Source organism: Pseudomonas sp. NFACC45, assembly GCF_900113505.1.
Taxonomy (GTDB): Bacteria; Pseudomonadota; Gammaproteobacteria; order Pseudomonadales; family Pseudomonadaceae; genus Aquipseudomonas; species Aquipseudomonas tehranensis.
This window is the reverse complement of record NZ_FOPO01000011.1, coordinates 230,687-288,357: the sequence shown is the minus strand read 5'-3', so window position 1 is coordinate 288,357 and position 57,671 is coordinate 230,687. Positions and strand designations below refer to the sequence as shown.

The following is a 57,671-nucleotide window of genomic DNA, read 5'->3' as shown; positions in this document are numbered from 1 at the left end:
AAGATAAAGACTGTGGGCATGAGGCGAAGAAGTTTTTCCATTGGGCCAATCATAGTTAAATGGTGTTCCCAGGCCGTATCCAAATACCCAATGATCCTGCATCACAGTGAAATAGTAATTCCAAATTGGGCCTCTACCGGACAGCTGGCGCTTAAATAACTCGTTGAGCAGGTGTTCCCACCAAATAACAGTCGCGGTTACTGCCACCAAAGAGCATAGCCCCAGAATCCACCAGCCTCTTCGAGAATTTTGCAACGCAACAGCAACAAAACAACCTGCACCTACACCGACCCACGCTCCACGGGCATACGTCAAAAGCACATACAGTACCAGTACGGCAAAGACCAAAAACCAAAACAGCGCCTTCCGCAGACTAACGCGCTGATCAATGGCAACTCCGAAGACCCACGTAGCTATGGCACCATGAAAAATACCGGCGGCTACTGGATATCGATAGTTTGCAATTTCTCCAATACCTAGACGATCAATGCGAAAAGTCCGGTAGATCAATGGACGATCTAGCCACCAGAATTGATAAATCAGTGTTGCCAAAGCCCCTAATGCAACGAGCAATATCCCACCTAACAGAGCCCTACGAAGTAAGACCTCTCCTCTATCCATTAGCAGGAATACGGCAAGCAGGAACAAAGTAATGAAAAGCCCACGTTTAGCAAAGGATAGTGAGCTTGTTTCGGAATTGAATGCCCAGGTACTACTTAGCGCTACCCATACCAGAAAAGCAATCCAAGGCATGTAATGAGCACCTATACGCCGCTCGGTTCCTTTTAAAACTGTACAAATAAAAAAAATCAACGCCGGAAGCAATAACCAAAGATAAACTTGCGCGTTCCGCGCACTCCCTGAAACTATCCATACCCTACCACTTATTTGGATAAATAGGCCTATCGCCAGCGCCCAAAGCATTATGACCTGCCACTTAGCGCTTACAGGCTTGTCGCCAAGAAGCCGAACACCACTTACCATATCAACACCTTAATTCAAAATACTCAAAACGCATTTTTATTGACAAAGCCTTTGAATACCGTAAGAAATATTATCTTTATATCTATCCACAACGACCAATTATCTATATACCAAAGGTCGTACTCAACGCGCTTCTGCATCTTATCCAAGGTATCCGTTTCACCTCGATAACCGCTAACTTGCGCCCAGCCAGTAATACCTGGCTTGACCTTGTGTCGCTGCATATACGACTCAACTAAATCTTTGTAATACTCATTATGAGCCAGCGCGTGAGGACGTGGCCCAACGATAGACATACGCCCTTGCAGTACGTTAAAAAACTGCGGTAACTCGTCCAGACTAGTACGCCGCAGAAACGCTCCGACGCGCGTCACTCGACTATCATTGCGAGAGGCCTGCGTAACGTCACCGCCACTTTCATTATGAACAACCATTGAACGAAACTTATAAACCTTAAAGTGCTTACCATTAATACCCATACGGTATTGCTTGAACAACACGGGCCCAGGCGAACTTAATTTAATAGCGATACCAATCATGAAACATAATGGCAGTATCAACAAGCTGATCAATCCACCAATCACCAAATCCTCAAGCCGCTTCAATACCTGTGCCGGCCCGTCGATGGGGCTGCAGCTCAAGTCCAAGGAATAAAGGCCGGCAATATGGCTTACCCGATGATTAAGTAATCTAATATCTCCCCATTCGGGAATAAAACGTACGGCAACCGTATGGTGGCGTAAAGCATAAAGAATTGAACGTATGGCCCCTCCCTCGCTAAGAGGCAAACACAGCCAAACTTCATGCACACTATGCTCATCTACCCTCTCAGCCAAGCACTGCAACCAGTCTTCATCAGCCCTATACTTAAGATTCGTCGCAACTCTAAACCCATAGCCATCCAATGTTCGGCCGCTGCGCAACTGCCCAGCAGACTCGCCTCCCGAGTCCACCAGCAATACTGTTTTCAAGTTCATTCCAGACGAACGCAAACGGCGTAATAACAAATACACTCCCAAGCGCAGCAACAGGCAAAAGACTCCCCCAGTCGCTAGCATCAACGAAAACCAGATTCTGGAATAATTGTCTGACACTTTGAGGAAGAATGACGATGACAGAAGTATGCCGGCGGCCGAGAACCAACAAACCAACAACACACTCAATTGTCGCCAGAATGTATATCCCCGCTGCGAACCGTAAACGCCACCAGAGGCCATGCAGACAACGACAACAATAGCGGTAATCATAGTTGCCGTATTATACCGCCCCATCATGTCAAAGGTGCCGAAACGGTACTCATGGGCCACCAACCCTGCGGCAATTACAATGAGCATATCCAGCAGCGCCACAAAAAAGGGCACAGGGTAGCGCTCCGCAAAGGTAGGCTGATAGCGATGAATAACTTGCATGTCCTTTACACAATCTCCGATATTATAGGGGTCGAATAACGCATACTAAACCCCGGCAATCTGAATACTCAAATATAAACAAAAAACAACCGGGCCAAGCGTTCTACCTACCAAGACAGGAGCCAGATTGCAAATCCAACACAGCGCCCATTATTCCATTAGAGGTCATTTTGGCTTAACCCGTCCGTATTTGTCTTCCAAACGTACAATATCATCCTCACCAAGATAGGATCCAGATTGCACCTCAATGAGTTCGAGCGGGATGACGCCTGGATTTTCAAGCGCATGGACCTGACCAATAGGTATATAGGTGGATTGATTTTCAGTGACCAAATAGGTCCTTTCACCATTGGTGACCTGCGCGGTACCGCTCACGACAATCCAATGCTCGGCGCGGTGGTGATGCATCTGAACAGACAGCTTCGCGCCTGGGTTAACAGTGATGCGCTTGACCTGATAGCGGGGGCCGTTATCAATGCAATCGTATCCCCCCCAAGGGCGATAAACCTCACGGTGGTTGGCATGCTCGTGACGCTTTATGCTTTTGAGCTGCTCAACGATTTTCTTCACATCCTGTACCTGGCTTTTATGGGTCACCAACACTGCGTCCTTGGTTTCCACTATCACCAAATCGGTTACCCCTACAGCAGCAACCAGACGATGCTCAGCATACACGTAACTACTACTAATCCCCTCATGAAGCACATCACCTACAAAGACATTTCCATCGCCATCCTTCGGACTAACGTCCCAAAGTGCAGACCATGAGCCGATGTCACTCCAGCCGGCCTCCAAAGGCACCATGACCGCATCGGCGGTCTGCTCCATCACAGCGTAATCAATCGAGTCCTCAGGGCACTTCATGAAGGACTCTGCATTGATCCGAGTAAAATGCATGTCCTGTTCTGCCCCCGCGAGAGCTTCCCGACAAGCGTTGACAATTTCAGGTCGATGCAGCGTGAGCTCTTCCAGATAGCGGCTAGCACGAAACATGAACATACCGCTATTCCAAAAATAATCCCCGGAGGCAAGATAACTCTGAGCAACTTGTAGATCGGGCTTTTCAACAAAGCGGTTAACCATATAACCATCTTGTCCGACCGATTTACCCTTCTCGATATAGCCATAGCCCGTTTCTGGAGAAGTCGGAACTACACCAAAGGTAACTAACTTACCCGATTCCGCGAAAGCCAACGCAGCCTGAACACTTGAATGAAAAGCTGGTACATCCTGAATAAGATGATCAGCTGCCAGCACGAACAGTATCGGATCCTGCTCTTCACTTATGGCCTGCAACGCAGCCAATGCAATTGCCGGAGCTGTATTGCGCCCCACGGGCTCTAGGATAATATTGGCTTGATCCATCCCCAACTGACGCAACTGCTCTGCTGCGAGAAAGCGATGCTGTTCGTTACAGATCAAGCGGGGTAAGTCTGCCCCCAAACCTTCAAGTCGCCTGATTGTCTCTTGTAGCATCGAATACTCAGAATCAATAAGCGGTAAAAACTGTTTAGGCTTGAGTTGCCGAGATAGCGGCCAAAGGCGTGATCCAGAACCACCAGCCATAATTATCGGACACAACATAAAAATTCACCTTATATAATCACTTCATGCAGATGAGTAGTGAGACTCATATGCGCTAAGCAACTGCCAGAGAGCACGCTCGTGAGTAAAGTTTTTAGAGAAGCTCAATCTAAACTTGGCATATAAAATAAAAACTATTCAACGAGCTTTTTAAACTTAAAAAAGTCGGAACACTTCTCATCCACGAACGCCTTCAATTTACTCCTAAAAACCTCAGTTGCAAATGTTTCAGCATGAGCACGAATAGCAAGCGGATCAAAAACGAAGTCAGTTTCAAATTTATTTACGGCATTCTTTATTGAGCTTTCGGTCTGTTCCTGAAAGAAAACTCCTGTCTTTCCTTCCAGGACAGTTTCAAGCGCCCCGCCTTTACCATAGGCTATTACCGGGGTACCGCAAGCCTGCGCTTCAACGGGAATAATTCCAAAATCTTCCTCAGCTGCGAAGACGAATGCCTTTGCACGTTGCATGTGATCGCGTAAAACATTAAAAGGTTGATACCCCATAATAGTCACGTTTGGACCAGCAGCCTGCTTAACCTTATTAAACTGAGGACCATCACCTATAACAATCAATTTTTTATTCGGCATTTCCGAAAAAGCCTTGACGATCAGATCCATTTTTTTATAAGGAACCATTCGTGATGCGGTAAGGTAAAAATCGCTCTTACCTTCAACCAACTCAAAATCCTCAACCGCGACATTAGGATGAATAGTTACAGACTCACGCTTATAAACTTTACTAATCCGGCGGCCAATATAGTCGCTGTTCGCGACAAAGAACTCTACGTTATTTGCTGTCCTGCTATCCCACCCTCTGATCTTGTATAACATGTACCGAGCCGCCCACCCTTTCAACCCCCGCTCCAGGCCAGACTCTGCCAGATATTGCCCCTGCATATCCCACGCATAGCGAATGGGTGAGTGGCAATAACATACATGCAGTTGATCAGGACCGGTAATGACACCTTTAGCGACTGCGTGACTGCTACTTATAACAAGATCATATCCAGAAAGGTCTAACTGCTCAATCGCAAGAGGCATCAAAGGCAAATATAGCTGATATCGGGTGCGGGCTTTGGGGAGATGTTGAATAAAGGTCGTTTTGGAAAGTTTTCCACCCAATTTTTCTCGATCACTAGCAGACAGAAAATCAACAACAGAGAAAAGATCAGCATCAGGCCAAAGATTAATAATTTCCGCCAATACTTTTTCAGCCCCAGCAAAAGTAACAAGCCAATCGTGAACTATAGCAATCTTCATATTTTTCCCTAAACACACAAATACAAAACAGAAAAGAAACCGATTACACTATCAATACATTATCCGCTGCGATCACACTTCAAAAACAAATTTGAAAAGCATAATTTTATTATTATGCCCAACAAAAGCGCCGCAATCATTGCGTACTGCCCGAGACCTGTTGTGAATAAATTCACCACTGCAAAAAAAGGTATAAACGTGCAAAAAATCAAGTACATTGGCAACCAACAAAAGTTCCGCGTTATTACATTGCGCGCCACCATGCCAATTACAATAGCAAAAAATAAACAAGCAACACCTGCGCCTAACGGGCCAAAATCATAAAGCACAGGCCCAAACAGTGTAGTGTAAACGCCCGGCCTGACTACACCCGCCGTTAAAACATCCTCAATTCTACCGAGCTCTAACAGAGACATAACAATTTTTGATGGAATATAAAAACTCTGTAAACCATACGTCGTCGCGCCGTCAGTCAATCCGCAAAGGTAAAAAAACTCGTATACCCCATGCGTAATATACTGACTAAAATGAGTAAAGGCATATACAAGCCCAGACAAGCCGGCATCACCATCGTTTGTCAGATAGTTGACAACCCCCTCACTTGCAGGGGCAAACCGTGCATAACCCGAAAGCTCCATAGACGCTATGGGATCAACTCCCATCTGCACTGTTCTTACCCAAAAAACCATACCTGCAAACCAAACCAAAGCAATCGCAGCGGTCATTCCTAAAATGATATTCCTCAAAGAAACCTTGATATATCCTGTCATCAGAACGGAAAGCAAACAAACGGCCATGAATATGACCAAACCACTTCGAGATCCTTGAAGCACCACATCGGAAACCGCAAATACAGCCGACAGAATCAGCATTGGAAAATGACTGATCCTTGGAATACCGGCACTTCTCATGAAAAAGATCAGAAATGGAAGAAATAAAAACATTGACGAGAGTACAGCTCCAATCAAGGCGACACTTTCCATACCTCCTGATGCAATCATTTCTCTGTTGGCCATAAAATCAGCGCCGATATTTCCCCCTGCCCGGATAAAAATTCGCTCGAAGATCCGAAGCGCTAATCCAAAAACCCCCATCAAAAAAACGAGCCAAATTAAAATACCTAACAGTCGCACATCAAAATGCACATAAAGCGTTTTCCCTCGCCTTCGCCCGCAAGACAAAAACATACCCATATAAAAAATCGATGTGTAGATTAAAAAAACAACAAAAGAAAAATCCCCGCCTTCATAGCTAAAATTAATCGGCGCCAACAACCAAATAAAAAAATATACAGTACCACCCATCAAAAAAATTTTATGCGGACAGAACACGGCTAGCTTCAAAACAGAAGCATTCATACTTTCACCCTTTATTTTTAGAACCAAAACTATCAACCCAGGAGCTTCGACCTAAATATGAATATAAACTGCACTGCAACCATACTAATAAAGCCTGCAAGCCATGCTATGGTGAGCGAAAACTTGTGATCCGTCCCCCCTGTAAAATAGAAACTCCCAAAGATAATTATAAAGACAATTAACCCCAAGGCCACGGCAATAGATTGTGACATGACTCTACCTGCACTACTTAGAATCCCTTCGAAAGAGGCACTGGCGGACCATAAAATCATTACTCCGGCCATCGACCAGACCAGCCATATATCATTAGAGTCGGGTAAGGGAATATTAAAAGAGCGAACAAATTGAGACGACACAGCGAAGGCAATAAGTACGGAAAATATTGCCACCAACCCTACACAGCCCAACAAAGCAAATTTCCTTTTGGTCAAATCTCCACTATAGATCCGCCTAAAATAGAAAGTGTTAATAAACTGATGAATTATAATTGCAATAGACAGCCAGCGAAAAACTATCGAAAAAGACGCTACAAGAGTCGCATCACTCACCCCTCCCATTAGCAACCTGGGTCCGGCCATAAATGCGCCCATTAATGTACCTCCAATTAAAAATTTATAACTAAGAGAGAACATTTTTTTATAGTCTTCATGATGCCAGTAATTAACACTGGGTAGATCTGATATTTTAATCAAAAGCCATAGCATAAAAAGCTCGACGGTGATCATCACGAGCATAAACCCGAGCACAAAATCCACACCCACAACCGTCAACAACAAGGACAACATTAGAGCGATATATAGAGCACTCTCTGCTAGAGATGCCCAAGCCCCCTTTCCTAGCCCCTTCAGACGAGCAGATAGCGCCAACTGCAAAACCACCATCGCACTTTGCAGTGTCACGACACCGACAAAGGAGACCTTCCAATCAATGCCTGCCACAGGTAATAGCAAAACAAAAAGCAGTGCACAAGAGCACACCAAGCAAACATACATCACGGCGGCTCTTACATAAGGAGTAAATACCCCTCCCAAGGAACCATAAGCGACAACACCATGAGCACCTAACGCCATTATCGGACCGAGGGTCATTGATAGCGAGAGCCACCATTCAAGAGCGCCATATTGGGCCTTGCTTAATAACCATGCGGCCAAAAACGGCGCAAATAATACTGAAGATTTCGAAGCACCAAATAAGACAGCATGCCCTGAAAGCCTTGTTACAAAACTATGCAATGTCAGCTCTCCGGTTTCTTATTGAAAACCGCTTCAACCAAACCATTAACTTTTACCTCTGGATAACGCTGCTTGGCCGCATCGTAATCTGACTCAATCCATCTCAGCGCTTGACTTACATACAGGCCAGGTTTAACAAGCGACTTCGAAACACAGGAAGATGCTCCGACCGTTATACCATTATTAATTGTCACTCCAGCATTGATGACGCACGCAGAACCTATATAGACGTTATTTCCAATCTTTACGCTGCCATCAACTCTAAATCTATCCAGGCCGGCGGGAGCATGAAGATACCCATGCGTCCATATTTGGCTCGCCACTCCTGCAATAGTAGTATAGTTACCCAATCGAACGCTTCGAGTACAATCAACAAGATGCTTAGATGTAATTTTAGAAAACACCCCCAGACGCAAAACAGATCGCCCCCATGTAACGCCTCGTCTTGCTCTTATTATTTTATTGAAATTACCGATTGCGGCATTCTTTCGAAGAAATACCCAGACATCACCTCTTATCTGGTTAAAATGTTGGAGATATGAGCTATCTTTCAATACCAAAGCTTTGCATGACAGGTAGTTCCCATGACCAACTTTAACCGAATCATGTAAAATGATCTTGCCACACTCAATCCAAGAGAAACCGATTTTACAACCTTTGCCAATCTCCCAACCAAGAAGCCTTAACAAGAAATTTTTCGGCATTATTGGCGGAAATACCAAGCATACAATCGCCGCAAGTTTTTTCTTCACATGCATTGCTCAGCCACTCTTATCAGATTAGCGCCAACCTTTTCTATGTTCTTCGAATCTAACACCGAAGGTAGACTGGCAGGATCAGAGATCAAACCTGGAAAGGTAGTGAAGTAGAGTTTTTTAACCAAGTCGGTTCTGCCCTTGTCGTCAGCCAACTGAAACAGCCCTGCGTCAATTCGTGCAATAACAGTTCTGACTTCCTCTACGCTGTCGGCATACGAATAGCCGACCTCATCAGACAATACTCCAGGCCCAAACTGAACAACAGGCTTGCGAGAAAGAACACTTTCAACAGCAATAGTACCGGTAACAGTACAGACGAGATGAATTCGATTGAATATCTTGTCCATTCCCATTTCAAAGGGTATTGGAACAATACGTTGGTCCTTTGAGACAAGATCTAACAGGCTATTGTTCAGCTCGTACTTTGATTTGGGGTTCAATTTTACGAGTAACTTCCACCCCAGAGGTAAGGCCTCAGCAAGGTCACTTATAAGTCGTGACTGATCCCTGTATTCCTGCCCCCACAGATCAAGATTTGACTCTGGTTGCATTTGCATGGGATATAAGAGATAGCGATATCCATCGTCAAGTTTAAATTTCGACGTACAAGTTTCACTCCAATCAATCAAAAGCCGTGACACCGCCTTGTCTAGCTTTCTTTTCCGCCAAGGAGATGGCGTATTAAATCGCTCCCCGCGAAAATAGCTCTTTATCAATACCAAGCGATTTGGAAACGAGCCATGGATTGGAAAAATACGTCCTACATCAGTAGGCAATGATGGCCGCATATATTCAGGAATTCGCTCGCGCTTGCGTATAGCCTCCGCGAGGGAATAGCACTCTTCATCCGAAGGTAAATCTGTTGATCCATCAATCGCATTCTTGGTATCGCCCAGATAAATGCTATACCGTCCGCCAGGATAACCAGGCATCGATGGATGAAAGAATGGTACGTTATTTTTCTTGCACCACTCGACCGTCATCAACTCATGAAATAACGTCGCCTCACCAATCACAAGCTCAGGTTTCTCAATTGAAAGAATACGCTCTATTTCGGCGTTGTAGTACTCATAGTGAGTAGTGTCTCCGCCGAAATAGTTAATATATCTATCCGACTTGATAACTTTTTCGAGTCCATGATTACTTGAAAGAGATTTCATATCTCTTCTCGAAGGAAAAGGTATCACATTAGCCGTGCCATTTTTAGGCATAAAACTCGGATTCTGCACTACCCAAGCTACATAATGTCCTTGCTTGATGAAATATTCAGCTAACGCATCCCAGAAAAAAGTCTTATATCTATTTTCCAACATTACTATTTTCATGAGTTAATACTTTTCTTTTCGCTCAATAAATCTAAAACCAGGACCAACGACGATCGAGTTCTCTGGAATGCTTTTACTTACAACTACACCTGCTCCAATGACCGAATTCTTGCCAATTGTAACACCAGCCAAAATGATACTATGCGCACCAATCCACACACCATCTTCGATGGTGATTGGCTTAGCTATATGCTTATAGGGCAACTCTCCATTAATATCTAAAGAGGCTGTCTCTATATGGACTCCTTGCGAAAGCCTAACTTCGCTGCCAAATGAAACAGGTGACATGGCGCCTATGACACAACCTGGACTCAACATGACTCTTCCTGAAAAGCGTATATTTTCAGGGCATTTAAAAACAACACTCCAATGACAGTTGCTTCCTTTCGGTATATCCAACAACGACCTCGCCCTCGCGAAGGTCCAAAATCTATCAAAACCAATGCCCAGAGTAATCAGCGCTCTAAAAAAGCACTTAACGATTGAAAATTGAAAAACAAATTCTGCAATATCCTTTAATGTATTCTTCATTTCACATAAAGCCGATTGACATAACCATCCAAATCCAAAATTTTACTGCTGTTCAGTTTTACTGGACTGTAGTCGTATATACCTATTGGATGAAGGGAGTACTGTGCTTGAAATAAAAGCCGTCGCTCAGTCGAAGGAAGCTGTCCTTTATGTAAACCAAACGTATTTTCTAGAAAGGCTGTCCCCCTCGTACCAGTAAAATACTTGATACCGTCCTTTCCAAAACTAGTCTCCACTTCCTCATCTGTGTATCTGCGAATTTTTCTAAATGCCGGATTTCTATGACTCCCTGGAACAAAAACATGGGGCCCTGAGTCAGAGCCTACATCCGTCAAATATATAAATAACTTAATAAACCGCAGATCATCCACATCTCGATGAAAACTCTCAGCCTCCTGAGGAGCATCATGACCGGGATAAGACCACCAGACGCTTAAGTTGGACAGCGTCGGCTTTGCACCGAGGATATTTTCAACAACTTTAAGGACTCTCTCATCATTGACCCACTTCATTGCATGTGGCGAGTTAACAATATCCTCGGTAGAAAAAGGCGCGGTGTGACAATCCGCTGGTGGCCTCTCGGGGTCGAAGTAACCGGCATCTGCATCCCAACGATCGAAAGTTTTTTTATCAGAAAACCAGTCGACCATTTCTTTGACTTCGCTCTCCCTCACTAAATTATCCAGCATTGCATAGCCCGCTTCATGTAAAGAGGCCGCATCATCCTCATAGGGAATAACAGGTAGTGATTTGCTTGGCAACCGTTTACAAGCAAGGTCAGATAACAGCTCTCTGCACTTTGGATTCATCAAGAGCCTCTGACTGAAAAAAGCAAGTCTTTTTAAGGGATACACTCGACCTATTATTTTCTTTATCTTTGTTTCAGCCATGACTCACAGTCCTTTCATCAGAAGCCAGCATTATCACTAAATTTTATATCCCAGTATCTACTAACTTAGTGCTATGCAAAAAAGCAATCCAACCCAGCTAGAGTTACCTTGTATTTCGTTCCATTACGTCGATTTACCGTAGGTCTATATCGAGACTCAAGCTATATGCGTCAAATCCTCTCCTGCGAAATATGATCAAGCAAGTTGCCAACATGCTCCTAACAGATTAAATGGCAATCAGCCCCACGCCCTTAACGCTTCAGAAAAAGTTAGGCATTGAATGGCACACCCGCTGTTTATTTGCAGCGAAGCATCAATCCGCCCCCCCCTTTCATTAAATTCACGAAGGGTTGGACTCAGCTTGAAAGGCTTTGTACAGCCATTCCGCGCGAACCCAGTCCTCGGGAGTATCTATGTCCTGCACGCGGTGACGCGGCAACAGGACGGCACTAGACTCGGGGCTGAAGATCATTTTGCCCTGTAACCATGCATCGGCGAGCCCCCAGTAGAACTGCCCGGCGTCGTGATAGCTTTCATCAAGGTCCTGAGAGCGGGTATTAAAGTACTCTGGGTAGAACATTTCGACACGTCCGGTTCCAGTCAGGCGAATTGCCCGCTGAACAGGGAATGCATAACTGGTGACTGAGAACGCATACTGGCTTCCCGACAGTTCCAGGGTGTTCAATCCGCGACGCAGATCCTCAGAACTTACAAAAGGCGCGGTGGCATATACACAACATACCTGTCGAGCGTCAAAACCGTTCGCCTTGCACCACTCGATCGCCTGCTGAATCACCGGAATAGTCCCGGTGTAATCGTCAGACAGTTCGGCCGGACGCATGAACGGAACACTGGCACCGTACTGTTGGGCAACTTCAGCTATTTCTTCGTCGTCCGTAGAAACAATTACTCTATCAAAACAACCACTTTTTAATGCCGCTTCAATCGACCAGGCGATCATCGGCTTTCCGCAAAACATTTTGATGTTTTTTCGTGGGATACGTTTGCTGCCACCCCGGGCAGGAATGACGGCCAGTCTCATACTCGCAGAGCCTTGGAGATTGCTGTCACGACCTGATCCTGCTGCTCGTTGGTCATGGTCTGGAACATTGGAATACTGATGGCTTCACGATAGTAGTCTTGCGCCACTGGGTAGTCTTCAGGCTTGAAGCCCATCCGCGCGTAATAAGGCTGAGTGTGAACCGGAATGTAATGCAGGTTTACACCAATCCCTTGTTCTCGCAAGGATTCGAATACTTGGCGGTGAGTCCGAGTAATTTTTTCCAGTTGCAGACGAATCACATAGAGGTGCAAACCCGAATAGCTGTCGACATGTTGCCACGGCGTGCTCACTGGTAATGTGGCCAGCAGATCGTTATAGCGAGCGGCCAACTCATGCCGACGAGCGATGTACTGATCCAAGCGCTCCATCTGGCTGAGGCCTAACGCTGCCTGCAGTTCGGTCATCCGGTAATTGAACCCCAGATCAATCTGTTGGTAGTACCAGGGCCCATCTGCTTCGTGGGTCATCTGCTGCGGATCACGGGTAATACCGTGACTGCGCAACAGGGCCATTTTATTGGCCAACTCGGCATTGTTGGTCATAGCCATACCACCTTCAGCGGTGGTAATAATTTTGACCGGGTGAAAACTGAATACGGTGATGTCGCTGTACTTACTGTTACCGATGAACGCCCCCTGGTATTTACCGCCAATGGCGTGCGAGGCGTCTTCGATAATCTTGAACCCATAACGGCCGGCCAGGGCGTGAATCGCCTGCATGTCGCAGGGCTGCCCACATAGATGTACTGGCACCACGACTTTTGGCAAGGTTCCTTCGCGTTCAGCCTGTTCCAGCTTACGCTCAAGCGCTTGCGGGCATAGGTTGTAGGTACGAGGGTCAATATCCACGAAGTCGACTTGCGCACCGCAATACAAACCGCAGTTGGCGGAAGCAACGAAAGTAACCGGACTCGTCCACAGGCGGTCGCCGGGACCAAGACCCAGTGCAAGGCAAGCAATGTGCAGCGCCGAAGTGGCACTGTTCACCGCTAGCGCATGACTGGCGCCTACATGGCGCGCAACCTGTTGCTCAAAGCGAGGCACCATCGGGCCTTGAGTGAGAAAGTCCGATTGCAACACCCCAACCACCGCATCAATGTCAGCTTGGGTTACGTCCTGGCGACCATAGGGAATCATGGATCAGATGCTCCCAATCTTGGCTTCGTTGACGGTGATCCAATTCTGCAGATCTTCGTCACTCATCCACTCGGTATTATTGTCACTGGCATAAACAAAACCTTCAGGGACTTTCTTGCCATCCTTGATCCGTTTCGCGCAGGTTGCCCACTCGTTGATCACTGGCAGGATCTTGAAGTGCTCTGGGTACTCGTAGGTGTAATAGGAGTCTTCGGCGCTGATCATCTGCTCATGCAGTTTCTCCCCTGGACGGATGCCGACGATTTTTTGGGTGGCGTCCGGTGCAACGACACGGGCAAGATCAGTGACCTTCATGGACGGGATCTTTTTCACGTAGATCTCACCGCCCTCCATGTCTTCAAATGCATGCCAAACCAGCTCGACGCCCTCTTCCAGAGAGATCATGAACCGGGTCATGCGCTCGTCGGTAATAGGTAGTTCGCCACTGTCCTTGATCGACATGAAGAAGGGGATTACCGAGCCACGCGAGCCCATGACATTGCCGTAGCGCACTACTGCCATACGCGTCTCATGGCCCCCGGCATAGGAGTTACCGGCAACGAAAAGTTTGTCGGATGCCAGCTTAGTTGCGCCATACAAGTTGATCGGGCTGCTGGCCTTGTCGGTGGACAATGCGACAACGCGTTTGATGCCTTTGTCGATGCAGGCATCGATCAGGTTCATCGCACCGTTGATGTTGGTCTTGATGCACTCGAACGGGTTGTATTCGGCAGTGGGTACAATTTTGGTCGCAGCCGCATGAACCACATAGTCAACACCATCAAGGGCCCGATACAGGCGCTCTTTGTCGCGAACGTCGCCGATAAAGAAGCGAACACGTGAGTCACCCTCGAATTTTTTGGCCATGTCCCACTGCTTCATTTCATCCCGAGAGAAGATGATGATCTTTTTCGGGTTGTACTTGGCTAAAGTCATGGGCACAAAGGTGTTACCGAAAGAACCAGTACCGCCTGTGATGAGAATGGTTTTGTTGGTGAACATTAACGCGTCCCTTGGTTGCTTCCCGAGCGAAGTCAGGATTGGAATAAACGGTAAGGTGCGGAGTCAGGCAGTAGAGCCCCCATGACTTCCAGCCCAATACGAAAAAAAGCTGATATACAACTCTACTGGTACAGCCAGTTGCGACCAGTATTGCGCAAACCTCCAAGTTGTCAGGATGAAAATCCTCAGACTGGCATATGGCGATGAATCATCGGCCGCTCAACGCCTTGGGCACATATAGCCTGCGGGCAGGAACCGTGGACTCTCTGGCCCGGGGCACGCTACCGCCCCAGGATTTACCGTTGGCTTCCTGAGAACGCAAACACCTATCATTCTTCCCCTCCCGTATCTGAAGCCATCCATTGCTAGGCAGAAACGATATTTGCCAACGGTACACTGATTTGCCGTTGACGGTTCAGCATGTTGATGAGCAGGATGACTCGCTCCTCCCCTTCCATCGCCATGAACACGGCGTCGATCTCAGAGAGGCCACTGTCAAGGATGCGAACATTGTCGCCGACGTTAAAAATCTTTTTTACTTCGGATTCTGATCGCTGTTGCAGTTGGTAAATCAGGTCATCGGCTACGCGCAATGGCTGCCCGCCAAAAGCGACTACCCGAGCAATGCCGCGGGTTGAACGCAATGGTGCCCAACTGGCTTCGTTAGACATCTGAATAAATAGATAACCAGGGAACAGCGATTCAATGCTTGTCTGCCGCTGTCCGCGCACGATGCGTTCGCGCCTGCACGTCGGACGCGCACATTCGTAGCCTTGTCGGCTAAGGTTGTCTTCGGCGCGCTCGTCCTGACGAGGTTTGCATTGCACCAGGTACCAATTTCGAGTCTGAATCATCAGGTGTCTTGGCATCGCGATCTAGTTTTCATTTCCCACTCTATCTCAAGCGCTTAGCTTGGTCGAAATTATGCCTGCTATCGCCCCACATGGCTTTAAGGTAATTATACGTCCACCCGAACGCATACCGCTGCCTGAGAAAACATGCGCAGGCGGCAGATTTCGCGAGATACCGATTTTTCTGATGCTGGGGCTGACAGCTTATGGTGATTAGCTGACCAAAGTAGCAGCGTCATAAGCTTCGGTGCCCCCGGCAAAGGTCAGCTTTTTGAAACCTACCAAAAGAAAGCAAGGCAGACACCCGAAATGTCCGGCGCGCACAGACCAAGGCAAAAGCGCATTGCCCTCTGATTAATCGCGGCACACTGCTATGCGCCCTATTCGCCTGAGCCTGTCAGTCGACTGCGCAAAAAACGCAGTCGACTGACAGGCTCAGGTTGGCACCAACATAACATTGATGACGCGATCGAGTGCCGTAGCACTATGGTGAAAACCGTTCGAAAATGAGATGACCTTGCAGCCAAAGAGCAGCTAACCCCCCATCAGTCGTTCGAAGGTTATCCCTTGACAGCCTTTTGGTGATCAGAAACCCGAGCCAAACCGAACCGAACCAACGCGAGCCCGCCCCCTAATATCAAGCCGGCAATAAAACCCAGCACTAAAATCAAAGCCTTTTTAGGTTTTATCGGACTCTCCGGCACTTCAACACTACCATCCTGCCGATAAACCGAAATCCTTTCAGGATCAACATTCAACTTACGATAAAAACCATACTGCATCTGCAGCGGTCGTAAATCAGCGATAAATGCATCATCAGAAGACCTGGACTCCAGCGCATTGATTTCCGCCGCCAGTGCTTTGCTGCCCCGCTGGTAATCCATTTTATCGCCGGTCTCTACCGTGATATCCACCGCTGCAGAAGAGTTGGTTATCGGCGAGGTCAAACCGATTGCTTCAGCGATCTTCAACGCCTCCCGCAACTGCTGAATCCGGTCCTCGCGGACTCGCTGCGCTGTCTCGCGCAAGCTCACAATTTGCTGTTCAAGGTTACGCGCATTTACCGACGCCTCGGTGGTCACGTTCTTGACCAGCTCCGACTCAGCAGCCTCACTGGCGTGTTGGACGTAGATCTTTGCCCATTCGGTGGCCTGAGCAGGGTCCCCACCTTGAACGGCCACCGAAAAGCGATCTGGCGTATCTTTTCCCGGCCCTTTGATCACCAGCTCTCGGGAAAAACGCGCGTACAAACGGTCGAGCGCACCCTGTCGCTGAGACTCATCGAGAGAGGGAAGATAAATTTCATTGAAGAACTTCTGACGCAGGGACTCGCCTTGAAGGTTTCTGGCAAAAACGTCATAAACATACTTGATCGAATAAGGCTCCAGCTCAGTGCTTTTCCCGCGACCAAAATTCAGCTCGGCTATATCATTCTGCGTTGGCGGCATGATGAAAAGCTTGGACTCATAGACCGGCTTACTGAGAAACGCATACGCAGCCGCACCCACCGTGACTAAAAGAGTCACCCCAATGATCAGCCATTTCTGGGACCAAAGACCTTGAGCGAGGGCAATAAGGTCAATCTCATCAGAGCGATGGGTTTCGACTGGATTATTTTGCATTTGAGGCCTCGCTTGCTTTTTTTGACATGGCGCCCGCATACAAACTGGACGCGCCAAAAGGCAGAACGATCAGGCACTCGGCGGATACCGCGGCAAACTGAGTTAAATTAAACACGATCAAAACACACCCAAAAGCCAAAAAAATTGCAGACAGTGATCCTTCACACAAAGGCTTCCGGGCTCACGCATCCATTATTTCAACCGCCGACGCTGCCCCACGAACCACGCAAGCAACGGGCCAGCCATCATACCAGCGAGAAGTGCCACTAGCACGCAAACTGAAACAGGAAGTTGCGGGGCCGACCAGCCCAGGAACAACAGCGCGACAGGCTGGGTATTCTCAAGCACGAACAGAACGATGGCTGCAGCCACTAGCAACGCGAGCACGACAAGAGCAAAACGTTTAAAGCTGCGCATGAATTTCCCCTTGCATAGTCGCCTCCTTACAACTCATCCCCCTCCTCCTCATTGACACGATCCCGCAGCTCTTTGCCCGGCTTGAAATGCGGAACGAACTTTCCGTCCAGGCTCACAGACTGACCCGTTTTCGGATTGCGACCCACACGCGGGGCACGGTAATGGAGGGAGAAGCTGCCAAAGCCACGGATCTCGATGCGATCTCCGGTCGCCAGGCACTGGGACATTTGCTCAAGCATGGTCTTGATGGCCAGCTCTACATCTTTGGATGAGAGTAGCCCTTGATGGGTGACAATTCGTTCGATCAACTCCGACTTCGTCATATTTTTCCCTTCTTTTTCAAGCAGCTAGGAAAATCGCTTGAAAAGGTTTTAGCATGACCGGAAGAATTTGAACAGCCCGAGTATTGACATATCTTCATCCTGTCGTATTTGCCCCGCTTCTGCACAAGCCTTGCGCTTGAGCACATTCAGCGACAAATGACCAACATCGTGCGGGTCAGGTAACCCGCTGGATTGAAGCCGAAAGGGTATTGATCTTCGTCCTTGGCATCATCGGAGCGGGTGATGACTTTGTACCCGGCGCCCTTGCACTCCTTCGCAGCGCGCTTGTGGCATTTTTCCCAGCCTGCCCCCAGGCCGGAACAATCGACCTCGATACCACTGACGCCACGCACCGCATGGGTCTTGGCACTTGTGGTGCAACCCGCCAAGGTCAATACCGCGAATACCAGGATGAGCCTGTTCATTCGTCTCCTTAAATAGCCAGCACCCGACTGGGTGGTGTCTGATCTGACCCTATCGCGAGCAGCCTCCCCCACATTGGCCCGGGGAGACCAGGGCATCCACAGTCTAACCTTGAATAGGTGATTGATCTGCTTAAAGAAAGAGACAGTTAGGTTGCAGGATTGGTTTCACTGCCGAGCCAGACAGAGGAGCTAACTTACAGACAGGTCAGCTTTTCCCGAATTGCGCCCACAAAAAAGGGCGACCGAAGTCGCCCTTTTTCTATGGTCTGACAGAACTCAGTTCTGCTTTTCCATTTGTGCACGCAGCAGGTCGCCCAGAGTGGTAGGACCAGCAGCGATGCTATCCGAAGGCTTGTCTTTCAAGCTTTGGATGGCTTCTTTCTCTTCAGCATCGTCTTTCGACTTGATGGAGAGCTGGATTACACGGCTCTTGCGGTCAACGCTGATGATCTTGGCTTCTACTTCCTGGCCTTCTTTCAGAACGTTACGCGCGTCTTCAACGCGGTCACGGCTGATTTCGGAGGCTTTCAGAGTCGCTTCGATATCGTCGGCCAGGGTGATGATGGCGCCTTTAGCGTCAACTTCTTTCACGATGCCCTTAACGATTGCGCCTTTGTCGTTCTCTTGAACGTACTCGGAGAACGGATCGCTTTCCAGCTGCTTGATACCCAGGGAGATGCGCTCGCGCTCTGGGTCAACCGACAGGATAACGGTGTCCAGCTCGTCGCCCTTCTTGAAGCGGCGTACGGCTTCTTCGCCCACTTCGTTCCAGGAGATGTCGGACAGGTGAACCAGGCCGTCGATGCCGCCGTCCAGACCAATGAAGATACCGAAATCGGTGATCGACTTGATGGTGCCGGAGATTTTATCGCCCTTGTTGAACTGGCCAGAGAAATCTTCCCATGGGTTGGATTTGCACTGCTTGATGCCCAGGGAGATACGACGACGCTCTTCGTCGATGTCCAGAACCATGACTTCCACTTCGTCGCCGACTTGTACGACTTTCGAAGGGTGGATGTTCTTGTTGGTCCAGTCCATTTCGGAAACGTGTACCAGACCTTCAACGCCTTCTTCCAGCTCAGCGAAGCAGCCGTAGTCGGTGAGGTTGGTAACACGAGCGGTGACGCGGGTGCTTTCTGGGTAACGGGCTTTGATAGCAACCCATGGATCTTCACCCAGTTGCTTGAGGCCCAGGGAAACACGATTGCGCTCGCGATCGTACTTCAGAACCTTGACATCGATCTCGTCGCCAACGTTGACGATTTCCGAAGGATGCTTGATACGCTTCCAGGCCATGTCGGTGATGTGCAGCAGGCCATCGACGCCACCCAGATCGACGAATGCGCCGTAATCGGTGAGGTTCTTGACGATACCCTTGACCTGCTGGCCTTCCTGCAGCGATTCCAGCAGAGCTTCACGCTCGGCGGAGTTCTCGGCTTCCAGGACACTGCGACGGGAAACGACAACGTTGTTGCGCTTCTGGTCCAGCTTGATGACCTTGAATTCCAGCTCTTTACCTTCCAGGTGCGTGGTGTCGCGCACTGGACGAACGTCAACCAGGGAACCTGGCAGGAACGCACGGATGCCGTTAACGTCGACAGTGAAGCCGCCTTTAACCTTACCGTTGATAACGCCCTTGACCACTTCCTCAGCTGCGAAAGCCGCTTCGAGAACGATCCAGCATTCAGCGCGCTTGGCTTTTTCACGGGACAGCTTGGTTTCACCAAAGCCATCTTCAACCGAGTCCAGCGCAACGTGAACTTCGTCACCGACGTTGATGTTCAGTTCGCCAGCGTCGTTGTAGAACTGCTCAAGCGGGATGAGTGCTTCAGACTTCAGACCAGCGTGAACGGTTACCCAGCGAGCTTGGTAATCGATATCAACGATAACACCGGTGATGATGGAGCCTGCCTGAAGGTTCAGGGTTTTCAGGCTTTCTTCAAAGAGTTCCGCAAAGCTTTCGCTCATTTTAATTCCTGTTGATTAGGGCGAAGAATACGCCCGCCTCCACACCCCAGACGGTGTGGGTTAGTTTCATATAAAAGAAGCGCCGCAGGACTATGACTGGTCCCCTGCGCAGCTTCCTGGTCACCCGGCGATATCGCGAATGGCGATCTCGCTCATGATGCGTTGCAACACCTGGTCGATGGACAACTCCGTGGAATCCAGCTGTATCGCGTCAGCCGCCGGTTTGAGCGGGGCTACTGCGCGCTGGGTGTCACGCTCGTCGCGTGCACGGATCTCATCTAGCAGACTCGACAGACTAACATCCTCGCCTTTGCCCTTCAACTGCAAATATCGGCGACGAGCCCTCTCCTCGGCACTGGCGGTGAGGAAAATCTTCAGCGGGGCATCGGGAAACACCACGGTACCCATGTCGCGGCCATCGGCCACCAGCCCTGGCGGCTCCTGGAAAGCGCGCTGGCGCTGTAGCAACGCCTCGCGCACCGCCGGCAGCGCGGCGACCTGGGAGGCCCCGGCCCCCACGCTTTCGGTACGAATGACATTGCTGACTTCGTCACCCTCCAGAATGATGCGCTGCAGCTGACCGTCGGTCGCCGCGATGAACTGCACGTCCAAATGCGCAGCCAGGGCCTTGAGCAGCTCTTCGTTGGTCAGATCGACGCCATGATTGGCGGCGGCGAACGCCAGCAGGCGATACAACGCACCCGAATCGAGCAGGTTCCAGCCCAATTGTTTGGCCAGGATTCCGGCGATGGTGCCTTTGCCTGAACCGCTTGGGCCATCGATGGTGATGACCGGTGCCTTGATGTTCACGACTGTGCCTCTTGTGCTACTCGAATACCGACCTGGGCACACAGCGCCAGGAAGTTCGGGAACGACGTCGCGACGTTGGCGCAATCATGGATGCGGATCGGCGCACTGGCGCGCAAAGACGCAACACTGAAGGCCATGGCGATACGGTGATCGCCGTGACCATGGACTTCGCCGCCGCCGATCTGGCCGCCGTCGATGATAATGCCGTCCGGCGTCGGCTGGCATTTCACGCCCAACGCGATCAGGCCATCAGCCATCACCTGGATACGATCCGATTCCTTGACCCGCAGCTCTTCGGCGCCGGTCAGCACGGTGCGCCCTTCGGCACAGGCCGCCGCCACGAACAGCACCGGGAATTCGTCGATAGCCAGTGGCACCAGCGCTTCGGGAATCTCGATACCCTTGAGTTTAGCTGCTCGTACGCGCAGATCTGCAACCGGCTCGCCGCCCACTTCACGCTGGTTTTCCAGGGTGATGTCAGCGCCCATCAGGCGCAGGATGTCGATCACGCCGGTACGGGTCGGGTTGATGCCCACATGCTCAAGCACCAGCTCGGAGCCTTCGGCAATCGAAGCAGCCACCAGGAAGAACGCCGAGGACGAGATATCGCCCGGTACTTCAATGTGGGTCGCGGTCAGTTTGCTGCCGGACTCGACGGAGGCCGTGGCACCGTTGACCGTGACCGGGTAGCCGAAGCCGCGCAGCATGCGCTCGGTGTGGTCGCGGGTCGGGGCCGGCTCGGTGACCGTGGTCTTGCCTTCGGCATAGAGACCGGCCAGCAGCAGGCAGGATTTCACCTGGGCGCTGGCCATCGGCATGGTGTAGGTCAGGCCCTTGAGCTTGTTGCCACCGCGAATGATCATGGGCGGGCGACCTTCGGCCGCCGTCTCGATCACCGCACCCATTTCCCGCAGGGGGTTGGCCACGCGATTCATCGGCCGCTTGGACAGCGAAGCGTCACCGGTCAGGGTACTGTCGAAATCCTGGGCGGCCAGCAGGCCGGACAGCAGGCGCATCGACGTGCCGGAGTTGCCCAGGTAGATCGGGCCCGGGGCAGGCTTGAGGCCGTGCAGGCCAACACCATGGATGGTCACGCGACCGTGATGCGGGCCTTCGATGACCACGCCCATGTCGCGGAACGCTTGCAGCGTCGCCAGGGCGTCTTCACCTTCGAGAAAGCCTTCCACTTCGGTCACGCCTTCGGCCAGGGAGCCGAGCATGATCGAACGGTGGGAAATCGATTTATCGCCCGGTACACGAATACGCCCACTCAGGGAGCCACCAGGTTGTGCCAGGAAAATCAGATCGTTGGAGTTCATAGCGTCCACATAGGCCCGACGGGCCAGGATTTTACTGAAATGCTCGCGGGCCACCCTGGCGCGTGTGAAAACGCCCAGCAATTGGTGCCCGTCCCCTGCATCGACCGCGTCGCGCAAGGCGTCGAGGTCGCTGCGAAATGTATCGAGTGTGCGCAGGACAGCTTCGCGGTTGGCGAGGAAGATGTCGTGCCACATGACCGGGTCGCTACCGGCGATTCTCGTGAAATCGCGGAAACCGCCGGCAGCGTAACGGAAGATCTCGAGATTTTCATTGCGTTTGGCCAATGAATCCACCAAACCAAACGCCAACAGGTGCGGCAAATGGCTGGTGGCGGCCAATACTTCATCGTGGCGCTCGACCTGCATGTGCTCGACGTCCGCACCCAGCTCGCGCCACAAGCGATCCACCACCGCCAGCGCAGCCGGGTCGGTCTGATCCAGTGGCGTCAATATCACTTTGTGGCGGCGAAACAGGTCGGCGTTGGAGGCTTCCACCCCGCTCTGCTCGGAACCGGCAATCGGATGACCGGGCACAAAGCGCGCCGGCATCCCGCCGAAGGCTTCAGTGGCCGCCCGCACGACATTGCCCTTGGCACTGCCGACGTCCGTGAGAATCGCCTGCCCCAGGTCCATGGCCGCCAGGCGTGCCAGCAGTTTCTCCATGGCCAGGATCGGCACGGCCAACTGGATCACGTCCGCACCCTGGCAAGCAATCGCCAGGTCGTCCTCGCAGCGATCCACCACCCCCAGCTCCACCGCCAACCGGCGTGACTGCGGGTCTAGATCGACACCCACCACTTCACGACACAGACCGTTTTCGCGCAGGCCTTTGGCGAACGAGCCGCCGATCAACCCCAGGCCGACCACCACCAGGCGACCGATCATAGGGGTAGCAGGTTGCAGTGAAGTGACATCAACCACGAGCCAGAACCTTGCTCAACGCCTCTAGGAAACGGCTGTTTTCCGCAGGCAGGCCAATGGTGACGCGCAGGTGGTTCGGCATGCCGTAGTTGGCCACCGGACGCACGATCACACCCTCGCGCAGCAAGCCCTGGAACACCGGAGCTGCGACACAGCCCAGATCGACGCAAATGAAATTGCCTTTCGATGGAATCCAGCCCAGGCCCAGCTCACGGAGCCCGGCTTCCAACTGCTGCATGCCAGCCTCGTTCAGGCGGCGACTTTCGGCCAGGTAGGCGTCGTCCCCCAGCGCAGCGCAGGCAGCGGCCAGAGCAAAGCTGTTGACGTTGAACGGCTGACGCACGCGGTTGAGCACATCGGCCACCACCGCGGTGGACAGGCCGTAGCCGACCCGCAGCGACGCCAGGCCATAGGCTTTGGAGAACGTGCGCGAAACCAGCAGGTTCGGGTAGGCGGCGAGAAAATCCAGGCCATCGGGCAAATCGCTGCCTTCGGCGTATTCGATGTAGGCCTCATCCAGCACCACCAGCACATGCGCGGGCACGTCCTGCAGGAAGTCGTCCAGCGCCTGGGCGTCGAACCAGGTGCCGGTCGGATTGTTTGGATTGGCGATGAAGACTACCCGCGTGTTGGCGTCGATGGCCGCCAGCATGGCGGGCAGGTCGTGCCCCCAATCCTTGGCCGGCACCACATGGGCGTCGGCGCCAACGGCCTGGGTGGCGATCGGGTAGACCGCAAACGCATGCTCGCTGAACACGGCATTGAGGCCCGGCGCCAGGTAGGCACGCGCTACCAGCTCGAGAATGTCATTGGACCCGTTACCCAGGGTCACCTGACTCAGCTCGACGCCACAGCGCTCGGCCAGCAGGCTTTTGAGGGCGAAACCGTTGCCGTCGGGATAACGGGTCAGTTCGGCCAGTTCGTCACGGATCGCCTCCAGCGCCTTGGGGCTCGCGCCCAAAGGGTTTTCGTTGCTGGCCAGCTTGACGATGCTGGCCGGGTCCAGATCCAGCTCACGGGCCAATTCGTCCACCGGCTTGCCTGGAACGTAAGGCGAGAGTTGTTGCACGCCTGGCTGAGCCAGAGCGAGGAAGTTGCCACTCATTAGCTATCCGCCCTTAAAGAACTGCTTTGGGGTAGGAACCCAGCACCTTGAGTGCCACAGCTTCCTGACTGATTTTTTCCAGCACACCTTTTACCAGCGGATCGCGGTGGTGGCCGACAAAATCGATGAAAAACACGTAGGTCCATTTCCCGCTGCGCGACGGACGGGTCTCGATCCGTGTCAGATCGATACCATTGTCATGGAACGGCACCAGCAGCTCATGGAGCGCGCCAGGCTTGTTGCTCATGGAGACGATGATTGATGTCTTGTCGTCGCCGGTCGGCGGCACTTCCTGGCTGCCAATCATCAGGAATCGCGTGGAGTTGTCCGGGCGATCCTCGATTTTTTCCGCCAGGCGGGTCAGGCCATAGAGGCCGGCCGCCATGTCGCCGGCGATTGCCGCCGAGTTCCATTCACCCTTGACCCGCTTGGCCGCCTCGGCGTTGCTCGACACCGCCACACGCTCGACATTCGGATAATGGGCGTCCAGCCACTTGCGGCACTGGGCCAGGGACTGGGCGTGGGAATAGATCCGGCTGATGCTGTCGGTCTTGGTATTCTCGCCCACCAGCAGGTGATGGTGGATGCGCAGCTCGACTTCGCCGCAGATCACCATGTCGTGCTCAAGGAAACTGTCCAGCGTGTGGTTGACCGCGCCTTCGGTGGAGTTCTCCACCGGCACCACGCCGAAGTTCACCGCGCCCGCCGCCACTTCACGGAAGACTTCGTCGATGGCCGCCATCGGCTTGCTGATCACGGCGTGGCCGAAATGCTTCATGGCGGCAGCCTGAGTGAAGGTGCCTTCAGGGCCCAGGTAAGCGACTTTCAAAGGCTGCTCAAGGGCCAGGCACGAAGACATGATCTCGCGGAACAACCGCGCCATTTCTTCATTGCCCAGAGGCCCCTTGTTGCGCTCCATGACGCGCTTGAGGACCTGCGCCTCACGTTCCGGGCGATAGAACACCGGCACTTCGCCTTCGGCCAGGGAGGCCATTTTCACCCGCGCCACTTCCTGGGCGCAGCGCGCACGCTCGCTGATCAGTTCCAGGACCTTTTCGTCCAGGGCATCGATACGCAGGCGCAGCGCCTTGAGTTCTTGCTCAGACATCAACCCTGTTCCTTCTCGAACTCTGCCATGTAGGAAATCAACGCATTGACCGCGTTGATATCGACGGCGTTGTAGATGGAAGCGCGCATGCCGCCGACCGAACGGTGGCCCTTGAGGTTCAGCAGCCCGCGCTCGTCGGCACCGGCCAGGAACGGCTTGTCGAGACGGTCGTCGGCCAGACGGAACGGTACGTTCATCCACGAACGATCGGTCTTGTTGATCGGGTTGCTGTAGAGGCCACTGGCGTCAATGAAGTCATAGAGCGTGCGCTGCTTCACTTCGTTGAGCTTGCCGATGGCCTCGACACCGCCCTGCTCTTTCAGCCATTCGAATACCAGGCCCGACAGGTACCAGGCCAGGGTCGGCGGGGTGTTGTACATCGAGCCGTTGTCGGCAGCGACCTTGTAGTTGAGCATGGTCGGGCACAAGGAGCGGGCGCGCCCCAGCAGGTCTTCGCGAATGATGCTGACCAGGATGCCGCTAGGGCCGATGTTCTTCTGCGCGCCGGCGTAGATCATGCCGAAACGGGAGATGTCCACAGGGCGCGACAGGATGTCCGAAGACATGTCAGCCACCAGGGGCACGTCGCCGGTTTCCGGGATCCAGTTGAATTCCAGGCCGCCGATGGTTTCGTTCGGCGCATAGTGAACGTAGGCCGCGTCCTTGGACAGGTTCCACTCGTTCTGGCCGGGAATGGCGAAATAGTCGTAGGGCTTGGCAGTGGCCGCGACATTGACGTGGCCGTAGCGCGAGGCTTCTTCAATGGCTTTCTGCGACCAGATCCCAGTGTCGATGTAATCGGCCTTGCCGCTTTCGGGCAGCAGGTTCAGCGGAATCTGCGCGAACTGCTGGCTGGCGCCGCCCTGCAGGAACAGCACCTTGTAGTTGGAGGGGATGTTCAGCAGATCACGCAAGTCCTGCTCGGCCTTGGTGGCGATGGACACGAACTCATCGCTGCGATGGCTCATTTCCATGACGGACAGGCCCTTGCCATGCCAGTCGAGAAGTTCACCTTGGGCACGCTTCAGGACCGCTTCAGGAAGCGCCGCCGGGCCGGCACAGAAGTTATAGGCTCTCTTGCTCACATCCAATCTCGCTCTGATCTGGTGGTCACATCAATCTTCAATCAACACATGACCCAAATGTGGGAGCGAGCCTGCTCGCGATAGCGATGTAACAGTCAGCATCCATGTTGAATGTCAGTCCGTCATCGCGAGCAGGCTCGCTCCCACAGTTGCGCGTCATGTGCAGTGTCGCAAATTTTCAAACGGGACAAACAACAAGGGGGCGAATCTTCATCCGCCCCCTGCATGCCCGCTTAGTCCTGCGGTTCTTCTTCGTCTGCGGCAGCGTCGAGCGGTTGGTCGCCGGTCATGTCGTCAACGTCGGTAGCAAGAGTGCCGTCGAACGCTTCGCCCTCCTCGCCCTCCAGCTCCTCGCCTTCGACTTCCGATGGCTCCTGCACCCGCTCAAGCCCGACCAGCGTTTCATCGCTGGCCAGCTTGATCAGCGTCACGCCCTGGGTATTACGACCCAGGCTCGATACTTCGGCAACCCGCGTGCGCACCAGGGTGCCCTGGTCAGAGATCAACATGATCTCTTCGCCATCGAGTACCTGGACAGCACCGACCAGACGACCGTTACGGTCGTTGCTGACCATGGCGATCACGCCCTGGCCGCCACGCTTGTACTCAGGGAACTCGCTGATAGCCGTGCGCTTGCCATAACCACGCGCCGAAGCCGTGAGGATCTGGCTGCCTTCTTCAGGGATCAGCATGGAAATCAGCTTCTGGCCTTCCGGCAGGCGCATGCCGCGCACACCGCGGGCGGTACGGCCCATGGCGCGAACGTCGGATTCCTTGAAACGGGTAACCTTGCCGCCGTCGGAGAACAGCATGACTTCACGCTCGCCATCGGTGATGGCAGCGGAAATCAGCACGTCGCCTTCGTCCAGTTCCAAAGCGATCAGGCCAACGCTGCGCTGACGGCTGAAGGATTCCAGCGGGGTCTTCTTCACGGTGCCTTTGGCGGTGGCCATGAAGATGAAGTGACCTTCAGTGTACTCCTCCACCGGCAACATGGTGGTGATGTATTCATCACTGTCCAGCGGTAGCAGGTTGACCAGCGGACGGCCGCGAGCGGCACGGGACGCTTCGGGGATTTCGTAGGTCTTGAGCCAGTACACCTTGCCTTTGCTGGAGAACAGCAACAGCGTGGTATGGCTGTTGGCAACCAGCAGGTGAGCGATGTAGTCCTCGTCCTTGACGCCTGTGGCCGACTTGCCTTTGCCGCCGCGACGCTGGGCCTGGTAGGCGGCCAGCGGCTGGGTCTTGGCGTAGCCGCCGTGGGAAATGGTCACCACGCGCTCTTCTTCCGGGATCATGTCACCCAGGGTCAGGTCCAGACGCGCATCGAGAATCTCGGTGCGGCGCACGTCGCCGTATTCGGCGCGGATCACTTCCAGCTCTTCGCGGATCACTTCCATCAGGCGCGTGGCGCTGTTGAGGATGCGGATCAGCTCGCCGATCTGGTTGAGGATTTCCTGGTATTCAGCCAGCAGCTTCTCGTGTTCCAGGCCGGTCAGGCGGTGCAGACGCAGTTCCAGGATGGCTTGCGCCTGTTCCGGGGACAGGAAGTACTTGCCGTCGCGCAGGCCGTATTGCGGGTCGAGGTTTTCCGGACGGCACGAATCGGCGCCGGCACGCTCGACCATCGCCACGACGGCGGTGGATTCCCAAGGCGTGCTGATCAGCGCTTCCTTGGCTTCCGACGGTGTTGGCGAGGCCTTGATCAGGGCGATGACCGGGTCGATGTTCGACAGGGCAACGGCCTGACCTTCGAGGATATGACCGCGCTCGCGGGCTTTGCGCAGTTCGAACACGGTGCGACGGGTGACCACTTCGCGACGGTGACGCACGAAGGCTTCCAGCAGGTCCTTGAGGTTCAGGATCCGCGGACGGCCGTCAATCAGCGCGACAATGTTGATGCCGAACACCGCTTGCAGCTGGGTCTGGGCGTAGAGGTTGTTGAGAATCACCTCAGGCACTTCGCCACGACGCAGCTCGATCACAACGCGCATGCCGTCCTTGTCGGACTCGTCACGCAGCTCGGTGATGCCTTCAAGCTTCTTCTCTTTCACCAGCTCGGCGATCTTCTCGATCAGACGGGCCTTGTTCAGCTGATACGGAAGCTCGGTGATGACGATCTGCTGGCGGCCACCGACCTTGTCGATGTCTTCGATGGTCGAGCGGGCGCGCATGTAAATGCGACCACGGCCGGTGCGGTAGGCTTCGATGATGCCGGCGCGACCGTTGATGATCGCGGCGGTCGGGAAGTCCGGACCGGGGATGTACTGCATCAGTTCATCGACGGTCAGCTCAGGATTGTCGATGAGGGCCAGGCAACCGTCGATGACTTCACCGAGGTTGTGCGGCGGGATGTTGGTCGCCATGCCCACGGCGATACCGCTGGAGCCGTTGACCAGCAGGTTCGGGATGCGGGTCGGCATGACCGCCGGGATCATTTCGGTGCCGTCGTAGTTCGGCACCCAGTCCACGGTTTCTTTATGCAGGTCGGCCAGCAGTTCGTGGGCCAGCTTGGTCATGCGCACTTCGGTGTATCGCATGGCCGCGGCGTTGTCGCCGTCCACGGAACCGAAGTTGCCCTGGCCGTCTACCAGCAAGTAGCGCAGGGAGAAGGGCTGGGCCATCCGGACGATGGTGTCGTACACGGCGGTGTCACCGTGGGGGTGATACTTACCGATCACGTCACCGACGACACGGGCTGATTTCTTGTACGGCTTGTTGAAGTCGTTGCCCAGCTCGCTCATCGCGAACAGCACGCGCCGATGCACGGGCTTCAAGCCATCGCGCGCATCCGGCAGCGCCCGCCCGACGATTACGCTCATTGCGTAGTCGAGGTAGGACTGTTTCAGCTCGTCTTCGATATTGACCGGGAGGATTTCTTTGGCCAGTTCGCCCATGAGAAGCCTGATTCCTTTTTCTGGTGAAACCTCGTCACATCCAGATGGGACGAACGAAGCTCGCCGCTGCAGAACAAGTGCCATGCAGCGACTTACGACAAATCAACGAGTTATGCCATGGATCTGCGCAGTAAAGGCTACCTCGCGAGGCAGCCCTGGAAACCGCCGGATGTTATCACAAGAGCCGCCACGCACCTATCCCCCTGATGCGCATGGAGCATAGTTAGTTGACCGGTGACAGGCTGATATGGGACGAGAGGGGCTTAGAGGCTTGCTGAAAGCAGATTTGAGGTGCAATTCAGGCTCATTTGCTGACTTTCAGGGCCTGCTCGCGATAGCGGCAGATCCGACACTCAAAGCCTTCAATGCAAGCGCTTGCGACACATCAACTGCGCCATCTTCGCCGTATCCGGGCGCTCGACGATGCCTTTCTCGGTGACAATGGCGTCGATCAGGTCCGCCGGGGTGACGTCGAACACCGGGTTGAAGGCATCCACATCCGCCCCGACCCGCTTGCCGCCAACCTCCAGCAGTTCGCGCCCGTCGCGCTCTTCAATCGGAATGTCTTCGCCGCTGGCCAGGTTCATATCGATGGTCGAACTGGGCGCCACCACCATGAAGCGCACGCCATGGTGCATGGCGCAGACCGCCAGTTGGTAGGTGCCGATCTTGTTCGCCACATCGCCGTTGGCGGTAATGCGGTCGGCGCCGACGATCACCCAGGTCACGCCCTTGGTTTTCATGATGTGGGCGGCGGCAGAGTCAGCGTTAAGGGTCACCGGGATGCCCTCATTGGCCAATTCCCACGCGGTGAGGCGCGAGCCTTGCAGCCACGGACGGGTTTCGTCGGCATACACGCGCTCGACCATGCCCTCAAGGAACGCCCCACGAATCACCCCAAGGGCCGTGCCGAAGCCACCGGTGGCCAGGGCGCCGGTATTGCAATGAGTCAGGATGGCCTGGGCGTTACCTTGATGCTTGCGGATCAGATCGACCCCCAACTGCGCCATGGTCAGGTTGGCTTCGCGGTCGCTTTCATGGATCGCGATGGCTTCGGCCTCAAGGGCCGCCAGCGGTTCGGCATGCTCTTTCAAGCGTCCCAGTCGGTCGCGCATCCGGTCCAACGCCCAGAACAGGTTCACCGCCGTCGGCCGGGAGTCGGCCAGCAAGGCAAAATCGGCTTCCAACGCAGTTTGCCAGTCGCCACCCTCGGCCAAGCGCGCCCGTGCTGCCAGCACCACGCCATAGGCCGCGCTGATGCCGATGGCCGGCGCGCCCCGCACCACCATCGAGCGAATAGCCTCGGCCACGCCGGCCGCCGTGGTATAGGCGATCCAGGTTTCCTCGAACGGCAAAATACGCTGATCCAACAGATAGAGGGCGCCATCACGCCAATCGATGGCCTTCACCTTCTCCGCTGCCAACAGTCGATCGCGCATCCCACACCCCGCACTCATGAACAAAAGCCGCCGATTATAGCGATCCCTCCGCGAAGACGCTCGGGTATACTTCGCCATCCCTTATACGCCATGGAACCGTTCCACGATGCCCAAGCCTGCCGTTGCGCTCGACTTATTACTGCTACCGACCTGGTTGGTGCCTGTCGAACCCGCCGGCGTCGTGCTCAAGGAGCATGGCCTGGGCATCCGCGACGGCTGCATCGTGTTCATCGGCCCACGGGCAGACGCCCTGAAATGTGACGCAACCGAGGTCCGCGAACTGCCGGGCATGCTTCTGAGCCCCGGATTGATCAACGCCCACGGCCATGCGGCGATGACTCTGTTCCGCGGGCTGGCCGACGATCTGCCCTTGATGACCTGGCTCGAACAACACATCTGGCCGGCCGAGGGTAAATGGGTCGATGAAGATTTTGTCCGCGACGGCACCGACCTGGCGATCGCCGAGCAGCTCAAGGGCGGCATCACGTGTTTCTCGGACATGTATTTTTACCCCAAGGTTGCCAGCGAGCGTGTGCATAACAGCGGTATTCGCGCACAAATCGCCATTCCGATCCTCGATTTTCCGATCCCCGGTGCTGCCAGCGCCGACGATGCCATTCGTCAGGGCATCGAATTGTTTGGCGACCTCAAGCACCATCCACGGATCAAAGTGGCATTCGGCCCCCATGCGCCCTACACCGTCGGCGACGAGAACCTGGAAAAAATCCGGGTAATCGCCGAAGAACTGGACGCGGCCATTCATATGCATGTTCACGAAACCGCCTTCGAAGTACAGCAGGCTGTGGATAACACCGGTGAGCGCCCCCTGGCCCGGCTGGGACGACTGGGCCTGCTGGGGCCGCGTTTTCAGGCGGTGCACATGACTCAGGTCAGCGATGAAGACCAGGCTTTGCTGGTAGAAAGCAACTGCAGCGTGATCCATTGCCCGGAATCGAACATGAAGCTGGCCAGCGGTTTCTGCCCGGTGGAGCGCTTGTGGCAGGCCGGGGTCAATGTCGCGGTCGGCACTGACGGAGCGGCGAGCAACAACGATCTGGACCTGTTGGGCGAGACGCGTACCGCTGCACTGCTGGCCAAGGCCGTCGCCGGTTCGGCCACGGCCCTGGATGCCCACCGGGCGTTGCGCATGGCCACGCTCAATGGCGCCCGGGCCTTGGGCATCGAAACGACCGTCGGCTCGCTGGAAGTCGGCAAGGCCGCCGACCTGGTGGCCTTTGACTTGTCGGGACTGGCCCAGCAGCCGGTCTATGACCCGGTGTCGCAACTGATCTACGCCACCGGTCGCGACTGCGTGAAACATCTGTGGGTGGCCGGCAAGCCCTTGCTGGAGGACGGCCACCTGACCCGCCTGGACGAATCGCAGCTCAGTGCCACGGCGCAAGCATGGGGTCGTCGCATCAGCGGCCACAACGAATAACCAGACCCCTTGAGCCACGGCTCGGGGCCTACGATTTTTCAAGTTTTTCGAGGATCTGCACATGAGCAACGTCGACCACGCCGAAATCGCCAAATTCGAAGCCCTGGCCCATCGCTGGTGGGACCGTGAAAGCGAATTCAAACCGCTGCACGACATCAACCCGCTGCGGGTCAACTGGATTGACGAGCGCGTCAGCCTGGCTGGCAAGAAGGTACTCGATGTCGGCTGCGGCGGCGGCATCCTCAGCGAAGCCATGGCCCAGCGCGGAGCGACGGTGATGGGCATCGACATGGGCGAAGCACCGCTGGCGGTTGCGCAACTGCATCAACTGGAATCCGGCGTCAGCGTGGAATACCGGCAGACCACCGCCGAAGCCCTGGCCGAGGAAATGCCCGAACAGTTCGATGTGGTCACTTGCCTGGAAATGCTCGAACACGTGCCGGATCCGTCCTCGGTCATCCGCGCGTGCTTTCGCATGGTCAAGCCCGGTGGCCAGGTGTTCTTCTCCACCATCAACCGCAACCCGAAGGCCTACCTGTTCGCCATCATCGGCGCCGAATACATCATGAAGCTGTTGCCACGTGGTACCCACGACTTCAAGAAATTCATCCGGCCTTCGGAGCTGGGGGCTTGGAGCCGCATGGCCGGGCTAACCGTCAAGGACATCATCGGCCTGACGTACAACCCGCTGACCAAGCACTACAAGCTGGCCGCCGACGTTGACGTCAACTACATGATCCAGACCTTGCGCGAGGAGTAAGTCGATGCGCCTTAAAGCGGTTCTTTTCGACATGGATGGCACGCTGCTCGACACCGCGCCGGACTTCATTGCCATCTGCCAGGCCATGCGCGCCGACCGCGGCCTGCCACCGATGAACACGCAGCATATTCGCGACGAGATTTCCGGCGGCGCCCGGGCGATGGTCGCGGTGACCTTTTCCATGGACCCGGAGTCGCCAGGTTTCGAGGAACTGCGCCAGGAATTCCTCGACCGTTACCTCAAGGGTTGCGCGGTCCACAGCCACCTGTTTGACGGCATGGCCCAGGTGCTGGCCGACATTGAAGCGGCCAACCTGATCTGGGGGGTGGTCACCAACAAACCGGTGCGCTTTGCCGAGCCGATCATGCAGCAACTGGGCCTAGCCGAACGCTCGAAAGTGTTGATCTGCCCCGACCATGTAAAGAACAGCAAGCCGGACCCCGAACCGCTGACCCTGGCGTGCAAGATGCTCGACCTGGATCCGGCCAGCGTATTGTTCGTGGGCGACGACCTGCGGGACATCGAGTCTGGCCGCAGCGCCGGCACCCGGACGTGCGCGGTGACCTATGGCTACATTCACCCGGACGACAACCCGAACCATTGGGGCGCGGATGTGGTGATCGATCACCCCTCGGCGCTGCGTGAAGTGCTGGATAACGCATTGTGCAGTTGTTGAGCTGACTGCTCCTGTGGCTGGGTTCTGTAGGAGCTGCCGAAGGCTGCGATCTTTTGATCTTTCGCCTTAGGGCTCGATCAGCAGGAAAAGATCGCAGCCTCGTTGCACTCGTCAGCTCCTACAGCCAGCGGGGATAAATCCCCTCGCCACAGATCCATCCTTCGCCACACGTGCGCATCACCACGCATTTGTTCTGTTTCGTGAGGTTTTTTATGTTTGATTATTCCGCCCGCCCCGACCTGCTCAATGGCCGGGTCATCCTGGTCACCGGCGCAGGTCGCGGCATCGGCGCCGCAGCCGCCAAGGCCTATGCCGCCCACGGCGCCACTGTATTGCTGCTGGGCAAGACCGAAGCCAACCTGACCCAGGTCTACGATGAAATCGAAGCGGCCGGGCATCCACAGCCGGCGGTGATCCCGTTCAATCTCGAAACCGCCCTGCCCCATCAGTACGATGAACTGGCGGCGATGATCGAAAGCGAATTCGGCCATCTGGACGGCCTGCTGCACAACGCCTCGATCATCGGCCCGCGTACGCCGCTGGAGCAGTTGTCCGGCGAGAACTTCATGCGGGTGATGCAGGTGAACGTCAACGCCATGTTCATGCTCACCAGCACCTTGCTGCCGCTGCTCAAGCTGTCCAAGGACGCCTCCGTGGTGTTCACCTCCAGCAGCGTCGGGCGTAAGGGACGGGCTTACTGGGGCGCTTATGGCGTCTCCAAGTTCGCCACCGAGGGGCTGATGCAAACCCTGGCCGATGAAGTCGATACCGTCGCACCGGTGCGCGCCAACAGCATCAACCCCGGCGCCACCCGCACCAGCATGCGCGCCCAGGCCTACCCGGGGGAAAACCCGCTCAACAACCCTACACCTGAAGAAATCATGCCGGTTTACCTGTACCTGATGGGACCGGATAGCACCGGTGTCAACGGCCAGGCATTCAACGCGCAATAACCACTCGCCTTGACGTCGCGTCGGTTTACCGTCGCGACGTCCCTGCCCCCCAGACGTAGCCAGGCGAACCGCCAAGTCCATGTCACCCCTTGCCGACGACGCGCTCGCCGTTTGAAATCAACACATTGATTTCCAAACAGTTTTTATTCTAATGAACCGAATGGCACGACTTTCGCTCTAAAGATCCTCAAACACGCCATGTTCGGCGGGAATGGATGTTGAGATGAGACTTATGCCTGCCAGGTAAAGCGGACTAAACTCAAATCAGATGTCCTACGGGACTGAAGGACCAGTACGACGCGCCGCCCAAAGCTGCCTCGCCCAACCTGTCAGGACAGATTCGCTTAGGGGCCCACGCCATATGAAAACGCCAACCCAGATCAACGCGATTGATTTCGACAGCGCCAAACTGCAGCGCCTGGGCTTTGGCCAGCCATCACCGCTGGTGGCCCGCTCTGTCAATCTTTCGCAGTTGCGTCAGCAGTTGAGCCAGCAATTGCAGACCAGCCTGGAGCCGCAACGGATCCTGGGGCTGTTTTTCCGTGAGGTTCAGCGGCTGGTGCCGCTGGACGCACTGATCTACCGCCACAGCCCCAGCGATCTGCGCCTGGAGCTGGGACAACGCGGGCATCACACCCTCACCTATAACCTCAGCCATGAAGGCGAGTACCTGGGTGAGCTGGTGTTTCGCCGTAACCAGCGCTTCACCGAGACCGAACAAGCCGACCTTGAGTCTGTGTTGTCGACGCTGTTGTTCCCATTGCGCAATGCGCTGCTCTACCGCGCCGCGACCCAAAGCGCCCTGCGCGACCCACTGACCGGCACGGGCAACCGCATCGCCATGGACCAGACGCTGATCCGTGAAGTTGATATGGCCAAGCGTCATTTGCAACCGCTGTCACTGTTGATGCTGGACATCGATCATTTCAAGCGCGTCAACGACATTCATGGGCACGGCATCGGCGATGAGGTATTGAAGGGCGTGGCCGAGGCCATCAAGAATCAGCTGCGCAATGTGGACATGGTGTTCAGGTTCGGCGGCGAAGAATTCCTGATCCTGCTCTCGAACACCAGCCGGGATGCCGCGGCCATGGTCGGAGAACGACTGCGTCATGCCGCCCAAGCACAGGATTATTTTGCCGCAGGCACGAGGATCGAACTGACGGTCAGCCTGGGCTGCGCGACGCTGCTGCCGGGTGAGTCAGTCGAAAGCCTGCTGCGCAGGGCTGACAACGCGTTGTACGTGGCCAAGCGCGAGGGCCGTAACCGGCTGGCGATGGCGGGGTGAAAACCAGCAATTACAGATTTTGTGAACACCGTCGAAAAATGTGGGAGCGGGCTTGCTCGCCATGGCGATCAAGCAGTCAACCTCCCCGTTGACTGTCGTGACACCTTCGCGAGCAGGCTCGCTCCCACATGGGTCGACTATCGGGTATCAGCTCCCGGCCAGCGCTAGGCGCTCACGGGTCGGTGAGGTTTTCCCCACGGACTCCGATTGCTCCAGTTGCATGCAGCGTTCCAGGAAGAGGTACATGTAGTCGTAGCTCTTGCAGACAGCTTGGCGCAGTTCGATCTGCAAGGCCTTGCTCGGGTTCATGCCCGCCAGGGTGCAGATGATTTCCAAGGCTTCCCAGGGATGAGCATCATCGTACTGGGCGTGCATCTTCAGCCACTTCATGGCTCGCTTGCGGTCTTCCTCGGCGAAAGCCGCCGCGTAGACGCCACTGGAACACACCAGTGCCGACCACTCCCCGGTTGCCCCCTCGATGGCATAGTTGGTCGCGGCGATCGCCACGATCAGCGAGTCCGAAGAACTCGTATGCCAGCACCAGTGGCTCAGCGCATGAAGTTCGGGTGGCACTTGCTGCGCTTGCAGGTCTTCCAGGGTCACGCCATGGGCGGCGCTCCAGTTGACCCAGTAATCGGCATGGTTGAGTTCGACACGAATGTTACGCATCAGCCAGCGACGCGCCATGTCCTCGCCGGGGTGGCGGGCAAAGCGTGTCTTGGTGAGGTTCTGTGCCATGTATAAAGCGAACTGTTCAACGACCGGCCAACCACCAATAAGGTAGTGGCGCATGGTCTTGGCGCTGAGCTTGTTATCGCGCATGCGTTGATACAGCTCGTGTTCGACAACCCGGCGTTTGCTCTCGCTGCAATCGGTAATGAGCTGTTGTGCCCATTTCGGATAGCTTGTGGCGTCCATGAGCGGGCCTGTTCGGTTGAATGTGTCGATCACTGTCGGGCTCCTTTTGATTGTGATTTTTTCCGGATCAACAAGAGGTTCAGCGGAACGTGCCGGGGGCCTTGAATAACAGCGGCTGCGGCCGGGCCGGCCTGCATTGCAACGTATCACAGGTAAACAATTGCGGGCGTTCAATCACATACCCTTGAGCGTAATCCACCCCGATCTCCAGCAACGCCTGCTCGATCTGGGCAGTTTCAACAAACTCGGCAATCGTGCGCTTACCCATGACGTGGCCGATGTGATTGATCACCTCGACCATTGCACGGTTAATCGGGTCGTCCAGCATATCCTTTACGAAACTCCCGTCGATCTTCAGGAAGTCTACAGGTAAATGTTTCAGGTAAGCGAATGAAGACATTCCGGCACAAAAGTCATCCAGCGAGAAGTAGCAACCCAAGCTCTTGAGTTCATTGATAAAGCGGATGGCGCTGCCCAAATTCGAAATAGCACTCGTCTCGGTTATTTCAAAACAAATCATTTCTGGTGGAATGGAGTAGGCCGCAAACTGTTTACGCAGGAAATCAAGAAATGCCTGATCTCCGATAGTTGTGCCTGACAGATTAATCGCACACATGGCCATCGGTCCCTGCCGCGAATCGTTCAGGCACTGACGGATGATCTTGAAGACATTTTCCACCACCCAGCGATCCAGAGACGTCATCAAGCCATAGCGTTCCGCCGCGGGAATGAAGCTGTCCGGCAGGATCATCCTTCCGGCTTCGTCATGCAGGCGCAACAGAATCTCGATATGCCCACCGCCATGGTCGCCCGGCCCCAGCGCGGCAATTTCCTGGGCATAAAGACAGAAGCGATTCTCCTCCAGGGCCATGTGCAGGCGCTGGACCCACGCCATCTCGCCAAAGCGCAGGGACAGTTCCGAGTCGTCGGCGTGATAGACCTGGACCCGGTTACGGCCCTTTTCCTTGGCCATGTAACAGGCCATATCAGCAGCGCGCAGGGACGCCTCCAGCGTCATCGGGCTCTGGGCGATATGCACCAGGCCAATGCTCACCGTGGTCACGAATGGACGGCCCTTCCAGACAAAGTGCAGGTTCTGTACGGTCTGGCGCAAGCCGTCGGCGATCTTTTCCGCGGCCTCCGGCGAGCAGTTCTCCAGCAGAATACCGAACTCATCGCCCCCCAATCGGGCCAGGGTGTCGTTTTCCCGCAATCCCGATTGCAGCAACGCGCAAATATGACGCAACAATTCGTCACCCGCCGCATGACCACAGGTGTCATTGACCAGCTTGAACTGGTCCAGATCGAGGAACATCAATGCATGACGCCCCACCTGGCGTGTCAGATTGTGCAAGGCTTGTTCAAGGCGATACTCAAATTCCCGGCGATTGGCCAGGCCGGTCAGCGCATCATGAGTGGCTTGCCACGACAGGTTGGCGATGTACTGGCGTTCCTGGGTCATGTCGTGCAACACCAGCACCGCCCCACTGACCTTGCCGGCATGGCGGATCGGCGCACCTACGAGCGTGACGGACACCGTGCTGCCATCCAGGCGCTGGATCAGCTTGGAATGTTCGCTGCCGCCACCGAGCCGGCCGCTGAGAATATGTTCGATCAGGGTCAGCCCTTCACTCTGGGCGTTGTCATCGAGCAAATTGAACAGGGCGGCCAGAGGCAGTCCCGTGGCGTGCTCGGCCTTCCAGTGAGTCATCGCTTCGGCGGCGGGATTCATGTAGGCGATTGCCCCTTCCACATCGGTGGTGATCACGCCGTCGCCAATGGACTGCAAGGTGATCTGCGCCCGCTCCTTTTCCAGTTGCAAGGCATTGGCGAAGACCTGCCGCTGGGCCAGCAGTTTATGCGTGCGCAACAGCGCCAGCACGATCAACCCCAGGGCGGTAGCGAAGTTGGTCACCAGCAACAGGCGCAGGATGAAGCGCGACCCCTCCCCCAGCGCATCGCTGAAAGCTTTGGCTGCCGGGGTGACGGAATCGTTGATGGCAAAGATTTTCGCCTTCCAGCCGCGAATATCGGCCTCAGACGCCTGACCTGCAGCAATCCGGCTGTGCATCTGGCGGGCGACGTCATCCAGTTCAATCAGGTAGCCGTCGCCCACCGTCCAGAGATCGATAGCCTCTTCCAGGTAACTGAAGTGCCGAAAATTCAGGTAGAGCCAAATCACACTGGACACGTCGTCCGGGTGATTGCCGCCCTTGAGGATTCCCGCCCGTGCCGCTTCCAGATCCGGCGGCTGACGGTCCAGGGCCACCCGCAGCTCATGCCCGCCCTCAGGTACGGCGATAGCCCGCTGGTACTTTTGAAAGATTGTTTCGTCGCGACTGTCGGCATAAAGATTGAGGTAGTAAATGGCGTCTTTCTGGCCCTTGGACCAAAGGCTTTCTCCCGCCACGTAGCCGCGCACCGCAGACAACACGTAAAGACTGACACCCCCCAACAATGCCTGAAACAGGACGACGGCGATAAAAGGCCAGACGATGCCCAACAACCGGGGGGTTCCGAGAGTCCGCGCTTGAGTCATGAGATCCCTTGCATAGGCGTAGGCGATCAGCATTCAGACCGCTCATTCCCGCAAGACTAGGAGGCGTAGCAGCTCCCCGCAAGAGGCCGGACACTATTTGACACCCCATGCCCCTGGATGCCTGGGACAACAGGGACGATAAAACCCTGGTAATTGCCAAACACCGTTACAACTTTCCTGCACGCCATACCTATCTACCACCCCGGGTTTGCCTGGACTGTTTTGATACGGACCTTCTCTAGACCTTGCACTTTATCGAGGCGTGTAGAGAAACGTTCGTTAATCACCAGGGAACCTCCATATGCAATCTACCGCCGCCCCCGGCCTTTCAACGAGCCTGAGCCCGACACCCTCTTATGCCGAAAAACATCAGGGTTTGCTGGGCGATTACGAGGCCATGTTATCGCTCGTTCGAAACCATCAGACACCGCTGCAGACGTTGGCCGACAGTCTGGTCAAGCCCAGGCTTTGCTCACCCATGGCGTTGGAAAATGAAACCGGACAACGAGCACTGCACACGCTCATCCAGGACAAAAACTATCAGGCGTTGTGCAAAACGCTGAGCGCCCCTCATTACCACTTGATCGTCACTTTAAAAGACGGCAAAGCCATCTACGAGACACTTTCAAGGAACAGAGAAACCACCATTCAGATTCCACTGAACAACGCTCCCTCTTGGATCGGCCTGCGTGCACAGATTGAAAAAACCGCTCGACTATTGGGTGGGCAAATTCGTTTCGACGGCCAAGTAACATTTGCACGAATGACCTGGTTTTACGGTATTACCCCCTGCAATCCGCAAAACACCGAGCAACGCAACGCCACGATGAATGCGCTGGAAGAGAAACGCGCTCACCACACGCTGGGACTTGGACATGGAATAAACATCGACGCCTTGAGCCCCCACACTGAAAACCTGATCACTGACACAGTGCGTCAATTCCTGCCTACGCCGCACACCCCATTGCTGGCCTACCTCGGCGCTTTGGATATCGACACATTGACGACGACGCAAATCCGGGCGAAGCCTTCGGCGTATCTGGACGCTATTGTGCAATCGACGAACGCCCGGAAACTGGCAACCAGGTTATTGCAAGCGCTGGGCTGGTTCGGCGGTAGCCCCGGCGAGGACATGGCAGCGGGGATATGCACCAAGTTGCTCGCCTACGCCATTCGTCTTTGGCTCGAAAACGGGCAAAACGAGAGCCCGGACAGTATCGCCGGTTACCCGTGGCAACATTCGTCCAACTGGGGGAAAAGCTATGGGCAGATTCGGGCCGAGTTCGAGGCGCATCTGCTGTCTTCAAAACGCGCCGCGACAGTGAACGAATCCATTCTGCTCGCGCGTCTCTATCAACCCTTGTTCCCGCCACACTTCCAGATTCGCGATATACCGTCGCAGCTGCCTTATCGAAGCTCCACCGTCTGGGTGAATTTTGCCCATGGTGTCTATCTTGCTGACGCGATCGACCCGACGTTGCTGCAAAGATTGAGTTTCCAGCAACTGGTCGACTTCCCTGGCCAATACGCCAGTGAAGCCACGGCTGATGACCTGAAACTGGTCACCCTGACAAGATTGAAACCCATGCTGGAATGGGCCGTGACAAACGGCCTGGTTGCCCATAAGGCCAATGGGCACTACACCCTGCCGGAGATACAGACTGCTGTAGAAAAGCTTGACTTCACCATCGATAGCTTGACCCGGGCGGTCAACTGGCTGGATAGCCGCCCCCCCGAGAGGCTGAACATCGCCAGGCTTAAAATGGCGAAGCTCTTCGCAGACGGCCGGTTCGTGACGGATGGCAGGAAGCTGGTGAAAGAGGCCAGCACGTATGCCGCCCCCGTGACTCGACTCAGTGGCCCCATTGGAAGACTCGCCCCCCAAACCTACACATTCGCGGATGTGTATGCATCCGGCCAACTCACCGAACATAAATGGTTCGTCACCCGGCCCGATGGAAAAGTCATCACCGATGTCTGGTTCAGGATCGACCACGATGCAACCCTACAGACTAACTTTGCCGGGCCCGGTTTTACCGCCATTCCCCAGCAGAACCGAACGCTCCCCGATATCGAGCAAACGTTCAAAACCCATTTCGACATCTACCTCAGCTTCATCAGAAGCGCCTATCGCACGTTAATCATCCATCTGCTCGCATCACTGCCTCTGGCTGATCGCCAAGCCCTGGAGCAGGGCGTGATAAAGGTCTACAGCCTCAGAAAAGAAACCACGGGCATTGAAGCCAACAATGAAACCGAAGATAAGACACTGCCCCTGCGCGCGCGTAATGGCTTCATTCTGGAAACGACTAGCCAGCGCAAAACCTCGTACTATGAACTGCTCCCGCGGGCTGGGGTGATCCGCCCACGACCGGATATTGAGCCACACCATCTCGGCGCAGAGCGCAAAATCGAACACTGGAGAGTCAGCCGCGGCTCGGCGGTGAGTGTGGATGTTCTTCGCCATAAAACCCTTCCGTTCGATTGGGATGCCCATGTAAACGGCACTGTCCCCGACGCTCACGCAGAATGCCAAGCCATCTTGGACCCGCTTGGCGTCACGTTCGGTGAGTCGAATATTAGCGACACCGACCATAGCCTACCGCGGACATTGGAATCGAAAATCACCTTGGACGTGGCCTGCTACATTGCCGAGAAGCTGCTTTTCGTTGACGAAAAACAGCTCTACGACCGTTGTTATGGCGAAACTGAATTCGACCGTCAAAAGGCCAAGCGTGAAAAAACCCTGGAAATCATAAAAATGTTTGTGCCCTTCTGGGGCAGTATCGAAGACCTGGCTTCGGGAGACCGTGATCGCCTGGTGAGTGGAGCCTTTGGCCTGTTCACTGATTTTGTTGTCTTCGCCCGGCCCATCGGCAAGTTTGCCTCAGGCTCGCTGAAGTTGGTCAGCGCCGCGGGCAAGTTGAGCATTGGCAAAGCGCTGCCTGCCTTTGCAACGCTCACAGGTAGTTTGCTCAACGCCACCCTGAACCCGCTCGACGGCATTGCCTCCATGCTGCGAGCAGGCAGCCAGAGCGTGTACCGGTTCAGCAAAAAGGGCTATCTGAGCCTCAAGACATTGTCCGGGCGCGCCGGCCAATACGATTTCGTCCAAGGCATGAGTCAGGTCACGGATCCGGGCCGCTGGCGTCCACTGACAATCAATGACCAATTGAGCACGGTGCGCGGCATTGACGATGTTCCTGTGCGCAACACCGCAGCCACAGGCAGCGCTGATTACCGGTTGATTGACCCTTTATCGTCCCGGCCCTACGGCCCTGAACTGGGCGCTGAAGTGTCACCGGGCCGCTCCCACTTCAGCACGCGAGCCCGAACCGATACCGAAGTCCTTGTCGAGTTGCCAGAAAATGCCCGCGTACGAGAGGTGCTTGAAGTCGATGGCGGCCGCCTCTTTTATGTGGATGACGTGCCCTATCGTTTGAAGGCGGGAACCCTGCGCCGCATCAGCCACACGGATGACAGCCCCCCCTTGAGGAAACTTGCGTGCCGTGTCCGGCGTGCGCCAGACGAGGTGTGCAAGACCCGTTATATATTGCCGGACCAGCCTGCCGAGCGCCCACCCGCGGGCGAGTTCAGCACCGAGTTAAGCTGGGCGCCCTGGTTTGGTGACGCAACGTTCTATCCCTCTATACCCAAGCATCCCAACGATCGCGCCCTGCTCGCCTTCGAAGGGAAAATCTATGAACTCAAGGACGGCAAGCTCAACACCTACAAAGGCAAACCGCAATGGATCGGTCTCTCCAGCAGAGTCCCCATCCCCAGGCAAACCATTACGGCGACCCTGGAATTTCAAACCGGCCTTTACGGCAGCATCAAAGTAACCGGTTCGGCAGAAAAAATTGACGATATCCATCAAACCGGCGCGCTCATCATTCCCTCGATCGATGAGCACTTCACGTACATATTCACCCGCTTGAACAGCGATGACTATTACATGACCCGATTGCTCTCCACTGAGAGTGTCGAGTCTCCTCTGAGCCTGAAAAGGCTTGGTCCAAACGACCTGACGCCCGGCTCTTTGGGAGAAGAGCTGCAACGGGTGTACATCGGTTCGTTGAACGCCAACAACGCCGCGCGAATCTACGGCAGAGACCAGGTCGAACGGGCACTGGACAAGATCGATGAAATTTCGATCCCCATTGGCGCACCGAGTCATCCGCCCTCCAATATGAAGTGGCTGAAAGTCAGTACCTACCCCGCCGAGGCGGTGTTATTCGATCGTCGCACCAGAATGATTGTCTCTGATTTGCCTAACGGGGCAGCCGTGTGGCAACCCACCACACAGGCGCCCGAAGCCATACAGAAATCAACCGCAAACATCTTCAACGCGCTTTTTACATCCCCCTCCATTGCGGGCCCGTCTCAATCAACCGGCCGAACGGTGACCATCCATGACGCCATGCAGGAACTGCAAAAAACCCTTCCAACCAAGAACCAAAAAAACATAGCTTTTGCCGACGTCATCACGGCAGCAGGAAACAACGAAATATATGTCAGTGTTTCTGGAATCGAGGACTACACCCGGCACCTGCCCCTGTTCAAATCCCACAGTGGCCACACGCAAGTCACCTTCAAAGACGCCACTTACTTTAATGTTGATGGCATCCGGAGCGCGATTGACCCTGCATCCCTCACCCTGAGCGCCGATGGAAAATTGCTGGCGATCCCTCATCTGATGGATGCTCCGGGCACTTCGGACAGGCTCAGTCGAGTGACCTGCGCAGACAGTGAAAGCAAATTGATTGCCTACATCAGCGAAAAATATCCAAACCCTGAAGAGATCAAGTCGATCACGCTTGCCACCACCCTGCCGCCCTGCGAATCCTGCGCGATTGTCATGAAGGAGTTCGGTCATGAGCGCGGAGCCGATGCGTTGAACGTCATATGGGGACAGCGCCGTAAGCGTCCGGCAACTGAAATGAGCTCTTCAACCGAATCCGATTGATCCCCGGCGATCAATGCTGCTGCAGATGCCCGTAGAGCTTGGCGTATAAACCCCCGTCAGCAATCAGTTGCTGATGGTCGCCATCCTCGGCGATTTGTCCACCGTCGAACACCAGCACCCGGTCGGCCTGCTTCACGGCCGACAACCGGTGCGCGATGATCAAGGTGGTGCGGTTGCTCAAGAACCGCGCCAGCGCCTGGTGCAGGTTGTACTCGGTGGCGGCGTCCAGCGCGGACGTGGCCTCGTCGAGGATCACCACCTTGGGCTCGGCCAGCACCATCCGGGCAATGGCCAGACGCTGGCGCTGGCCGCCGGACAGACGCACGCCGGAACGCCCGACGATGCTGTCCAGGCCGTTGGGCAAACTCAGGATCGTCTGGTGCAGTTGGGCGATTTCCAGCGCTTGCCAGCAGGCCTCGTCCGTGCGCTCGCGACCCATAGTCAGGTTGGCCCGCACCGTGTCGTTGAACAGCGCGGGATGCTGCAGGACCACCGCAACATTGTCGCGCACGGTTTCCAGGCCGATGTCCTGCTGAGTCGAACCGCCGAAACGGATGGTCCCGGCCAGCGGCGTGTACAGCCCCAACAGCAACTGGACCAAGGTACTTTTGCCACCCCCACTGGCGCCGACAATCGCGACTTTTTCACCGGGGGCAATCGACAGATTCATCTGGTTCAGCACCAGTTCGTCGCCGTAGCCGAAACTCAGCCCCTGAACTTCGATACCCACGGTGTCGCGTCCCTGGAACGGGTTAACACTGCCGGTGTATTGCGGTTCGTCGGCACGGGCCAGCAACTCGTTGATCCGCGACAATGCACCGCCGGCGGCATAAAACGCGTACTGCAGATTGAGCAGTTGCTCCACCGGTCCGATCATGAACCACAGGTAGCTGAACACCGCCAGCATCTGGCCGATGGAGAGGTCGGAGAACAGGACGGTGAGCATCGCCGCTGCGCGAAAAATATCGATACCAAACTGAAACAGCAAACCGCTGGCGCGGTTCGAGGCATCGGTTTTCCACTGTGAGCTCACTGCGTAGTCACGGACCTCCCTGGCCCGCGTCCCCAATCGACCAAGGAAATAACCCTGGCGGTTACCGGCACGTACCTCCTGGATAGCATCCAGAGTTTCAGTCAGGGCCTGGGTGAAGCGCGAGGTGCTGTCGTTTTCCAGCTTCTTGAGATGCTTGACCCGTTTGCCCAGCTGCACCGTGGCGTAGATCACCAACGGGTTGAACAACAGGATCAGCAGCGCCAGTTGCCAGTGCATCCACACCAGAATGCCGGCAGTGCCCACCAGTGTCAGCATCGCCACCAGGAAACGACTGAGGGTTTCGCCGACGAATTTATCCAGGGTGTCCAGGTCGGTGACCAGATGCGTGGTTACGGTACCGCTGCCCAGGCTTTCGTACTCGCCCAGGGAAATACGTTTGAGCCGTTCGATCAACCGGACGCGAATGCGATAAACGATGTCCTTGGCCAGCCTGGCGAACAATCGCGCCTGCAGCACGTTGAACAGCAAAGCGCCGCATCGCAGGACCAGGGTCACCACCAGCATCAGGCCAATATAACCGGCCGCGCTTTGCCAGCCGCTCGGCAACGCATGGTTCATGACCTTCAATGCCGCGTCGCCCTGCCCCAGCAGCACTTCGTCCACCAGCAGCGGCAACAGCAGCGGGATGGGTACGCTGCACAGCGTCGCCAGCACGGCCACGCCATTGGCGATCCACAGGGCTTTCTTGTGTTTAAGGGCCAGTCGGCGGATTTCGGCCCAGCTCAAGCGGTCGACGCGTGGCGCAAGGGATGCGTCATCCGCCCGATCAGGCACAGGCCGCGCGCTCCAGCCAGCGGCCCAGCAGTGGCGACAACTGGCTCAGGGGCTGGTAGCCATTGGTAAGCAAGGCCAATTGACCGTCACGTTCGGCCAACAGCGTAGGAAAACCGGCGATGCCAAGATCCTGCACCCAAGTGAAATCTGCAGCAGTGGCCGCATGTTGCTCGGCGCGGTCAAATGCTGCGGCGAACTCGATGCGAGGCAGTCCGGCCTGTTCGGCCAGTTCCACCAGGACGCTGGCGTGGGTCACATCACGACCCTCGACATAAAACGCCTGCTGGATCAGCTTCAACAGCTTCCAGGCCAAGTCCGGCGCCAGGCCACGGGCCGTCACCAGTGCCCGGCAGGCCGGTTCGGTGTCATAGACAAAACCGTCCGGCAACGCACCTTCAAGCTTGAACGTCTGGCCGGTGGCCTGGGTGACGGCCTGCCAATGCTCGAGGATATAACGTCGGGTGGTCGGCTCCAGGGCCGAACCGCTGCCGGTGCGCAAACCGCCCACCACCAGGTGCAGTTCTACCCCGGCGGCCTGCGCTTGCTCGACCAGTGCCTCGGCAACCGGCGCAAAACCCCAGCACCAGGAACACATCGGGTCCATCACATAGAGCAGGCGTGGGGGCATGGTTCAAGCCTCGGAAGGTGATTGCTTATAGTTGTAGCCGATTGGATGCGGCATGTTGCGGGCCTTGGCCAGTTCGATCTGCTTTTGCCGGTCGATGGCGCTGCGCCGGGTTTTCTCGCTCAGCTTATCCCAGCAATGCGGGCAACTGATGCCTGGCACGTAGTGCTCCGAAGCGCGGTCTTCTACGCTCACCGGTGTACGACAGGCATGACACTGATCGTAGTCGCCTTCGCTAAGGTCATGGCGGACGGTCACGCGGTTATCGAACACGAAGCAGTCGCCGCGCCATTTGGTTTCTTCCTGCGGCACCTCTTCAAGGTACTTCAGGATGCCGCCCTTGAGGTGATAGACCTCGTCGAAACCCTGGCCGAGCATGTAGCTGGAGGCTTTCTCGCAGCGAATGCCACCGGTGCAGAACATCGCGACCTTCTTGTGCCGGGCCGGATCGAAATGGGCTTTGATGTACTCGGGGAACTCGCGAAAGCTGGTGGTCTTGGGGTCGATCGCGCCTTCAAAGGTGCCGATGGACACTTCGTAGTCGTTGCGGGTGTCGATCAGCAAGACTTCCGGGTCGCTGATCAGCGCGTTCCAGTCCTGCGGTTCGACATAGGTGCCAACCTGTTTGTTGGGGTCCACGCCTTCGACGCCGAGGGTGACGATTTCCTTCTTGAGCTTGACCTTGGTGCGGTAGAACGGTTGCTCGTCGCAATACGACTCTTTGTGATCGATGTCGATCATGCGTGGGTCGTTCTTGAGCCAGGCCAACAAACCGTCGATGCCTTCGCGGGTGCCGGAAACGGTGCCGTTGATGCCTTCTTCGGCGATCAGCAGCGTGCCTTTGATGCCGTTGTCGAGCATGGCCTTGAGCAGTGGCTCACGCAGCTCGACGTAATCTTCAAGGGTGACGAACTTATACAGTGCCGCCACGACAATGGATGGTGTCATGGGTATTTCTCCAGGTGGCTACCCTCGCAAAGGGTGAACCGGATGCGAAAAAAAACGCGCCCTGTGAGGCGCGTGGCGGATTCTAGCAAAAAACACGTGGGTTGCAGGACTGCAATCAACGCCGGATGTGGCCCATTGGGCTACGCCCTGTAGGAGCTGACGAGTGCAACGAGGCTGCGATCTTTTCCCCTGACAATTGAGTCCAAAGCGAAAGATCGCAGCCTCGTTGCACTCGTCAGTTCCTACAGTTCCTACAGTTCCTACAGCCATCAGCCGCGGCAGATCAGTGCTTGCTGCCCCCGGCACAGGTCGGCGAAGCCGGGGCTGTATCGATCTGCGCCCACTCCTCGGGGGTATAGGTGTGCAGCGCCAACGCATGGAACTCACCCATCAGCTCGCCCAGCGTGCCGTAGACCTTCTGATGACGCTTGACGCGATTGAGCCCCTCGAACTGATGGCTGACCACCACGGCCTTGAAGTGGGTCTGTAACCCACGGCTGTGCATGTGGCTTTCATCCAGCACTTGCAGGTGCTCGGGCTGCAACAGCCCGAGCGTCGATTCGATGCGTTGTTGCATGCTCATACCGGGCTCCGCTTACGGCTTTTTCTTGGCAGGGGCGGCTTTTGGCTCAAGCTCGGCGGTCATGTCCGCCAGCAGCTTGTTGACCACCGGCACTGCGCTTTCCAGCTTGGCCTGGGTCAACTGGGCCGATTGCTGGGTCAGCTGGGGCATTTTTTCCAGGACTTTCTTGCCCAGCGGCGAGCGGTAGAAGGACACCAGTTCCTTGAGTTCCGACTCGCTGAAGTTGGAGGTATAGAGCTTGACCATGTCGGGCTTGAGCTTCTTCCAGCCGATGGCCTGGTCCAGTGCGGCGTTGGCCTTGGCCTGGTAGGTTTCGAGGGTGGCTTTTTTCGACTCGGGCGCCTTGGTCTGTTCAAAGCGCTGGGCGAACATTTGCTGCACTTGCATGTACACCGGGGTACCCAGTTTGTCGGCGTGCGCCAGGGTCAGGAACTCTTCGGCACTGGCGTTGTGGCTGGCGGTATCGGCAAAAACAGGACTGCTGGCACACACCAGAGCAACTGCGGTACAGATGGCACGAAGACGGGTCATCGAGTTTCCTTTTCTACAGGCGAGGTAAAACCCCAAGGGCGATCATTCTGCGCCTAATAAACGCCGAGCCTCAACCCCATTGCTCTACGCGTCCGATTGACGGGCCGAAACGATCGAAAAATGATTGAGGGAACCCGTGTCGCCCTTCAGGGCCTAAACTGCGCATTCAGACCTACAGGAGTTTGACCCGATGAGCCGTATCGAAACCGACAGCCTTGGCCAGGTTGAAGTCCCGGATGAAGCCTACTGGGGCGCCCAGACGCAGCGCTCGCTGATCAACTTTGCCATTGGCAACGAACGCATGCCGCTGTCGGTGCTGCACGCCTTGGCACTGATCAAGAAAGCCGCGGCGCGGGTCAATGACCGCAATGGCGACTTGCCCGCCGACATCGCGCGCCTGATTGAACAGGCCGCCGACGAAGTCCTGGCCGGCCAGCATGACGACCAATTCCCGCTGGTGGTCTGGCAGACCGGCAGCGGAACCCAGAGCAACATGAACGTCAACGAAGTGATCGCCGGGCGCGCCAACGAGCTGGCGGGCAATCCCCGCGGCGGCAAGAGCCCGGTGCACCCGAACGACCACGTCAATCGCTCCCAGAGCTCCAACGATTGCTTCCCCACCGCCATGCACATCGCCGCCATCCAGGCGGTCCATCAGCAATTGCTGCCGGCGATCGCCGAGTTGTCCGGTGCACTGGCGGAATTGGCGGCGCGCCACATGAAACTGGTCAAGACCGGCCGCACCCACATGATGGATGCCACGCCGATCACCTTCGGCCAGGAGTTGTCAGCCTTCATCGCTCAACTCGATTACGCCGAACGGGCGATCCGTGCGGCGCTGCCGGCGGTTTGCGAACTTGCCCAAGGCGGTACGGCAGTGGGCACCGGACTCAATTCGCCCCACGGCTTCGGCGAGGCGATCGCCGCTGAACTGGCGGCGCTGTCCGGCCTGCCCTTCGTCACCGCGCCAAACAAGTTCGCGGCGTTGGCCGGCCATGAGCCCCTGACCACGTTGTCCGGCGCACTGAAAACCCTGGCCGTGACCCTGATGAAGATTGCCAATGACCTGCGCCTGCTGGGTTCCGGGCCACGGGCCGGGTTCGCCGAAGTGAAGTTGCCAGCCAATGAACCGGGCAGTTCCATCATGCCCGGCAAGGTCAACCCGACCCAGTGCGAGGCCTTGTCGATGCTGGCCTGCCAGGTCATGGGCAACGACGTGACCATCGGTTTCGCCGCCAGCCAGGGTCATTTGCAATTGAACGTGTTCAAGCCGGTGATCATTCACAACCTGTTGCAGTCGATCCGTCTGCTGGCCGATGGCTGCAGCAATTTCCAACAGCACTGCATCGCCGGGCTCGAACCGGATGCCGAGCAGATGGCGGCGCATCTGGAACGTGGCTTGATGCTGGTCACCGCCTTGAACACACACATCGGCTATGACAAATCCGCCGAAATCGCCAAGAAAGCCTACGGCGAAGGGCTTACCCTGCGCGAAGCGGCCTTGCAACTGGGGTATCTGACCGATGAAGAGTTCGATGCCTGGGTGCGGCCGGAAAATATGCTGGAGGCCGGTAGTCAGGGCTGAGATGTGTATTGGGGGATAGTCCGCCATCGCGAGCAGGCTCGCTCCCACAGGGGGATCTGTGTTGGCCGCAGTATTTGCATCCAACACAGATCGGAAATGTGGGAGCGAGCCTGCTCGCGATGAGGCCGGTCGGGTCGCGATCTATCGCCCGACAGCCAGTCGCTCACGCCGAGCTCTGAGCCCAGCCATCAGCGACGGTCCCAGCGCCACTAGCGCCGAGCCCAACACCACCAGCACCGCCCCGCCATACCCCAACAGATTGATCTGCTCGGCATGCACATAATCGGGCCACCACCAGGCTGCCAACGCCACTGCGGCGAAGGTCACCAACGGCGTGATCGCCAGGGTTGCGCTGACCCGCGACGCTTCCCAGTGAGCCAGGGCCTCGGCAAAGGCGCCGTAGGCAATCAGGGTATTGAGGCAGCACGCAAGCAGTAGCCAGCCTTGCAGCGGGCTCAGTTGCAGCGCCTCCAGCGGATGCACCCAGGGCGTGAGCAACAGCGCGCAGAACAGGTAGATCACCATCATCACCTGCAACGAATTCCACACCGTCAACAGTTGCTTCTGGCCCAGGGCATAAAAAGTCCAGACCGTCGACGCCAGCAACACCATCAAGACCCCGGCGGTGTAGTCGCTCAGGGAAGTCAGCAGCTCGCCGAGGCGCTGGTTGAAAAACAGCGTGAAACCGATCAACAACACCAGCAGGCCGATGCCCTGCCCCACGCTGAAACGCTCCTTGAACACAAACAGACTGGCGACCAGCAACATGATCGGCCCCATCTGCACCACCAGTTGCGCGGTGCCGGGGCTCAGGCGATTGAGGCCCATCAGGTACAGCACGTAGTTGCCAACCAGCCCCAACACCGCCATTGCCACCAGCCAGCCACCCCGGGGGCCCAACACCTTGCGACTGGGCAAACGGCGAGTGGCCGTCAGGTAGATGAACAGCAAGCCACCGGACACCAGCAAGCGAAACCAGGTCACGGTGACCGGATCCATCACCTGCAGCACTTGCTTGAGCTTGATCGGCAGGATGCCCCACAGCAGGGCGGTCAGCAGGGCGAGGAACAGGCCGTAGACCCAGCGACCGGACGATATGTGCATGCAACCCTCGCAGCTCAAGACAAAGAGCTCCCATTCTAGGCGCGGATCGCTCCAGGACACAGGGACAGTTAGGCCGTGGACGTCCATGGGACTGTACGGGTCGTTGCCGTCGATCGCCTGACCAGGCGCAAATCAAGGACTGCACATAAGCTCAAATGACATTGACCCCGCTGCCTATGGAGACCGCCATGTTCGGCAAACGCGCCCAGGATCCCGCCCCTACGACGATTTTTCGCAGCGACCGGATCTGCCGGGTAAACAGCGAGTTTTATTTCAATACCCGAGAAGGCACACAGGAAGGCCCGTTCGCCAGCCGCGAGGATGCGTTGCGGGAAGTGGAGGCGTATATCCAGCGGATGTTGCAATTGACTCAGGTCGCCAGCTAGCGCAGCCCCCTCTTGTGGCGAGGGGATTTATCCCCGCTGGGCTGCAAAGCAGCCCCAATGCAGATCACTCTGTCAGCCTGATACACCTCGGTTGTAGATTTTAGGGTTGCTGCGCAACCCAGCGGGGATAAATCCCCTCGCCACAAGTAATCATCTCGCTAACTGTCAGCGCCCGCTTATCTCACCGCCTCAAACAACCCCGTCGCCCCCATCCCACCGCCCACGCACATGGTCACGATGCCATAGCGCAGGCTGCGCCGTTGCAGCTCGCGCACCAGATGCCCGACCTGGCGCGAGCCGGTCATGCCGAACGGGTGGCCGATGGAAATCGAACCCCCGTTGACGTTGTACTTCTCGTTATCGATTTCCAGCCGATTACGGCTGTAGAGGCATTGGGAGGCGAAGGCTTCATTGAGTTCCCACAGGTCGATATCGGCGATCTGCAAGCCCTTGGCCTTGAGCAGTTTGGGCACAGAAAACACCGGACCGATGCCCATTTCGTCCGGCTCGCAACCGGCCACGGTAAAACCACGGAAAAACGCCTTGGGTTTGAGGCCCAGGGCCAGGGCTTTTTCCAGGCTCATCACCAGGGTCATCGAGGCCCCATCGGACAACTGTGACGAGTTACCCGCCGTCACCGAGCCGTCTTCAGCAAACACCGGCTTGAGGCCAGCCAGGCTTTCATAGGTGGTGTCGGGGCGGTTGCAATCGTCGCGATCAACCACGCCGTCGAGCATCTGCACCGCACCGGTGTGCTTGTCCTCGACCTTGTACTTGACCGCCATCGGCACGATCTCGTCGTCAAACAGCCCGGCCGCCTGAGCCTGTGCGGTACGTTGCTGACTCTGCAAGGCGTAGCGATCCTGTTCTTCACGGCTGACTTGATAACGGCGGGCGACGATCTCGGCGGTCTGGCCCATGGGGAAGTAAATCCCCGGCACCTGCTCCTTGAGCAGCGGATTGATCAGGTGATCGGTATTGACGCTTTTCATCGTCAGGCTGATGGATTCCACGCCACCGGCAACAATGATCTCGCTGCAACCGGAGGCGATCTGGTTGGCGGCGATGGCAATCGCTTGCAGGCCCGAAGAACAGAAGCGGTTAAGGGTCATGCCGGCGGTGCCGATGCCCAATTGCGAAAGCACCGCCACGTTACGGCCGATGTTATAGCCCTGGGCGCCCTCGTTCGAACCGGCGCCGACGATGCAGTCCTCGACGCTGGCCGGATCGATCCCGTTGCGCGCCAACAACGCATCGACACAATGGGCCGCCATGTCGTCCGGGCGGGTCATGTTGAACTTGCCGCGAAAGGATTTGGCCAGGCCGGTCCGCACGCTGTCGACGATCACCACTTCACGCATGGCTGTACCTCAATTGTTATTGTCGGTTAGGAGTCAATTGAGCATAAATCCACTGCATAACCGACCGCGACGATCATTCACCTCGCGTATGCGTTCCCATCGCCCACTACTTGCCCTTCCTGGCTTTGCGCGCCTGTTTTGCTGAGCGCTCGAAGGCCTCCTCCAGCGCCTCATTAAGCGTGCGCAACACCTTGACCCGGGCCCAGCGCTTGTCATTGGCCTCCACCAGGGTCCAGGGAGAAATCTCGGTGCTGGTACGGTCGACCATGTCGCACACCGCCGCCCGGTAGGCATCCCATTTGTCACGGTTGCGCCAGTCGTCCTCGGTGATCTTGAAGCGTTTGAAAGGGATCGCTTCACGCTCTTGAAAGCGCTCCAGTTGAGTCTCCTTGTCGATGGCCAGCCAGAACTTGACCACCACCACCGAGGCATCGGCAATCTGCTCCTCGAAATCATTGATTTCGCCGTAGGCCCGCAGCCAGTCGGCCTTGCTGCAAAAACCTTCGACCCGCTCCACCAGCACCCGCCCGTACCAGGAGCGATCGAACACGGTGAACTTGCCCCGCGCCGGGATATGCCGCCAGAACCGCCACATGTAAGGATGGGCGCGCTCTTCTTCGGTGGGCGCGGCAATCGGCACGATGCTGTACTGGCGCGGGTCGAGCGCTGCCGCGACCCGTCGGATCGCGCCGCCCTTGCCCGCTGCATCGTTACCTTCAAACACTGCCACCAGGGCATGGCGGCGCATGCGTTTATCGCGCAACAGGCCGGAAAAACGCGCCTGTTCGGTGATCAGTTGCTCTTCATAGTCGGCCTTGTCCAGGCGCAAGGTCATGTCCAGGCTGTCCAACAACGTGATTTGCGGGTCCAGCGCTGGCAACGGCGCCACGCTGACTTTATCCGCATTGACCTTCGACCGGTCCAGCGCCTGGCGCATCCCGTCGAGCAAGATCCGCCCGACCGTAAGGCTGCGGTAACAGGCGTCCATGCCTTCGATCACATGCCAGGGCGCGTAATCACGGCTGGTACGGCGCAGTACTCGTTCACCGTATTTGACGAACTTGTCGTAGGTCTGGGACTGCTGCCAGTCCAGTGGGCTGATGCGCCAGCTGTGCAGCGGGTCGTCCTTGAGCCCTTTGAGCCGGGCTTTCATCTGTTTCTTGGACAGGTGGAACCAGAACTTGAAGATCAGCGCGCCTTCATCGCAGAGCATTTTCTCCAACCGTTCAGCGCCATTGATGGCCTGGTCGAGTCGTGGGTCCTTGATCTGGTCATGCACGCGACCCTGCAGCATCTGGCTGTACCAGTTGCCAAAGAAAATCCCCATGCGTCCCTTGGCCGGCAGCATCCGCCAATAACGCCAGGCCGGTGGTCGCGCCAGCTCCTCGTCGGTCTGCTGATCAAAAGTGCGCACTTCGATCAGCCGCGGGTCCATCCACTCGTTGAGCAATTTCACCGTTTCGCCCTTGCCCGCGCCTTCGATGCCGTTGATCAGCACAATGACCGGAAAACGACGCTGCTGATGGAGCTCGTACTGGACTTCGAGCAACGCTTCACGCAGTGCCGGTACTTCGGCGTCATAGGTGTCTTTATCAACGGCGTGACCGATTTCGGCGGATTCGAACATGGGCAGCTCCTTCCAGGGAATGGGGCAAGACTAGCGGATTGGACGCCGGCCGTGCACTCGGCAGCGCAGGCAGATGCATACACAAGGGAGCGCTCAGCGATCGATCGGCTAGAATGGCCTCCCCGTTTTGACCGAGCCTGCCATGACGCCCGTACAGCACCACGCCCAACTCGACTGGGACGATCAAGGTCGCCCGCGCTCGCGGGTGTTCGACGATGTGTATTTTTCCGACCAGTCGGGCCTGGACGAAACCCGCTATGTGTTCCTTGAACAGAACAACCTGGCCGAGCGTTTTACTGCGCTGCCGGACGACGGGCGGCTGGTGATCGGTGAAACCGGGTTCGGCACCGGGCTGAATTTTCTCTGTGCCTGGCAGTTGTTCGAACAGTGCGCGCCGGCCGGGGCGCGGCTGCATTTTGTCAGTGTCGAGAAGTACCCCTTGAGCCCTGAGGACTTGCGCCGGGCACTGGACTTGTGGCCACAGCTCAAGCTTCAGGCTGATCAACTGCTTGTGCAATACGTCGCAATCCATCAGGGCTTCCAGCGCCTGACGCTGGCGGACGGTCGGGTGACGCTGACCTTGTTGATCGGCGATGCCCTGGAGCAATTGCCGCAGCTGGATGCGCAAGTCGATGCCTGGTTCCTGGACGGTTTCGCGCCGGCGAAAAATCCCGAGATGTGGACCGCCGAGCTGTTTGCCGAACTGGCGCGCTTGGCTGCGCCCGGCGCGACCCTCAGCACCTTCACCAGCACCGGCTGGGTGCGACGGTTGTTGAACGCGGCCGGCTTCAAGATGAAGCGCACGCCGGGCATCGGCCATAAATGGGAAATCCTTCGCGGAGTGTTTCTCGGCTGGCCGCAGCTGACGCCCGCCCCGCCCCTGGTTAAACCTTGGTACGCCCGCCCCGCGGCGCACAGCGGTGAGCGTCGAGCCTTGGTGATCGGCGGCGGCCTCGCTGGTTGCGCCAGCGCAGCCAGCCTGGCGGCCCGTGGCTGGCAGGTGACGCTGCTGGAACGGCATGCCGGGTTGGCCGAAGAAGCCTCCGGCAACCCGCAGGGCGTGTTGTATCTCAAGCTTTCGGCCCATGGCACGGCGTTGTCGCAGATGATCCTCAGCGGTTTCGGTTACACCCGACGCTTGCTCGAACATCTGCAGCGAGGGGTCGACTGGGACGCCTGCGGTGTCTTGCAACTGGCCTTCAGCGACAAGGAAGCCGAGCGCCAGGCGCAATTGGCCGAGGCCTTTGCCGAGGATTTGCTGCACGTCCTGGATCAGCCCCAGGCCGAGGCGCAGTCCGGTATCGGCCTGGCCTGTGGCGGTCTGTTTTACCCGCAAGGCGGTTGGGTCCATCCGCCCGCGCTGTGCCGCTGGCAGGCATCCGGCCTCAAGATTGAGGTGCAAGCCCACCATGAAGTCCTCGAGCTGCGCCGCATCGACGGCCAATGGCAGGCCTGGGATGGTGAACGTTGCCTGGCCAGTGCACCGGTCGTGATCCTCGCCAGCGCCGCCGAGATCAAACGCTTCGACGCAGCCGTCGACTTGCCCCTCAAGCGCATTCGCGGACAAATCACCCGCCTGGCGCAAACCACCCGCAGCCAGGCACTGCGCACGGTGGTTTGCGCTGAAGGCTACGTGGCGCCGGCACGGTTGGGCGAGCACACCCTGGGGGCCAGTTTCGATTTCAAGAACGACGACCTGACCCCCACCGCCGCCGAGCACGCCGGCAACCTGCAGATGCTGGAGCAAATCTCTGCTGATCTGGTGGAACGCTTGGACGCCAGCACTCTGGACCCGGAACACCTCCAGGGCCGCGCAGCGTTCCGTTGCACCAGCCCGGACTATTTGCCGATTGTCGGTCCCTTGGCCGAAAGTCGCGCCTTCACCCAGGCGTACTCGGCGCTGAGCAAGGACGCCCGCCAGGTGCCGGACTGCCCATGCCCCTGGCTCGAGGGCTTGTACGTCAACAGCGGCCACGGGTCTCGGGGCCTGATCACCGCGCCCTTGTCGGGCGAGTTGATTGCCGCCTGGCTGGACAACGAACCCCTGCCCCTGCCCCGCAGCGTGGCCGAGGCCTGCCATCCGAACCGGTTTGCGTTGCGGTCGCTGGTTCGGGGCAAACCGGTCTGACGAGCACCGGATAATTGCTTGCCCAACACCTTCCTCCTGTGGGAGCGAACCTGCTCGCGATAGCGCTGGATCAGCAGCATTTGAGTTGACTGATACTCCCCTATCGCGAGCAGGGTCGCTCCTACAGGGCTTTTGGTGCTCTTAAATTTATACGGCAGACCAAACGACCCCATCCATCGGCTTATAACGCATTGATCTAAAACTCACGGCAATCCCATCGGTCAGTTTCAGAGTACCTGCCATTTCGGCGCGTGCGGTTTCACCTCCCCAACGGAAAAACCGGTAAGGACTTATGTGCGGATTAGCTGGAGAGTTACGTTTCGATCAACAACCTGCGGACCTTGCGGCCGTAGAGCGAATCACCCATCACCTGGCCCCTCGCGGCCCCGACGCGTGGGGTTTCCACAGTCAGGGCCCCATTGCCCTGGGCCATCGGCGCCTGAAAATCATGGACCTGTCCGACGGCTCGGCCCAGCCGATGATCGACAATCAACTGGGCCTGTCCCTGGCCTTCAACGGCGCGATCTACAACTACCCTGAATTGCGCGCCGAGCTGGAAGGCCTGGGTTACGCCTTCTATTCCGGTGGCGACACCGAAGTGCT

General features: G+C 56.1%; 46 protein-coding genes (2 of these 46 running past the window's edge). 10 read left to right on the top strand and 36 right to left on the bottom strand.

The window, feature by feature from the left end; genetic code table 11:
• The 26 genes from BM132_RS21185 to mtnA form a co-directional block, all read right to left on the bottom strand.
• Positions 1 to 984 carry the 5' portion of an O-antigen ligase family protein gene (locus tag BM132_RS21185; protein WP_092458536.1) on the bottom strand. The gene continues 276 nt to the left of window position 1, outside the view, so only the first 984 of its 1,260 coding nucleotides appear in the window; it begins with the start codon at positions 982 to 984; its stop codon lies off the left edge, out of view.
• 23 nt (positions 985 to 1,007) lie between these two features.
• Positions 1,008 to 2,393: an undecaprenyl-phosphate glucose phosphotransferase gene (locus BM132_RS21180; RefSeq protein ID WP_092458534.1), complete on the bottom strand. Its 1,386-nt coding sequence runs from the start codon at positions 2,391 to 2,393 to the stop codon at positions 1,008 to 1,010.
• Between the two features lie 165 nt (positions 2,394 to 2,558).
• The gene (locus tag BM132_RS21175) at positions 2,559 to 3,977 is read right to left on the bottom strand and encodes a mannose-1-phosphate guanylyltransferase/mannose-6-phosphate isomerase (RefSeq protein WP_092458532.1); all 1,419 of its coding nucleotides are present in this window, start codon (positions 3,975 to 3,977) and stop codon (positions 2,559 to 2,561) included.
• Between the two features lie 134 nt (positions 3,978 to 4,111).
• Positions 4,112 to 5,239, bottom strand: coding sequence for a glycosyltransferase family 4 protein (locus BM132_RS21170; RefSeq protein WP_092458530.1), 1,128 nt, complete (start codon positions 5,237 to 5,239; stop codon positions 4,112 to 4,114).
• Between the two features lie 59 nt (positions 5,240 to 5,298).
• Positions 5,299 to 6,597, bottom strand: coding sequence for a hypothetical protein (locus tag BM132_RS21165; protein ID WP_092458528.1), 1,299 nt, complete (start codon positions 6,595 to 6,597; stop codon positions 5,299 to 5,301).
• Positions 6,598 to 6,629: 32 nt separating this feature from the next.
• Positions 6,630 to 7,829 carry a hypothetical protein gene (locus BM132_RS21160; RefSeq protein ID WP_143092379.1) on the bottom strand — a complete coding sequence of 400 codons (1,200 nt, stop codon included), beginning with the start codon at positions 7,827 to 7,829 and terminating at the stop codon, positions 6,630 to 6,632.
• 2 nt (positions 7,830 to 7,831) lie between these two features.
• Entirely contained in the window at positions 7,832 to 8,587 is a 756-nt protein-coding gene (locus tag BM132_RS28235) for an acyltransferase (protein ID WP_143092378.1), read from the bottom strand.
• Positions 8,578 to 9,912: a hypothetical protein gene (locus BM132_RS28230; protein WP_143092377.1), complete on the bottom strand. Its 1,335-nt coding sequence runs from the start codon at positions 9,910 to 9,912 to the stop codon at positions 8,578 to 8,580. Before BM132_RS28230 ends, BM132_RS28235 begins: the two co-directional genes overlap by 10 nt.
• Positions 9,913 to 9,915: 3 nt before the next feature.
• Positions 9,916 to 10,443, bottom strand: a complete 528-nt coding sequence (locus BM132_RS21145) for an acyltransferase (protein WP_092458517.1) — start codon at positions 10,441 to 10,443, stop codon at positions 9,916 to 9,918.
• On the bottom strand, positions 10,440 to 11,333 hold the full coding sequence (locus BM132_RS21140; RefSeq protein ID WP_092458514.1) for a phytanoyl-CoA dioxygenase family protein: 894 nt from the start codon (positions 11,331 to 11,333) through the stop codon (positions 10,440 to 10,442). The genes BM132_RS21145 and BM132_RS21140 overlap by 4 nt, the downstream gene beginning before the upstream one ends.
• 340 nt (positions 11,334 to 11,673) lie before the next feature.
• On the bottom strand, positions 11,674 to 12,375 hold the full coding sequence (gene pseF, locus BM132_RS21135) for a pseudaminic acid cytidylyltransferase (protein ID WP_092458511.1): 702 nt from the start codon (positions 12,373 to 12,375) through the stop codon (positions 11,674 to 11,676).
• Positions 12,372 to 13,532, bottom strand: a complete 1,161-nt coding sequence (gene pseC, locus BM132_RS21130) for a UDP-4-amino-4,6-dideoxy-N-acetyl-beta-L-altrosamine transaminase (protein ID WP_092458508.1) — start codon at positions 13,530 to 13,532, stop codon at positions 12,372 to 12,374. Before pseC ends, pseF begins: the two co-directional genes overlap by 4 nt.
• 3 nt (positions 13,533 to 13,535) lie before the next feature.
• Positions 13,536 to 14,534: a UDP-N-acetylglucosamine 4,6-dehydratase (inverting) gene (gene pseB / locus BM132_RS21125; RefSeq protein ID WP_092458505.1), complete on the bottom strand. Its 999-nt coding sequence runs from the start codon at positions 14,532 to 14,534 to the stop codon at positions 13,536 to 13,538.
• Positions 14,535 to 14,899: 365 nt separating this feature from the next.
• The gene (rfaH, locus tag BM132_RS21120; RefSeq protein ID WP_231990598.1) at positions 14,900 to 15,388 is read right to left on the bottom strand and encodes a transcription/translation regulatory transformer protein RfaH; all 489 of its coding nucleotides are present in this window, start codon (positions 15,386 to 15,388) and stop codon (positions 14,900 to 14,902) included.
• A gap of 557 nt (positions 15,389 to 15,945) precedes the next feature.
• Positions 15,946 to 17,007, bottom strand: coding sequence for an LPS O-antigen chain length determinant protein WzzB (locus tag BM132_RS21115; protein ID WP_092458502.1), 1,062 nt, complete (start codon positions 17,005 to 17,007; stop codon positions 15,946 to 15,948).
• 192 nt (positions 17,008 to 17,199) lie between these two features.
• A complete protein-coding gene (locus tag BM132_RS21110) occupies positions 17,200 to 17,424 on the bottom strand; it encodes a LapA family protein (RefSeq protein WP_092458498.1) in 225 nt (74 codons plus the stop codon).
• A gap of 26 nt (positions 17,425 to 17,450) precedes the next feature.
• Positions 17,451 to 17,747 carry an integration host factor subunit beta gene (gene ihfB, locus BM132_RS21105; RefSeq protein WP_003199243.1) on the bottom strand — a complete coding sequence of 99 codons (297 nt, stop codon included), beginning with the start codon at positions 17,745 to 17,747 and terminating at the stop codon, positions 17,451 to 17,453.
• 146 nt (positions 17,748 to 17,893) lie between these two features.
• Positions 17,894 to 18,172: a hypothetical protein gene (locus BM132_RS21100; protein WP_092458495.1), complete on the bottom strand. Its 279-nt coding sequence runs from the start codon at positions 18,170 to 18,172 to the stop codon at positions 17,894 to 17,896.
• 276 nt (positions 18,173 to 18,448) lie between these two features.
• Complete coding sequence (rpsA, locus tag BM132_RS21095) at positions 18,449 to 20,140, bottom strand: 30S ribosomal protein S1 (protein WP_007899744.1); 1,692 nt, start codon at positions 20,138 to 20,140, stop codon at positions 18,449 to 18,451.
• A 120-nt stretch (positions 20,141 to 20,260) separates the two neighbouring features.
• Entirely contained in the window at positions 20,261 to 20,950 is a 690-nt protein-coding gene (gene cmk, locus BM132_RS21090) for a (d)CMP kinase (RefSeq protein ID WP_047226311.1), read from the bottom strand.
• Entirely contained in the window at positions 20,947 to 23,154 is a 2,208-nt protein-coding gene (locus BM132_RS21085) for a bifunctional prephenate dehydrogenase/3-phosphoshikimate 1-carboxyvinyltransferase (protein WP_256244293.1), read from the bottom strand. Before BM132_RS21085 ends, cmk begins: the two co-directional genes overlap by 4 nt.
• A 28-nt stretch (positions 23,155 to 23,182) precedes the next feature.
• A complete protein-coding gene (gene hisC / locus BM132_RS21080) occupies positions 23,183 to 24,295 on the bottom strand; it encodes a histidinol-phosphate transaminase (protein WP_092458489.1) in 1,113 nt (370 codons plus the stop codon).
• Between the two features lie 13 nt (positions 24,296 to 24,308).
• Positions 24,309 to 25,403, bottom strand: coding sequence for a prephenate dehydratase (pheA, locus tag BM132_RS21075; RefSeq protein WP_003199233.1), 1,095 nt, complete (start codon positions 25,401 to 25,403; stop codon positions 24,309 to 24,311).
• Complete coding sequence (gene serC, locus BM132_RS21070; RefSeq protein WP_092458486.1) at positions 25,403 to 26,488, bottom strand: 3-phosphoserine/phosphohydroxythreonine transaminase; 1,086 nt, start codon at positions 26,486 to 26,488, stop codon at positions 25,403 to 25,405. The genes pheA and serC overlap by 1 nt, the downstream gene beginning before the upstream one ends.
• A gap of 233 nt (positions 26,489 to 26,721) precedes the next feature.
• Entirely contained in the window at positions 26,722 to 29,385 is a 2,664-nt protein-coding gene (gene gyrA / locus BM132_RS21065) for a DNA gyrase subunit A (protein WP_092458483.1), read from the bottom strand.
• Positions 29,386 to 29,747: 362 nt separating this feature from the next.
• Positions 29,748 to 30,824 (bottom strand): S-methyl-5-thioribose-1-phosphate isomerase, encoded by a 1,077-nt coding sequence (gene mtnA, locus BM132_RS21060; RefSeq protein ID WP_092397633.1) that lies wholly within the window; start codon positions 30,822 to 30,824, stop codon positions 29,748 to 29,750.
• A 106-nt stretch (positions 30,825 to 30,930) separates the two neighbouring features.
• On the opposite strand from mtnA, the gene BM132_RS21055 reads away from it, so the two are divergent.
• From BM132_RS21055 to BM132_RS21035, 5 genes are all read left to right on the top strand, one after another.
• On the top strand, positions 30,931 to 32,262 hold the full coding sequence (locus tag BM132_RS21055) for a TRZ/ATZ family hydrolase (RefSeq protein ID WP_092458480.1): 1,332 nt from the start codon (positions 30,931 to 30,933) through the stop codon (positions 32,260 to 32,262).
• A gap of 61 nt (positions 32,263 to 32,323) precedes the next feature.
• Positions 32,324 to 33,022 (top strand): bifunctional 2-polyprenyl-6-hydroxyphenol methylase/3-demethylubiquinol 3-O-methyltransferase UbiG, encoded by a 699-nt coding sequence (gene ubiG / locus BM132_RS21050; protein ID WP_047226304.1) that lies wholly within the window; start codon positions 32,324 to 32,326, stop codon positions 33,020 to 33,022.
• A gap of 4 nt (positions 33,023 to 33,026) precedes the next feature.
• Positions 33,027 to 33,698 (top strand): N-acetylmuramic acid 6-phosphate phosphatase MupP, encoded by a 672-nt coding sequence (gene mupP, locus BM132_RS21045; RefSeq protein ID WP_047226303.1) that lies wholly within the window; start codon positions 33,027 to 33,029, stop codon positions 33,696 to 33,698.
• 212 nt (positions 33,699 to 33,910) lie between these two features.
• On the top strand, positions 33,911 to 34,651 hold the full coding sequence (locus tag BM132_RS21040) for a YciK family oxidoreductase (protein ID WP_092458477.1): 741 nt from the start codon (positions 33,911 to 33,913) through the stop codon (positions 34,649 to 34,651).
• A 361-nt stretch (positions 34,652 to 35,012) separates the two neighbouring features.
• Positions 35,013 to 35,939, top strand: coding sequence for a GGDEF domain-containing protein (locus tag BM132_RS21035; RefSeq protein ID WP_092397627.1), 927 nt, complete (start codon positions 35,013 to 35,015; stop codon positions 35,937 to 35,939).
• Positions 35,940 to 36,086: 147 nt separating this feature from the next.
• Here the strand turns inward: BM132_RS21035 and BM132_RS21030 are convergent, their stop codons facing one another.
• Complete coding sequence (locus BM132_RS21030) at positions 36,087 to 36,857, bottom strand: iron-containing redox enzyme family protein (RefSeq protein WP_371264146.1); 771 nt, start codon at positions 36,855 to 36,857, stop codon at positions 36,087 to 36,089.
• 79 nt (positions 36,858 to 36,936) lie between these two features.
• Positions 36,937 to 39,396, bottom strand: a complete 2,460-nt coding sequence (locus tag BM132_RS21025; protein WP_092458566.1) for an EAL domain-containing protein — start codon at positions 39,394 to 39,396, stop codon at positions 36,937 to 36,939.
• Between the two features lie 301 nt (positions 39,397 to 39,697).
• Between BM132_RS21025 and BM132_RS21020 the strand changes: the two genes are divergently transcribed.
• Complete coding sequence (locus BM132_RS21020) at positions 39,698 to 44,362, top strand: deaminase domain-containing protein (protein WP_092458474.1); 4,665 nt, start codon at positions 39,698 to 39,700, stop codon at positions 44,360 to 44,362.
• Positions 44,363 to 44,372: 10 nt separating this feature from the next.
• Here BM132_RS21020 and BM132_RS21015 read toward each other — a convergent pair whose 3' ends face one another.
• The 5 genes from BM132_RS21015 to BM132_RS20995 form a co-directional block, all read right to left on the bottom strand.
• The gene (locus tag BM132_RS21015; RefSeq protein WP_092458472.1) at positions 44,373 to 46,190 is read right to left on the bottom strand and encodes an ABC transporter ATP-binding protein; all 1,818 of its coding nucleotides are present in this window, start codon (positions 46,188 to 46,190) and stop codon (positions 44,373 to 44,375) included.
• Positions 46,183 to 46,785 (bottom strand): DsbA family protein, encoded by a 603-nt coding sequence (locus BM132_RS21010; protein WP_171061403.1) that lies wholly within the window; start codon positions 46,783 to 46,785, stop codon positions 46,183 to 46,185. The genes BM132_RS21015 and BM132_RS21010 overlap by 8 nt, the downstream gene beginning before the upstream one ends.
• A 36-nt stretch (positions 46,786 to 46,821) precedes the next feature.
• On the bottom strand, positions 46,822 to 47,763 hold the full coding sequence (locus tag BM132_RS21005) for an oxygen-dependent tRNA uridine(34) hydroxylase TrhO (RefSeq protein WP_092458466.1): 942 nt from the start codon (positions 47,761 to 47,763) through the stop codon (positions 46,822 to 46,824).
• A 283-nt stretch (positions 47,764 to 48,046) separates the two neighbouring features.
• Positions 48,047 to 48,346 (bottom strand): BolA family protein, encoded by a 300-nt coding sequence (locus tag BM132_RS21000; RefSeq protein WP_047226295.1) that lies wholly within the window; start codon positions 48,344 to 48,346, stop codon positions 48,047 to 48,049.
• 12 nt (positions 48,347 to 48,358) lie between these two features.
• Positions 48,359 to 48,877, bottom strand: a complete 519-nt coding sequence (locus BM132_RS20995; RefSeq protein ID WP_092397617.1) for a DUF2059 domain-containing protein — start codon at positions 48,875 to 48,877, stop codon at positions 48,359 to 48,361.
• A 190-nt stretch (positions 48,878 to 49,067) separates the two neighbouring features.
• On the opposite strand from BM132_RS20995, the gene BM132_RS20990 reads away from it, so the two are divergent.
• Positions 49,068 to 50,462, top strand: coding sequence for a class II fumarate hydratase (locus BM132_RS20990; RefSeq protein WP_076385794.1), 1,395 nt, complete (start codon positions 49,068 to 49,070; stop codon positions 50,460 to 50,462).
• A gap of 141 nt (positions 50,463 to 50,603) precedes the next feature.
• On the opposite strand, the gene BM132_RS20985 is transcribed toward BM132_RS20990, so the two are convergent.
• The gene (locus BM132_RS20985; RefSeq protein WP_092397615.1) at positions 50,604 to 51,566 is read right to left on the bottom strand and encodes a DMT family transporter; all 963 of its coding nucleotides are present in this window, start codon (positions 51,564 to 51,566) and stop codon (positions 50,604 to 50,606) included.
• A 188-nt stretch (positions 51,567 to 51,754) separates the two neighbouring features.
• Between BM132_RS20985 and BM132_RS20980 the strand changes: the two genes are divergently transcribed.
• Positions 51,755 to 51,952 carry a DUF6316 family protein gene (locus BM132_RS20980; protein WP_092458464.1) on the top strand — a complete coding sequence of 66 codons (198 nt, stop codon included), beginning with the start codon at positions 51,755 to 51,757 and terminating at the stop codon, positions 51,950 to 51,952.
• A 176-nt stretch (positions 51,953 to 52,128) separates the two neighbouring features.
• Here the strand turns inward: BM132_RS20980 and BM132_RS20975 are convergent, their stop codons facing one another.
• Both BM132_RS20975 and pap read right to left on the bottom strand, forming a co-directional pair.
• Positions 52,129 to 53,313: a thiolase family protein gene (locus tag BM132_RS20975; RefSeq protein WP_092458461.1), complete on the bottom strand. Its 1,185-nt coding sequence runs from the start codon at positions 53,311 to 53,313 to the stop codon at positions 52,129 to 52,131.
• 106 nt (positions 53,314 to 53,419) lie between these two features.
• Positions 53,420 to 54,940, bottom strand: a complete 1,521-nt coding sequence (pap, locus tag BM132_RS20970) for a polyphosphate:AMP phosphotransferase (protein ID WP_092458458.1) — start codon at positions 54,938 to 54,940, stop codon at positions 53,420 to 53,422.
• Positions 54,941 to 55,082: 142 nt separating this feature from the next.
• On the opposite strand from pap, the gene mnmC reads away from it, so the two are divergent.
• Together mnmC and BM132_RS20960 are read left to right on the top strand one after the other, a co-directional pair.
• Positions 55,083 to 57,068, top strand: a complete 1,986-nt coding sequence (gene mnmC / locus BM132_RS20965; RefSeq protein WP_092458456.1) for a bifunctional tRNA (5-methylaminomethyl-2-thiouridine)(34)-methyltransferase MnmC2/FAD-dependent 5-carboxymethylaminomethyl-2-thiouridine(34) oxidoreductase MnmC1 — start codon at positions 55,083 to 55,085, stop codon at positions 57,066 to 57,068.
• 292 nt (positions 57,069 to 57,360) lie between these two features.
• Positions 57,361 to 57,671: the beginning of an N-acetylglutaminylglutamine amidotransferase gene (locus BM132_RS20960; protein ID WP_092458453.1), read on the top strand. It continues 1,462 nt past the right edge of the window; only the first 311 of its 1,773 coding nucleotides appear in the window; the start codon lies at positions 57,361 to 57,363; the stop codon falls past the right edge of the window.

Bases quoted from the DNA above. Each gene is read 5' to 3' on its own strand.
- BM132_RS21010 (WP_171061403.1), bottom strand. From the start codon at position 46,785: ATGTGTTCCTGGTGCTGGGGTTTTGCGCCGGTTGCCGAGGCACTGGTC.
- BM132_RS21175 (WP_092458532.1), bottom strand. From the start codon at position 3,977: ATGTTGTGTCCGATAATTATGGCTGGTGGTTCTGGATCACGCCTTTGG.
- BM132_RS21110 (WP_092458498.1), bottom strand. From the start codon at position 17,424: ATGCGCAGCTTTAAACGTTTTGCTCTTGTCGTGCTCGCGTTGCTAGTG.
- BM132_RS21165 (WP_092458528.1), bottom strand. From the start codon at position 6,597: ATGAATGCTTCTGTTTTGAAGCTAGCCGTGTTCTGTCCGCATAAAATT.
- BM132_RS21170 (WP_092458530.1), bottom strand. From the start codon at position 5,239: ATGAAGATTGCTATAGTTCACGATTGGCTTGTTACTTTTGCTGGGGCT.
- BM132_RS21040 (WP_092458477.1), top strand. From the start codon at position 33,911: ATGTTTGATTATTCCGCCCGCCCCGACCTGCTCAATGGCCGGGTCATC.
- BM132_RS21100 (WP_092458495.1), bottom strand. From the start codon at position 18,172: ATGAACAGGCTCATCCTGGTATTCGCGGTATTGACCTTGGCGGGTTGC.
- ubiG (WP_047226304.1), top strand. From the start codon at position 32,324: ATGAGCAACGTCGACCACGCCGAAATCGCCAAATTCGAAGCCCTGGCC.
- BM132_RS20990 (WP_076385794.1), top strand. From the start codon at position 49,068: ATGAGCCGTATCGAAACCGACAGCCTTGGCCAGGTTGAAGTCCCGGAT.
- BM132_RS28230 (WP_143092377.1), bottom strand. From the start codon at position 9,912: ATGAAAATAGTAATGTTGGAAAATAGATATAAGACTTTTTTCTGGGAT.
- mtnA (WP_092397633.1), bottom strand. From the start codon at position 30,824: ATGCGCGATCGACTGTTGGCAGCGGAGAAGGTGAAGGCCATCGATTGG.
- rpsA (WP_007899744.1), bottom strand. From the start codon at position 20,140: ATGAGCGAAAGCTTTGCGGAACTCTTTGAAGAAAGCCTGAAAACCCTG.
- BM132_RS21025 (WP_092458566.1), bottom strand. From the start codon at position 39,396: ATGACTCAAGCGCGGACTCTCGGAACCCCCCGGTTGTTGGGCATCGTC.
- BM132_RS21035 (WP_092397627.1), top strand. From the start codon at position 35,013: ATGAAAACGCCAACCCAGATCAACGCGATTGATTTCGACAGCGCCAAA.
- gyrA (WP_092458483.1), bottom strand. From the start codon at position 29,385: ATGGGCGAACTGGCCAAAGAAATCCTCCCGGTCAATATCGAAGACGAG.
- BM132_RS21000 (WP_047226295.1), bottom strand. From the start codon at position 48,346: ATGAGCATGCAACAACGCATCGAATCGACGCTCGGGCTGTTGCAGCCC.
- BM132_RS21085 (WP_256244293.1), bottom strand. From the start codon at position 23,154: ATGATCGGTCGCCTGGTGGTGGTCGGCCTGGGGTTGATCGGCGGCTCG.
- BM132_RS20975 (WP_092458461.1), bottom strand. From the start codon at position 53,313: ATGCGTGAAGTGGTGATCGTCGACAGCGTGCGGACCGGCCTGGCCAAA.
- mupP (WP_047226303.1), top strand. From the start codon at position 33,027: ATGCGCCTTAAAGCGGTTCTTTTCGACATGGATGGCACGCTGCTCGAC.
- BM132_RS20995 (WP_092397617.1), bottom strand. From the start codon at position 48,877: ATGACCCGTCTTCGTGCCATCTGTACCGCAGTTGCTCTGGTGTGTGCC.
- BM132_RS21145 (WP_092458517.1), bottom strand. From the start codon at position 10,443: ATGAAGAATACATTAAAGGATATTGCAGAATTTGTTTTTCAATTTTCA.
- pseB (WP_092458505.1), bottom strand. From the start codon at position 14,534: ATGTTCACCAACAAAACCATTCTCATCACAGGCGGTACTGGTTCTTTC.
- pseF (WP_092458511.1), bottom strand. From the start codon at position 12,375: ATGAGACTGGCCGTCATTCCTGCCCGGGGTGGCAGCAAACGTATCCCA.
- ihfB (WP_003199243.1), bottom strand. From the start codon at position 17,747: ATGACGAAGTCGGAGTTGATCGAACGAATTGTCACCCATCAAGGGCTA.
- BM132_RS21055 (WP_092458480.1), top strand. From the start codon at position 30,931: ATGCCCAAGCCTGCCGTTGCGCTCGACTTATTACTGCTACCGACCTGG.
- pheA (WP_003199233.1), bottom strand. From the start codon at position 25,403: ATGTCTGAGCAAGAACTCAAGGCGCTGCGCCTGCGTATCGATGCCCTG.
- BM132_RS21005 (WP_092458466.1), bottom strand. From the start codon at position 47,763: ATGACACCATCCATTGTCGTGGCGGCACTGTATAAGTTCGTCACCCTT.
- BM132_RS20980 (WP_092458464.1), top strand. From the start codon at position 51,755: ATGTTCGGCAAACGCGCCCAGGATCCCGCCCCTACGACGATTTTTCGC.
- pseC (WP_092458508.1), bottom strand. From the start codon at position 13,532: ATGATTCCCTATGGTCGCCAGGACGTAACCCAAGCTGACATTGATGCG.
- BM132_RS21020 (WP_092458474.1), top strand. From the start codon at position 39,698: ATGCAATCTACCGCCGCCCCCGGCCTTTCAACGAGCCTGAGCCCGACA.
- BM132_RS21115 (WP_092458502.1), bottom strand. From the start codon at position 17,007: ATGCAAAATAATCCAGTCGAAACCCATCGCTCTGATGAGATTGACCTT.
- pap (WP_092458458.1), bottom strand. From the start codon at position 54,940: ATGTTCGAATCCGCCGAAATCGGTCACGCCGTTGATAAAGACACCTAT.
- BM132_RS21030 (WP_371264146.1), bottom strand. From the start codon at position 36,857: ATGGACGCCACAAGCTATCCGAAATGGGCACAACAGCTCATTACCGAT.
- rfaH (WP_231990598.1), bottom strand. From the start codon at position 15,388: ATGATTCAGACTCGAAATTGGTACCTGGTGCAATGCAAACCTCGTCAG.
- hisC (WP_092458489.1), bottom strand. From the start codon at position 24,295: ATGAGTGGCAACTTCCTCGCTCTGGCTCAGCCAGGCGTGCAACAACTC.
- mnmC (WP_092458456.1), top strand. From the start codon at position 55,083: ATGACGCCCGTACAGCACCACGCCCAACTCGACTGGGACGATCAAGGT.
- BM132_RS28235 (WP_143092378.1), bottom strand. From the start codon at position 8,587: ATGCATGTGAAGAAAAAACTTGCGGCGATTGTATGCTTGGTATTTCCG.
- BM132_RS21140 (WP_092458514.1), bottom strand. From the start codon at position 11,333: ATGGCTGAAACAAAGATAAAGAAAATAATAGGTCGAGTGTATCCCTTA.
- BM132_RS20985 (WP_092397615.1), bottom strand. From the start codon at position 51,566: ATGCACATATCGTCCGGTCGCTGGGTCTACGGCCTGTTCCTCGCCCTG.
- BM132_RS21180 (WP_092458534.1), bottom strand. From the start codon at position 2,393: ATGCAAGTTATTCATCGCTATCAGCCTACCTTTGCGGAGCGCTACCCT.